Annotated in this window: 53 protein-coding genes (2 of these 53 only partly in view); 17 read left to right on the top strand and 36 right to left on the bottom strand. The window is 33.4% G+C overall.

Going from position 1 to position 57,671, the window contains the following annotated elements; all coding sequences use genetic code 11:
• Together ACN5J3_RS04315 and ACN5J3_RS04310 are read left to right on the top strand one after the other, a co-directional pair.
• Positions 1-927: the end of a M1 family metallopeptidase gene (locus ACN5J3_RS04315; RefSeq protein WP_417290270.1), read on the top strand. Its footprint begins 1,386 nt before the window's first position; 927 of the gene's 2,313 nt are visible here — the last part of the coding sequence; the start codon falls outside the window, past its left edge; the stop codon is at positions 925-927.
• A gap of 93 nt (positions 928-1,020) precedes the next feature.
• Positions 1,021-1,296 carry a Sec-independent protein translocase subunit TatA/TatB gene (locus ACN5J3_RS04310; RefSeq protein WP_344725981.1) on the top strand — a complete coding sequence of 92 codons (276 nt, stop codon included), beginning with the start codon at positions 1,021-1,023 and terminating at the stop codon, positions 1,294-1,296.
• A gap of 53 nt (positions 1,297-1,349) precedes the next feature.
• Here the strand turns inward: ACN5J3_RS04310 and ACN5J3_RS04305 are convergent, their stop codons facing one another.
• The 9 genes from ACN5J3_RS04305 to kynU all read right to left on the bottom strand — a co-directional run bounded on the left by ACN5J3_RS04305 (position 1,350) and on the right by kynU (position 9,510).
• Complete coding sequence (locus ACN5J3_RS04305; RefSeq protein WP_417290269.1) at positions 1,350-1,991, bottom strand: O-methyltransferase; 642 nt, start codon at positions 1,989-1,991, stop codon at positions 1,350-1,352.
• Positions 1,991-3,079: an amidohydrolase family protein gene (locus ACN5J3_RS04300; protein WP_418508426.1), complete on the bottom strand. Its 1,089-nt coding sequence runs from the start codon at positions 3,077-3,079 to the stop codon at positions 1,991-1,993. Before ACN5J3_RS04300 ends, ACN5J3_RS04305 begins: the two co-directional genes overlap by 1 nt.
• 42 nt (positions 3,080-3,121) lie before the next feature.
• Positions 3,122-3,643 carry a 3-hydroxyanthranilate 3,4-dioxygenase gene (locus tag ACN5J3_RS04295; protein ID WP_418510892.1) on the bottom strand — a complete coding sequence of 174 codons (522 nt, stop codon included), beginning with the start codon at positions 3,641-3,643 and terminating at the stop codon, positions 3,122-3,124.
• Positions 3,644-3,735: 92 nt separating this feature from the next.
• Complete coding sequence (locus ACN5J3_RS04290; RefSeq protein WP_417290266.1) at positions 3,736-4,518, bottom strand: SDR family oxidoreductase; 783 nt, start codon at positions 4,516-4,518, stop codon at positions 3,736-3,738.
• A gap of 40 nt (positions 4,519-4,558) precedes the next feature.
• Positions 4,559-6,001: an aldehyde dehydrogenase gene (locus ACN5J3_RS04285; RefSeq protein WP_418510891.1), complete on the bottom strand. Its 1,443-nt coding sequence runs from the start codon at positions 5,999-6,001 to the stop codon at positions 4,559-4,561.
• A 47-nt stretch (positions 6,002-6,048) separates the two neighbouring features.
• Entirely contained in the window at positions 6,049-6,459 is a 411-nt protein-coding gene (locus ACN5J3_RS04280; RefSeq protein WP_418510890.1) for a RidA family protein, read from the bottom strand.
• Positions 6,460-6,461: 2 nt separating this feature from the next.
• Complete coding sequence (locus tag ACN5J3_RS04275; RefSeq protein WP_418510889.1) at positions 6,462-7,862, bottom strand: FAD-dependent oxidoreductase; 1,401 nt, start codon at positions 7,860-7,862, stop codon at positions 6,462-6,464.
• A 27-nt stretch (positions 7,863-7,889) separates the two neighbouring features.
• On the bottom strand, positions 7,890-8,240 hold the full coding sequence (locus tag ACN5J3_RS04270) for a hypothetical protein (RefSeq protein ID WP_418510888.1): 351 nt from the start codon (positions 8,238-8,240) through the stop codon (positions 7,890-7,892).
• Positions 8,241-8,244: 4 nt separating this feature from the next.
• Complete coding sequence (gene kynU, locus ACN5J3_RS04265) at positions 8,245-9,510, bottom strand: kynureninase (RefSeq protein ID WP_418510887.1); 1,266 nt, start codon at positions 9,508-9,510, stop codon at positions 8,245-8,247.
• A 226-nt stretch (positions 9,511-9,736) separates the two neighbouring features.
• On the opposite strand from kynU, the gene ACN5J3_RS04260 reads away from it, so the two are divergent.
• The gene (locus tag ACN5J3_RS04260) at positions 9,737-10,537 is read left to right on the top strand and encodes a class I SAM-dependent methyltransferase (protein WP_418508421.1); all 801 of its coding nucleotides are present in this window, start codon (positions 9,737-9,739) and stop codon (positions 10,535-10,537) included.
• On the opposite strand, the gene msrA is transcribed toward ACN5J3_RS04260, so the two are convergent.
• From msrA to ACN5J3_RS04245, 3 genes are all read right to left on the bottom strand, one after another.
• On the bottom strand, positions 10,534-11,190 hold the full coding sequence (gene msrA / locus ACN5J3_RS04255) for a peptide-methionine (S)-S-oxide reductase MsrA (protein ID WP_418508420.1): 657 nt from the start codon (positions 11,188-11,190) through the stop codon (positions 10,534-10,536). The genes ACN5J3_RS04260 and msrA overlap by 4 nt on opposite strands.
• Positions 11,191-11,317: 127 nt before the next feature.
• The gene (locus tag ACN5J3_RS04250; RefSeq protein ID WP_417290258.1) at positions 11,318-12,097 is read right to left on the bottom strand and encodes a zinc ribbon domain-containing protein; all 780 of its coding nucleotides are present in this window, start codon (positions 12,095-12,097) and stop codon (positions 11,318-11,320) included.
• A 3-nt stretch (positions 12,098-12,100) separates the two neighbouring features.
• On the bottom strand, positions 12,101-13,195 hold the full coding sequence (locus ACN5J3_RS04245) for a Nif3-like dinuclear metal center hexameric protein (protein ID WP_418511153.1): 1,095 nt from the start codon (positions 13,193-13,195) through the stop codon (positions 12,101-12,103).
• 145 nt (positions 13,196-13,340) lie between these two features.
• Here ACN5J3_RS04245 and lpxK point away from each other — a divergent pair, with 145 nt between their 5' ends.
• The gene (lpxK, locus tag ACN5J3_RS04240; protein WP_418510886.1) at positions 13,341-14,354 is read left to right on the top strand and encodes a tetraacyldisaccharide 4'-kinase; all 1,014 of its coding nucleotides are present in this window, start codon (positions 13,341-13,343) and stop codon (positions 14,352-14,354) included.
• Here the strand turns inward: lpxK and ACN5J3_RS04235 are convergent.
• The 11 genes from ACN5J3_RS04235 to ACN5J3_RS04185 all read right to left on the bottom strand — a co-directional run bounded on the left by ACN5J3_RS04235 (position 14,351) and on the right by ACN5J3_RS04185 (position 24,931).
• Positions 14,351-16,579 carry an ATP-binding protein gene (locus tag ACN5J3_RS04235; protein WP_418510885.1) on the bottom strand — a complete coding sequence of 743 codons (2,229 nt, stop codon included), beginning with the start codon at positions 16,577-16,579 and terminating at the stop codon, positions 14,351-14,353. The two genes, lpxK and ACN5J3_RS04235, sit on opposite strands and share 4 nt — an antisense overlap.
• A 31-nt stretch (positions 16,580-16,610) precedes the next feature.
• Positions 16,611-17,624, bottom strand: coding sequence for a type I glyceraldehyde-3-phosphate dehydrogenase (gene gap, locus ACN5J3_RS04230; protein WP_418510884.1), 1,014 nt, complete (start codon positions 17,622-17,624; stop codon positions 16,611-16,613).
• Complete coding sequence (gene lipA / locus ACN5J3_RS04225; RefSeq protein ID WP_417290254.1) at positions 17,624-18,496, bottom strand: lipoyl synthase; 873 nt, start codon at positions 18,494-18,496, stop codon at positions 17,624-17,626. Before lipA ends, gap begins: the two co-directional genes overlap by 1 nt.
• Positions 18,497-18,559: 63 nt before the next feature.
• Complete coding sequence (locus ACN5J3_RS04220) at positions 18,560-19,297, bottom strand: glycosyltransferase family 2 protein (protein WP_418510883.1); 738 nt, start codon at positions 19,295-19,297, stop codon at positions 18,560-18,562.
• Entirely contained in the window at positions 19,294-19,854 is a 561-nt protein-coding gene (locus ACN5J3_RS04215; protein ID WP_418510882.1) for an RNA polymerase sigma factor, read from the bottom strand. The genes ACN5J3_RS04220 and ACN5J3_RS04215 overlap by 4 nt, the downstream gene beginning before the upstream one ends.
• Positions 19,845-20,957 carry a glycosyltransferase gene (locus ACN5J3_RS04210; RefSeq protein ID WP_418510881.1) on the bottom strand — a complete coding sequence of 371 codons (1,113 nt, stop codon included), beginning with the start codon at positions 20,955-20,957 and terminating at the stop codon, positions 19,845-19,847. Before ACN5J3_RS04210 ends, ACN5J3_RS04215 begins: the two co-directional genes overlap by 10 nt.
• A 6-nt stretch (positions 20,958-20,963) precedes the next feature.
• A complete protein-coding gene (locus ACN5J3_RS04205) occupies positions 20,964-21,167 on the bottom strand; it encodes a membrane or secreted protein (protein ID WP_344725937.1) in 204 nt (67 codons plus the stop codon).
• Between the two features lie 159 nt (positions 21,168-21,326).
• Positions 21,327-22,130, bottom strand: a complete 804-nt coding sequence (locus ACN5J3_RS04200; RefSeq protein ID WP_418510880.1) for an anti-sigma factor domain-containing protein — start codon at positions 22,128-22,130, stop codon at positions 21,327-21,329.
• Entirely contained in the window at positions 22,123-22,671 is a 549-nt protein-coding gene (locus ACN5J3_RS04195; protein ID WP_417290249.1) for an RNA polymerase sigma factor, read from the bottom strand. Before ACN5J3_RS04195 ends, ACN5J3_RS04200 begins: the two co-directional genes overlap by 8 nt.
• A gap of 56 nt (positions 22,672-22,727) precedes the next feature.
• The gene (gene murB / locus ACN5J3_RS04190; RefSeq protein ID WP_418510879.1) at positions 22,728-23,741 is read right to left on the bottom strand and encodes a UDP-N-acetylmuramate dehydrogenase; all 1,014 of its coding nucleotides are present in this window, start codon (positions 23,739-23,741) and stop codon (positions 22,728-22,730) included.
• Complete coding sequence (locus ACN5J3_RS04185) at positions 23,741-24,931, bottom strand: pyridoxal phosphate-dependent aminotransferase (RefSeq protein WP_417290247.1); 1,191 nt, start codon at positions 24,929-24,931, stop codon at positions 23,741-23,743. Before ACN5J3_RS04185 ends, murB begins: the two co-directional genes overlap by 1 nt.
• A 124-nt stretch (positions 24,932-25,055) precedes the next feature.
• Between ACN5J3_RS04185 and ACN5J3_RS04180 the strand changes: the two genes are divergently transcribed.
• Positions 25,056-26,393 (top strand): aspartyl protease family protein, encoded by a 1,338-nt coding sequence (locus ACN5J3_RS04180; RefSeq protein WP_418510878.1) that lies wholly within the window; start codon positions 25,056-25,058, stop codon positions 26,391-26,393.
• Positions 26,394-26,449: 56 nt separating this feature from the next.
• Here ACN5J3_RS04180 and ACN5J3_RS04175 read toward each other — a convergent pair whose 3' ends face one another.
• Complete coding sequence (locus ACN5J3_RS04175) at positions 26,450-26,875, bottom strand: DUF1573 domain-containing protein (RefSeq protein ID WP_418508409.1); 426 nt, start codon at positions 26,873-26,875, stop codon at positions 26,450-26,452.
• Between the two features lie 176 nt (positions 26,876-27,051).
• Between ACN5J3_RS04175 and ACN5J3_RS04170 the strand changes: the two genes are divergently transcribed.
• The gene (locus tag ACN5J3_RS04170) at positions 27,052-29,688 is read left to right on the top strand and encodes a valine--tRNA ligase (RefSeq protein ID WP_418510877.1); all 2,637 of its coding nucleotides are present in this window, start codon (positions 27,052-27,054) and stop codon (positions 29,686-29,688) included.
• The gene (locus ACN5J3_RS04165; protein ID WP_418510876.1) at positions 29,688-30,494 is read left to right on the top strand and encodes a DNA/RNA non-specific endonuclease; all 807 of its coding nucleotides are present in this window, start codon (positions 29,688-29,690) and stop codon (positions 30,492-30,494) included. Before ACN5J3_RS04170 ends, ACN5J3_RS04165 begins: the two co-directional genes overlap by 1 nt.
• Here the strand turns inward: ACN5J3_RS04165 and ACN5J3_RS04160 are convergent.
• The 4 genes from ACN5J3_RS04160 to gcvP all read right to left on the bottom strand — a co-directional run bounded on the left by ACN5J3_RS04160 (position 30,491) and on the right by gcvP (position 35,901).
• Entirely contained in the window at positions 30,491-31,339 is an 849-nt protein-coding gene (locus ACN5J3_RS04160) for a glycosyltransferase family 2 protein (RefSeq protein WP_418510875.1), read from the bottom strand. The genes ACN5J3_RS04165 and ACN5J3_RS04160 overlap by 4 nt on opposite strands.
• A gap of 3 nt (positions 31,340-31,342) precedes the next feature.
• Complete coding sequence (locus ACN5J3_RS04155) at positions 31,343-31,864, bottom strand: methyltransferase (RefSeq protein WP_418510874.1); 522 nt, start codon at positions 31,862-31,864, stop codon at positions 31,343-31,345.
• Between the two features lie 31 nt (positions 31,865-31,895).
• Complete coding sequence (locus tag ACN5J3_RS04150) at positions 31,896-32,954, bottom strand: 3-oxoacyl-ACP synthase III family protein (RefSeq protein WP_418510873.1); 1,059 nt, start codon at positions 32,952-32,954, stop codon at positions 31,896-31,898.
• A gap of 97 nt (positions 32,955-33,051) precedes the next feature.
• Positions 33,052-35,901, bottom strand: coding sequence for an aminomethyl-transferring glycine dehydrogenase (gene gcvP, locus ACN5J3_RS04145; protein WP_418510872.1), 2,850 nt, complete (start codon positions 35,899-35,901; stop codon positions 33,052-33,054).
• Between the two features lie 122 nt (positions 35,902-36,023).
• Here gcvP and ACN5J3_RS04140 point away from each other — a divergent pair, with 122 nt between their 5' ends.
• The gene (locus ACN5J3_RS04140; RefSeq protein WP_418510871.1) at positions 36,024-36,854 is read left to right on the top strand and encodes a hypothetical protein; all 831 of its coding nucleotides are present in this window, start codon (positions 36,024-36,026) and stop codon (positions 36,852-36,854) included.
• Here ACN5J3_RS04140 and ACN5J3_RS04135 read toward each other — a convergent pair.
• The 5 genes from ACN5J3_RS04135 to ACN5J3_RS04115 form a co-directional block, all read right to left on the bottom strand.
• Positions 36,831-37,100, bottom strand: a complete 270-nt coding sequence (locus ACN5J3_RS04135; RefSeq protein ID WP_418510870.1) for a hypothetical protein — start codon at positions 37,098-37,100, stop codon at positions 36,831-36,833. The genes ACN5J3_RS04140 and ACN5J3_RS04135 overlap by 24 nt on opposite strands.
• Positions 37,101-37,102: 2 nt before the next feature.
• Positions 37,103-37,654 carry a sigma-70 family RNA polymerase sigma factor gene (locus ACN5J3_RS04130; protein WP_418510869.1) on the bottom strand — a complete coding sequence of 184 codons (552 nt, stop codon included), beginning with the start codon at positions 37,652-37,654 and terminating at the stop codon, positions 37,103-37,105.
• Positions 37,655-37,694: 40 nt separating this feature from the next.
• Positions 37,695-39,731, bottom strand: coding sequence for a M3 family metallopeptidase (locus ACN5J3_RS04125; RefSeq protein ID WP_418510868.1), 2,037 nt, complete (start codon positions 39,729-39,731; stop codon positions 37,695-37,697).
• A gap of 204 nt (positions 39,732-39,935) precedes the next feature.
• Complete coding sequence (purE, locus tag ACN5J3_RS04120) at positions 39,936-40,415, bottom strand: 5-(carboxyamino)imidazole ribonucleotide mutase (RefSeq protein ID WP_418510867.1); 480 nt, start codon at positions 40,413-40,415, stop codon at positions 39,936-39,938.
• A 3-nt stretch (positions 40,416-40,418) separates the two neighbouring features.
• Positions 40,419-41,573, bottom strand: coding sequence for a 5-(carboxyamino)imidazole ribonucleotide synthase (locus tag ACN5J3_RS04115; RefSeq protein ID WP_418510866.1), 1,155 nt, complete (start codon positions 41,571-41,573; stop codon positions 40,419-40,421).
• Positions 41,574-41,733: 160 nt separating this feature from the next.
• Between ACN5J3_RS04115 and ACN5J3_RS04110 the strand changes: the two genes are divergently transcribed.
• The 6 genes from ACN5J3_RS04110 to ACN5J3_RS04085 all read left to right on the top strand — a co-directional run bounded on the left by ACN5J3_RS04110 (position 41,734) and on the right by ACN5J3_RS04085 (position 47,508).
• Positions 41,734-43,278 carry a choice-of-anchor J domain-containing protein gene (locus ACN5J3_RS04110; RefSeq protein ID WP_418510865.1) on the top strand — a complete coding sequence of 515 codons (1,545 nt, stop codon included), beginning with the start codon at positions 41,734-41,736 and terminating at the stop codon, positions 43,276-43,278.
• A gap of 128 nt (positions 43,279-43,406) precedes the next feature.
• Positions 43,407-44,516 (top strand): adenylate kinase, encoded by a 1,110-nt coding sequence (locus ACN5J3_RS04105; RefSeq protein WP_418508396.1) that lies wholly within the window; start codon positions 43,407-43,409, stop codon positions 44,514-44,516.
• A 48-nt stretch (positions 44,517-44,564) separates the two neighbouring features.
• Positions 44,565-45,575: a GTPase ObgE gene (gene obgE / locus ACN5J3_RS04100; protein WP_418510864.1), complete on the top strand. Its 1,011-nt coding sequence runs from the start codon at positions 44,565-44,567 to the stop codon at positions 45,573-45,575.
• A gap of 35 nt (positions 45,576-45,610) precedes the next feature.
• A complete protein-coding gene (locus ACN5J3_RS04095) occupies positions 45,611-46,132 on the top strand; it encodes a DUF4136 domain-containing protein (protein ID WP_418510863.1) in 522 nt (173 codons plus the stop codon).
• Between the two features lie 92 nt (positions 46,133-46,224).
• Positions 46,225-46,779, top strand: coding sequence for a DUF664 domain-containing protein (locus ACN5J3_RS04090; protein WP_417290229.1), 555 nt, complete (start codon positions 46,225-46,227; stop codon positions 46,777-46,779).
• Between the two features lie 6 nt (positions 46,780-46,785).
• Positions 46,786-47,508 carry an SDR family oxidoreductase gene (locus ACN5J3_RS04085; RefSeq protein WP_418510862.1) on the top strand — a complete coding sequence of 241 codons (723 nt, stop codon included), beginning with the start codon at positions 46,786-46,788 and terminating at the stop codon, positions 47,506-47,508.
• Between the two features lie 35 nt (positions 47,509-47,543).
• Here the strand turns inward: ACN5J3_RS04085 and ACN5J3_RS04080 are convergent, their stop codons facing one another.
• Complete coding sequence (locus ACN5J3_RS04080) at positions 47,544-53,675, bottom strand: alpha-2-macroglobulin family protein (RefSeq protein WP_418510861.1); 6,132 nt, start codon at positions 53,673-53,675, stop codon at positions 47,544-47,546.
• 126 nt (positions 53,676-53,801) lie between these two features.
• Here ACN5J3_RS04080 and ACN5J3_RS04075 point away from each other — a divergent pair, with 126 nt between their 5' ends.
• The 3 genes from ACN5J3_RS04075 to ACN5J3_RS04065 all read left to right on the top strand — a co-directional run bounded on the left by ACN5J3_RS04075 (position 53,802) and on the right by ACN5J3_RS04065 (position 56,740).
• On the top strand, positions 53,802-54,530 hold the full coding sequence (locus tag ACN5J3_RS04075; RefSeq protein WP_418510860.1) for a tetratricopeptide repeat protein: 729 nt from the start codon (positions 53,802-53,804) through the stop codon (positions 54,528-54,530).
• 54 nt (positions 54,531-54,584) lie between these two features.
• The gene (locus ACN5J3_RS04070; RefSeq protein WP_418510859.1) at positions 54,585-55,940 is read left to right on the top strand and encodes a UDP-N-acetylmuramate--L-alanine ligase; all 1,356 of its coding nucleotides are present in this window, start codon (positions 54,585-54,587) and stop codon (positions 55,938-55,940) included.
• Between the two features lie 161 nt (positions 55,941-56,101).
• Positions 56,102-56,740 (top strand): hypothetical protein, encoded by a 639-nt coding sequence (locus ACN5J3_RS04065; protein WP_418510858.1) that lies wholly within the window; start codon positions 56,102-56,104, stop codon positions 56,738-56,740.
• A 6-nt stretch (positions 56,741-56,746) separates the two neighbouring features.
• Here the strand turns inward: ACN5J3_RS04065 and ACN5J3_RS04060 are convergent, their stop codons facing one another.
• The gene (locus tag ACN5J3_RS04060; protein ID WP_418510857.1) at positions 56,747-57,334 is read right to left on the bottom strand and encodes an FMN-binding negative transcriptional regulator; all 588 of its coding nucleotides are present in this window, start codon (positions 57,332-57,334) and stop codon (positions 56,747-56,749) included.
• Positions 57,334-57,671, bottom strand: the 3' portion of a protein-coding gene (locus ACN5J3_RS04055) for a DUF1569 domain-containing protein (RefSeq protein WP_418510856.1). Its footprint extends 112 nt past the window's final position; the window shows 338 of its 450 coding nt (coding positions 113-450); its start codon lies beyond the right edge, outside the window; the stop codon is at positions 57,334-57,336. The genes ACN5J3_RS04060 and ACN5J3_RS04055 overlap by 1 nt, the downstream gene beginning before the upstream one ends.

The raw sequence follows: 57,671 nt of genomic DNA, 5'->3' as shown, positions 1-57,671 counted from the left end.
GTTCAATATGTAGCAGAACAAGATTTTGGAAAATGGTATCCAGCAGCATTATCAGAAGGAGATGAAACGTATCCATCACGTCGTGGACCTGCGGCTAAAATTGTTCCTTACATGGGTGGAGATCAAGATTACATAGCTCCAATAATGACAAAAGGCTTAAACACATATCAGTTTGGTAACAATGCTTATGGTAAGCCAGGAACAGCATTAAATATTTTAAGAGAAACTGTAATGGGACCAGAATTGTTTGATTATGCTTTTAGAGAGTATGCACAACGCTGGATGTTTAAACACCCAACACCAGAAGATTTCTTTAGAACAATGGAAGATGCATCTGCATTTGATTTAGATTGGTTTTGGAGAGGTTGGTTCTACACAACAGACTATGTTGATATAGGTGTTAAAGAGGTGAAAAAATATTACGTATCATCTGAACCTAATGAAGAAGTTAAAGAAATGGTTAAAAAGCGTGGTATGAAAATGAGTGATTTACCACCGCTAGTTTATATGGTAGAAGAAGGAAGTGATGAGTTTAAAGAAAGCATGAAAAAAGGAACGCTTCTGGAAAAATCACCAACACTTAAAGAGTATGTGATGGATAATTTTACTGCCGAAGAGCGTAAAAACTTAAAAGAGCCTAACTATTTTTATAATGTTACTTTTGAAAAGCCAGGTGGTTTAGTAATGCCTATAATTGTAGAGTATACTTATGCAGATGGAACTTCTAAAACAGAAAAGTATCCAGCTCAAATTTGGAGACTAAACGATAAAGAAGTTTCTAAAGCTGTCGCTTCTGATAAGGAAATTGTTAAAATAACAGTAGATCCTAATTTAGAAACAGCCGATGTAGATACATCTAATAACTCTTGGCCAAAAGAAGCACAACAAAGCAAATTTGATGAGTTTAAAAATGGTGTTAAAAACTAATAACCGTTAAATATCATTTAAAAAGCCAACTTTCTAGTTGGCTTTTTTTATTCTCATTAAACAACTCACTATATTTGCACAGTGATACCACAAATGATATATCTGTTTATAGGAACCACCGAAGTCATGTTTATACTATTTATAGTAGTTATGGTGTTTGGTGCTGATAAAATCCCTGAAATAGCCAGAGGATTAGGAAAAGGCATGCGTATGCTTCGTGATGCCTCAAACGACATAAAGTCTGAAATTACAAAGAGTGCTGAAAATAGTGGTATTGATACTAGCGTAACAAAAGACATTCAAGACGAATTAAATAAAGTAAAAGACGATTTAGAGGAGTTTACAGGTTCTGTTCGAAGAAAAATGTAAGTTTTTCAATAAACGCCGTTACTTTAATTTAAGTATACCTAATAAATTTAAACCTACACTTTTCGGCTTATAGTCAAGCCATCACGAATAGGTAATAGTACAGTCTCAATTCGAGTATCTTCTTTAAGTAATTTATTGTAGTCTAAAAGAGTTTGGGTAGATGTGTCATCCTTTTTTACCTTATCTAGTATTTTTCCACTCCATAAAACATTATCAGATAAAATAACGCCACCTGTATTTAGTTTGTCAATAATAACATGAAAATAATTCACATAGTTAGGCTTATCGGCATCAATAAAAACCAAATCAAACGTTTTATCTAATTCAGGAATAATATCTAAAGCACTACCTAGATGTTGATGTATTTGATGCCCATAATCAGATTTGTCAAAATAACTACGTTGAAAATCTACCAACTCCTCATTAATATCTATAGTATGTAGCTCGCCATCACGTTGCATACCTTCGGCAAGACATAGTGCAGAATATCCTGTGTAAGTGCCTATTTCTAATATGTTTTTAGGGTTTATTAATTTAGAAATGATACTTAAAACACGTCCTTGATAATGCCCGCTTAACATGCGAGGCTGTAATATTTTTTGATACGTTTCGCGGGTTAACTGTTGTAGTAACTCTGGTTCGTTTTCAGAATGTGCAACAACGTAATTGTCTAGTTCGTCAGATAAAAAATGCATTAGCCTAAAATTCTATTTATAAGTTTTTGTTTAGCTGCTTCATCATTACCACAAAGCCATTGTATCACATTATCTTCCCAAATAGCATCACGCTCATTTTCATTAATAATATTGCGTTCTATAGCCAAATCCAAAATTTTACCTGGGTATGATGATTGTTTAGCACTTTCCATTTCTCCTAGAGGATAAGGATCATCAAGTCCCATTAAAACTTGTTTTGATGTTTGATTTTTTATTAGTAATTGCAAACCTCCAGTATCATGAACCAATGTGTCAAAAAAGATGTTAGGATGCGCCACGGCTTTTCTAGGATGGCTTTTACCTTCAAATAAATCTGGACGCCCATCAAAACCTTGAATACGACGACCTAAATTAATTTGTGCTAGTTGTCCACCATGTGCAAAACACGTACGCATATTAGGGTATTTATCTTGATATCCGTTTAAGGTTAAAAAGTGATAAGCATCTGCACATTGAGCCAACATCCAGATTAAGTGAAAACGCCATGATGTGTTTTCTAATTTGATGAATTTTTCACCATCATAAGGATGAATTTCTACGGCCAAATTGTATTTGTTAGCCAATTCAAAAATAGGCTCATTTTCTTCATCAAAAATACAGCGCCACGTGCCTATGGTATCCATGTAGTGCGTAGGTAAGCAAAGTAACTGTAAACCTAATTCTTCTACACAGCGTTCAATCTCCCAACAAGCACCACGAACAAAACCAGGATGCACCACAAACCCAGACGTAAATTTATTAGGGTTTTCATGCTGTATTTTAGCATTAAAATCATTTTGAAAACGCAAGGCTTGTTTCATTTCTTCTACACGCAAACCATTACCATACAACTGCGAAAGGTTTAAAACCACAGCATGATCTATTTTAAAACGCTCCATCCAAGCTAGCTTTTCATTTAAAAAGAAGCTAGAATCGGTTATAGGGCGGTTCCAATCTTTTTGAAGCATGAATTTTCGGTCTTTGTCAACCCAAAAAATACCTTTGTCTTTCATAAACTGTGGTATTTCTTCTGGATATGGTAATAAGTGAGAATGACCGTTAATACGTAGTTTGCGTTTTTGTTCCATAGCGTTTTCTAAAAAAAGTAGAAATCTTTTAAGGTTAGTAGCTTATTTTTTTGGTGGTTGCATTATGTGTCCACAATTATTGCACGTACGTTTTTCTTCATCACTGTAATATTTGTCAAAAATTACAGGCATATCGGTTTCTATATTATCTAATGGAAATTCTTCGCGATATAATAATGAGTTACAACTTTCACAATACCATTCTAAAGCATCGTTCACGCCTTCATCACGCGGATATTCTATAACAAGTCCTACTGTATCAGCTTTTCGTTGAGGAGAGTGCGGCACTTTAGGTGGTAATAAGTAAATATCACCTTCCTTAATATGAACATCTTTAGGTTTACCGTTGTTCATAATTTTAAGAACCATATCACCTTCAACTTGATAGAAAAATTCTGGAGTTTCATTATAGTGATAATCCTTTCGGCTATTTGGGCCACCAACAACCATTACAATATAATCACCATTAGGCCATACACATTTATTGCCAACTGGCGGTTTAAGCAAATGTCTATTTTCTTCAATCCATTGCTTAAAATTTAAAGGAGATACTAAATTGCTCATATTATTGTTTTTTTGGCGTGCCCCTTTCAGGGTCGGGCTTTACGCGCTACATGGTAGCTAGCTTCAATCCCTCACGCAGATTTTTTATAAAGTTACAAAGATTTTGTACGACCGCCATCAACAGGAAGATTAATTCCGTTAATGTAGCTGGCACATTCACTCGCTAAAAATGTAATAGCATATGCTAACTCTTCAGGCTTGGCAAAACGTTTTGCAGGAACCGCTTGTTTCATTGCATTAGCAGATTCTTCTTCACTATTACCTGTTTTAGCAGATTTGTTTTTTATAATTTCTGTTAAACGTTCAGTGCCCGTTGCTCCAGGAAGTACATTGTTTACGGTAATACCAAATTGTCCTAGCTCATTTGCAAGCGTTTTACTCCAGTTTGCTACAGCACCACGAATTGTGTTGCTTACGCCAAGTCCGTCAAGTGGTTGCTTTACTGATGTAGAAATAACATTAATTATACGCCCAAAACCTTCAGCTTTCATATAAGGAACAACAGCTTGCGCTAATACGTGGTTGCACTTTAAATGTTGTGTAAAAGCATTTTCAAATTCTTCAAGTTTGGCGTTAAAAACTGGACCACCAGCAGGACCACCTGTGTTGTTTACTAAAATATGAAACCCATGGTTTTTAGTGATAAAATCAGTGATTTTTTCTTGTAAATCTTCAGGGTTTGAAAAATCAGCTACTATATAACTGTGGTTTCTATGACTTGGTAGCTCGGCTAAAACAGCTTTTAATTTGTCTTCATTTCTTGCAATCAGGGTAACATTAGCGCCCTCGTTTGCCAATGATAAAGCAGTGGCTTTTCCAATTCCAGCAGTACTACCACAAACAAGTGCGTTTTTGTTGTTTATATTTAGATTCATAATTGTTTAAGTTGTTTTTGTTTTAAGTGTTTTTTATGACTTAATATTTAATGCATACATTTTTAGGTTCAGTAAAAAATCGTAAGGCTTCAAATCCGCCTTCACGACCTACGCCACTTGCTTTTACGCCACCAAAAGGTGTTCTTAAATCACGCATTAACCATGTGTTTACCCAAACTATTCCTGCGTGTATTTGACTACTTAAACGCATAGTACGTTTTAAGTTGTTAGTCCATAAAGTTGCAGATAAGCCATACTTTACTTTGTTAGCCATTTGTAAGACTTCGTCTTCTGTTTTAAAAGGCATAATGGTTACTATAGGTCCAAAAATTTCTTCTTGGTTTACACGACATTCATCTGATGTGACTTCTATAACAGTAGGCTCTAAATAGTAGCCATTTTCGTAACCTGAAACAGTAACCTCGTTTCCTCCGCATAAAACAGTGCCGCCTTCTTTTTTTGCAATATCAATGTAGCTTCTTACTTTTTCAAGATGAGGTTTTGAGACTAAAGCTCCGATATTAGTTGTGCTTTCAGAAGGATGTCCTACTTTAAGTTGTTTTACTTTCTCTACAAAATCTACTTTAAATTTTTCATAAATAGCTTGTTCTACAAAAATTCTACTTCCACATAAGCAGATTTGTCCTTGGTTAGCAAAAGATGAACGAACAGATGTGGCTAGCATATCTTCATAATCACAATCTGCAAAAATGATGTTTGGGTTTTTTCCACCTAGCTCCAACGACAGTTTTTTAAACATAGGAGCTGCTACTTTAGCAATATGAGCTCCTGTTGCAGTGCCTCCTGTAAACGAAATAGCCTTGATGTCTGGATGTTCTATTATGGCTTGTCCTGTGGTAGTACCTAAACCATGAACGATGTTTAATACGCCTTTTGGTAAGCCGGCATCATTACAAATTTTGCCTAATAAATAAGCCGTCATAGGAGTGACTTCACTTGGTTTAGCAACTACGCAATTTCCAGCGGCTAGCGCAGGAACGATTTTCCAAGTAAATAGATATAGTGGCAGATTCCATGGCGAAATACAACCTACAACGCCAATAGGTTGGCGTAATGTATAATTTATAGCATTTTGTCCTGCACTTTCATGGCTTTCGCTAGCAAATTGAGTGATTGCATTTCCAAAAAAGCGAAAGTTACTAGATGCTCTTGGGATATCTATAGCTTTTGCAAGACTGATAGGTTTGCCATTGTCTTTGCTTTCTGCTTGTGCTAGCTCATCTAAATGAGCTTCAATGCCTTCAGAGATTTTAAGGAGTATGCGACTACGTTCTTCTAAAGTGGTTTGAGACCAGCTAGGAAAAGCAGACTTTGCGGCTATATAAGCATTTTCAACATCGTCTTTTGAAGAATTAGGGATTTGTCCATAAACGTTACCATTTGATGGGTTGTAATTATCTATCCAATCATTTGATATTGGATTGTGAAAATTTCCGTTTATGTAGTTTTTGATGTTTTCCATTTTTGTTCTTCTGAAATTGATTCCGCATTAAGTACGGAATGACAAGTCTATACGTTTTTCTTATATGCCATTACCTTAATCTCAACCAATAAGTCCGGATGAGGTAATTGGTGTACGGCAACTGTAGTACGAGTAGGCCCTGTTGCTTTCTCAAAAAAATCAGCATAAGCTTTGTTATAACCAGCAAAATCATTCATGTTTACTAAAAAGGTTGTAACGTCTACAACATCTTTAAGACTAGCGCCTACAGTTTTAAGATTTTTGTCAATATTTTTTAAAACCTCTCTGGTTTGCACTTCAATGTCTAGCACTTTGGTGTTCATTTCGTCTATTAACTCGACACCAGCAATAGTGTTATCAGCTTTTCTGGAGCTTGTTCCAGATACAAAAATAAAATCGCCCACAACTTTTACATGTGGGTAAGCGCCTCTTGGTGTTACATTAGTTCCTGCGTTCATAATTATGATTTCAAACCAGCAATCCTGTCATCTTCAAGGATGTTTTCGGTTTCAGTTTTTACTTTTTCTAAATTTAATTTTAAATCGTCGTTTATGTTTAGTTTTCCATCAGCTAACATATTTAGAATCGCTTTGTCTTGAGCGCGACCTTTTAGCATAGCTTCTCTATAACCAACATCTTCGTTAAAGGTTACTAGCGAATATTTTGAAGAATAGTCATGTGGAAACTCTTTTTCTAAAGCCATTTCTAAACTGCGTTTTTCTCTAAAATTAGCATGATTTACATGGCCTTTCATTTCGTGAAAGTTATCAATGGCTAAATCAGCTATGGCGTCTGTATCTTGTTTTCTAGAAGTCTCATAGGCTTTAAAAACAGCTTCCCAATCATCATGCTCTTGATCTAATATTTTATCAAATTCTACTACATCTTCAAAAGAAGCATTCATACCTTGTCCGTAAAAAGGTACAATAGCATGAGCTGCATCTCCCATTAAAAGCGTATTTCCTTTATAATGCCAAGGAGAACATTTTACAGTGCCAAGAGGTGCTGTTGGATTCTCAAAGAAATCGTCAACAAGGTTTGGCATAAGTTCTAATGCGTCTTTAAAATATTTTTCAAAGAACTCTAATACGCGCTCTTTTGTGGTTAGGTTGTTAAAGTTATATTCACCTTCATCAAAGCTTAAAAATAGCGTTACTGTAAAGCTGCCATCAAGATTTGGTAATGCGATAAGCATAAAAGACTCACGTCCCCAAATATGAAGTGCGTTTTTATAGGTTTTATAGCTGCCATTTTCACCTGGAAGAATGCTTAACTCTTTGTAGCCATGTGTTAGGTAATCTTGAGAGAAACTAAATAGGAACTTTTTGCCTAAATAATAGCTTTTGCGTAAGGCAGAGCCAGCGCCATCAGTACCTATTATAATATCAGCATCTTCAATAAATTCTTTGTTAGTATCGTAATCTTTAAAAGTTGCTGTTGTTTTTTCAAAATCTACAGCTTTACATTTTTTATTAAAATGAATAGTAACATTTTTATGCTGCTCGGCTTCGTTAAGAAGTAAGGCATTTAACTCACCTCTAGAAATAGAGTTTATATATTCGTGTTCGCGACCACTGTAAGGTGCCAAAGTTGTATTGCCTTCTATATCGTGAAGCATACGACCATTCATAGGGATACAAAGCGGTTCTACTTTATCTTGAATGCCTACAAGGTTCATAGCTTTGATGCCTCTATCTGAAAAAGCAAGGTTTATAGAACGACCTGCAGATATATCTACTTTACGTAAGTCTGGACGCATTTCATAAACTGTAACATTGTAACCACGTTGACCTAATCGTAAAGCGAGTAGTGAACCACATAAACCTGCGCCAATGATGATGATATTTTGTTTTTTGTTCATTTTTTTATTTCTATACCTAATGAATTGCTATATGTTTTTTTCAAGTGTTGTTTTTATCTCTTGAATTTCTTGATAAGACAATCTAATTTTTTTTAAATTAATAAATTCTTCTTTATTGTCTAGGTTTATGCACGAAATAGTGTCTTTTATAGCATTAAATTTTAGAGTTGAAAAATCATTAAAAAACACACGCTTAATAAGATTGTTTTTAATGATGTATTCTATTTTTTTATTAGTGATTGTAAGTGAGTCTTGCCCTAGATTTAAGCCAAAAGAAAGTAATCCTAAAATGTGATACTCTAAAAAACCAATATCAGATTTCTTTGTTATTTTTAGAATTATTTGTTCTCTATCTATGTTAGAGTTGACTGTTTTCATTCACTTATATCAGTTCTTTTAGTTTTTCAACAGTTTTATACACATCCTCATAGCTGTTGTATAAAGGAACAGGTGCACAGCGAATTACATCTGGTTCACGCCAATCACTAATGACACCAGCTTCCGTTAATTTTTTATGTAAATTTTTATCAGCATTTTTAACTTGAATAGAAAGCTGACAACCACGCTCTTTTGGGCTTTCAGGTGTGATGATACGAATAGTATCTTCTCCTAATTGTTTTAAAAGAAACTCAAAATACCCTGTGATTTTTTTAGATTTTTCAGTTAACACTTCCATGCCAACTTCAGCAAAAATATCTAATGAAGCACGAATGGCAGCTAATGATAAAATAGGAGGGTTGCTTAATTGCCAACCTTCAGCGCCAGGTAGTACATCAAATTCATGACGCATATTAAATCGAGTTTGTTTATTATGACTCCACCAGCCAGTAAATCGGTTTAGGGATTTATCATGAGCATGACGTTCATGAACAAAAGCACCGGCCAAACTTCCAGGTCCGGAATTTAAATATTTGTAAGTACACCAAATAGCAAAATCAGCGCCTGAATCATGAAGATTAAGTTGTACATTTCCAGCGCCATGAGCACAATCAAAACCAACCATACAGCCGTGTTTATGACCTAGTTGCGTAATGCGTTTCATGTCAAAAAATTGTCCTGTGTAATAATTGGTATTTCCTATCATTATTAAAGCAATCTCATCACCATGTTCCTCAACAATGCTTTCTAAATCTTCATAATGATATAGCTCTTCACCTTCTCTAGGTTTCCATAATATTAAACCTGCTTTATCATCAAAGCCATGATGACGTAATTGAGACTCTACAGCATATTTATCACTAGGAAAAGCATCAGCTTCAATAACTATTTTATAGCGTTTTGATGTTGGTTTATAAAAGGAAACCATCATAAAATGCAAATTAGCAGTTAAGGTGTTCATTGTAACCACTTCAATAGGTTTTGCTCCAACAACTTTTGCCATGTTTTCGGTTAAAAATTCATGGTAAGGTAGCCATGGGTTTTTTGCATCTGTATGGCCTTCTACACCAAGATTTGCCCAATCTTTTAGTTCTTGATCAATATATGATTTGGTGGTTTTAGGTTGTAGTCCTAATGAGTTTCCACATAGATAAATCATCTCATTTCCATCTTTATCTTTAGGAATAAGAAATTTATCGCGATACGTTTTTAAAGGATCGTTTTGGTCAAGTTTTTTAGCAAAATCAAGACCGGTTTTATAGTCAGACAATGTGTGTTGTTTTTCGGTTTCCTACAAAAATAAGAATTATAGGTAAGGAATAACATCTTATTATATATATAATTTTAGGTGGTCTTTTTTGAATTTTCTTAAAAGAAAAAGCGCTTTAACCATTGATTAAAGCGCTTTCTGAATATATATAGACGCAGATTGCGGGATATTTTTATACTTTATTTACGATTGTAATTCGTATTTTGGATGTCATTATTTAGATATTATGAAAGATTTAACAACTTATTTTGAAACAAATAAAGCTACGTGGAATGAAAAAGTAAAGGCGCATTCACAAAGTACTATGTACGATTTAGAAGTTTTTAAAAAAGGAAAAAGCTCATTAATGCCTTATGAGACGAAGGCTTTGGGAGATGTTTCAGGAAAGTCGCTATTGCATTTGCAGTGTCATTTTGGTCAGGATACATTAAGTTGGAGTAGAGCAGGAGCTAAATGTACAGGAGTAGATTTAAGCGATGAAGGTATTAAGTTGGCTAAATCACTTAATAGTGAATTGCAATTAGATGCTGAATTTGTGTGTTGTAATGTTTTAGATACTTCTAAACACGTAACTGACATGTTTGATGTTGTTTTTACAAGTTATGGCGTTATAGGTTGGTTGCCAGATTTAAAGCCTTGGGGACAAATGATTGCTGAACGGCTTAAACCTGGAGGTACTTTTTATATGGTTGAGTTTCATCCTATTGTTTGGATGTTTGATTATTTAGATAATAAGCCGGTTATGAAATATGGTTATATGCAAGATGAGGTTATTTATGAAGAGTATGAAGGAACTTATGCAGATACAAACTCAAAAATGATAAGTAAAGAGTATGGATGGAACCACGGTTTAAGCGAGGTTATTAATGCATTAGCACAAGCAGGATTACATATTGAATATTTAAATGAATACGATGAGAGTCCTTATGATGTGTTACCTGATTTAGTAAAAACTAAATCAGGTATGTATGCTACAAAAGACAAATTGTATCCGTTAATTTTTGAAATAAAAGCAAAAAAGTTTTAATGGTTTTCCTTTAAAAGCTCTGGGAATTTTCTTTTAAAACGATTTATTCTTGGGATAGATACGTTTTGGATGTAAGAATTTTCAGGGTGCAAACGCTCATAGTTTTGGTGGTAATCCTCGGCTTTCCAAAACTTTTGAAACGGATAAATTTCAGCTGCTATTTTAGCATTCAATTTTTTAGCTAATGCCGCTTTTTTTGTTTCTATAATTTGTTTTTGCTCATCGTTTTGATAAAAAATAATAGAACGGTATTGCGAACCTATATCATTGCCTTGTCCGTTAACTTGTGTTGGGTTTTGCGATCCAAAATACACGTCTACTAATGTTGAAAAGCTTACTATGTTTGGGTCATAGATAACTTCAACGGCTTCGGCATGTCCTGTTCGTCCGGTGTTACTAGCTTCATAAGTTGGGTTTTTTGTATGACCGCCAGAATAACCTGAAATAACTTCGCTTACACCTTTTACGCTTTCATAAATAGCTTCAACGCACCAAAAGCATCCGCTTGCAAAATAAGCACGGGCTTTACCTTTTTGAATAGGCACTTCAACAGGTTCGGCATTAATAATTGCTAATTGTTTAGGGCTTGTTTGAGCAGTGTTATTGCAACTAAATAATAAACTGATAATAAGTAATGGAATGACTTTTTGCATGGTTTAATTTTTTAATGTAGTCGGTAATAGCGGTAAAACCTTAAGGATAATATGCTAAAATTATATTAAATAAAAAAGCCCTTACAAGAATGTAAAGGCTTTTTGATGCGTTATAACAGTTTTGCAATTATAGTTTTGCAAACAATTTTTCCATTTTTTCTTTTTGTTCTTCAGCAAGTGCTTCATCAACTAGAATACGACCACTGTGCTCATCAGTAATAATTTTTTTACGTGATGCAATTTCCATTTGAACTTGTGGTGGAATTGTAAAGAATGATCCTCCAGAAGCACCTCTTTCAATTGGTACGACAGCTAAACCATTTTTAACATTGGTACGAATTCTTGTGTAAGCAGCTACTAAACGCTCTTCTATTGAGGTTTTGTAATCTTCAGATTTCTTGATAAGGGCTTGCTCCTCTTTTTCAGTTTCAGCTAAAATAGCATCTAATTCACCTTTTTTGTGTTTAAGGTGAGTTTCACGCTCTTTTAAACGGTCTTTAGTTTGAGAGATAACTTCTTTCTTTTGTTCAATTTGTGCTTTAAACTCTTTAATGTGTTTTTCAGCTAATTGAATTTCTAACTCTTGAAATTCTATTTCTTTAGTGATAGAGTTATATTCTCTGTTATTACGAACATTTTTTTGTTGTTCGCTATATTTTTTAATTAATGCTTTAGCTTCTTCAATAAGATTTTTCTTTGAGCTAATATCATTGTTTATAGTCTCTAAACTAGATTCAAGTTTTTCTAGTCTAGTGTTTAGTCCAGCAACTTCATCTTCTAAATCACGAACTTCTAAAGGAAGTTCTCCGCGAACATTTCTTATTTCATCGATACGAGAATCGATAAGTTGTAAATCGTATAAAGCTCTTAAACGCTCTTCTACAGATACTTCTTTCTTTTTTGCCATACTTTAAAAATACTTTACAGGATTGGTATTGGTCTTTGATAAAACGACTGCAAAATTAGTAATTTTTTTTGTAAGATACGCTACTAAAAGGTTTTTTGTGAACTGCTCACTTTCATAATGCCCTATATCTGCCAAAACTATTTGGTTTTCTGCACTGAAAAAGTCATGATATTTTAAATCGGCAGTAATGTAAATATCAGCATTTAAGGCTTTTGCATTAGGAATGGCAAAGCTGCCAGAACCACCTAAAACCGCTACTTTTTTTATAGGTTTGTCAAGTAGTTTTGAGTGTCTTATACAATCTGTTTGCATTTTATTTTTAAGATGTTTAAAAAAATCAATTTCAGACATCGAATTTTTTAATTCACCTATCATGCCCATACCAATATGCTGGTTTGTGTTTTCAAGTGTAGTGATTTCGTAAGCAACCTCTTCGTAAGAGTGCGTTTTAAATAGTGTTTTTAAAATGATGCTTTCTAGATGTTTTGGGAATGTAACCGAAATTTGCGTTTCTGGTTCGTGTTGCGTTTCACCTTTTTTCCCAATAGTTGGATTAGAGTTTTCATTACCATTAAATGTTCCAATGCCATTAACATTAAAGCTACAGTTGTTGTAATTACCAATACTGCCTGCGCCAACATTAAAAAGAGCTTCGCGAAGCGTTTCGGCTTCTTTTTCAGGTACAAACGTGACTAGTTTTTTTATGGTTTGTGATTGCGGAATTAAAATGGCTCTGTTTGTTAAGCCAAGTTGCTCACATATCATATTGTTAACGCCTTTGTTAGAATTGTCTAAAGCTGTATGTATGGCATAGATCGCGATATCATGTTTTATGGCTTTCATAACAACACGCTCTACATAGGTTTTTCCAGTAAGTTTTTTCAGCCCTTTAAAAACAATAGGGTGAAAGCTTACAATAAGATTACAGTTGGTTTCTATGGCTTCGTCAACAACACTTTCTAGCGTGTCAAGTGTTACTAAAACTCCAGTGATTTTTTGTTTTTTATCACCAACCAATAACCCAACATTGTCAAAACCTTCAGCGTAGCTTGTTGGTGAAAGTTCTTCTAAATAATTTATAACATCATTTACAATCATAGTCATTCATGTATTTGTTCAAAACTACACATTTTTTCATTGACATAAGATGAGATTTTGCCTATTATGTTGTTTGATAGTTGTGTTATCTTGAATGATATAATTATTATCTTGCCACTCAATTAATAATCATTTGTAATTTATTTTGAAGTTTCTACGATATATATTATTTCCTGTTGTTCCTATTTATTATGCCATTACTTGGTTAAGAAATGTTATATATGATAAAGGATTAAAACCTTCTGCATCGTATGATTTTCCTGTGATATGTGTTGGTAATTTAAGTGTTGGTGGTACAGGAAAAACGCCTATGATAGAATACTTGATTAGATTATTACAATATGATTATAAACTGGCAACTTTAAGCCGAGGATATAAACGTGAAACCGAAGGTTTTAAGCTTGCAAATCATTTAGATTCAGCTAAAACTTTAGGAGATGAGCCTTTTCAGTTTTATAGTAAGTTTAAAAATACAGTCTTGGTAGCTGTAGATTCTGATAGACAAAACGGAATACAACAATTAAAATCTCAAAGTCCTACTCCAGAAATTGTTTTGCTTGATGATGCCTTTCAGCATAGAAAAGTAAAAGCGGGATTATATATTTTACTTACTACTTATGATAAATTATACTGTGATGATATTGTGTTGCCAACAGGCGATTTAAGAGAGCCAAAACAAGGCGCAAAGCGAGCGCAAATAATAGTGGTTACAAAATGTCCGAGTACATTACAGGAAGCAGAAAAGGCGCAGATTGTAAAACGATTGAAACCAGAAGCTCACCAAGAAGTGTTTTTTAGTAGTATAGGATATGCCGATAATATTGTTTCTTCTGATGGCGTAGAAAAGCCAATAGCAACATTAAATACATTTACACTTATAACAGGTATTGCAAATCCAAAGCCGTTGATAGACTTTTTACAGTTACAAGGGTTACAATTTAATCACCTTAATTTTAAAGACCATTATGCTTTTACTGAAAATGATATTAAATCATTTGAAAAACTATCTTGTATAGTTACTACAGAAAAAGATTTTATGCGTCTTAAACAGTATGATTCTCTTAAAGATATATTATACTATTTGCCTATTGAAACTGAAATGAATGAGCAGGATAAAATGCAGTTTGATACTTTAGTGAAAAAGTTTGTAAAGCGTTAAGCCGAGGTAGTTTTGTTATTATCTATTAGGGCATTGTACAGTTTTTTCTCGAAGTCTTCTTGCTTAAACGGTTTAGAGATAATGTCATCAAAACCAGCTTCGTCAAACTCTTGCATTTTATCTTCAAGTGTAACTGCTGTTAAGGCAAATATGGTTATCTCTTTATTGAATGTTCTAATGATTTTAGTTGCTTCTAGTCCGCTAATTCCTGGCATATGAATATCCATTAAAATAACATCGTAGTTTTGGGTTTTAACCATGTCTACGGCTTCTTCACCATTATCTACAACCTCACAATAAAGTTTCATTTTATTAAGGATTTTCTTGGTAATCATTTGATTGATTTTATTATCCTCAACAACTAGAATCTTAATGTTGCTTAACTCAAGCTCATTAATATCTTTAAAGTATTCTTCTTTTTTCTGTTTTTCTACTTCTTCTGAATATTTCAATGGAATTTCAAAAATAAATTTAGACCCTTTACCTAATTCACTTTCTAGGTATATTTTTCCTTTTAAAATTTCAATCAATCCTTTTACAATAGATAAACCTAAACCAGTACCACCGTACTTTCTGTTTATTTGTATGGAGCCTTGAGAGAAACTTTCAAAAAGAAGTTTTTGTTTTTCTTGACTGATACCAATACCGTTGTCTTCAATTTCAAATCTAACTGTATAGATATCGTCCTTTTTTTCTAGTTTGTATGCTCTTACCCAAATATCACCATCTTTAGTAAACTTAATTGAATTTCCTACTAGGTTGATTAAAATTTGAGATATTTTAAGTTGATCTGCCATAAAGTTTTTAGGCAAATCATTGTCGTAGCTTAAATGAATTTGAATGTTGTTATCTAGTGCAGAATTGTTTAATGCAGCTATAACATTCGTCATTTTTTTCTTCAGATTAAAAACTTCAGGTTCAACTTCTACTTTGTTGGCTTCTATTTTATTGATTTGAAGAATATCATTAATAAAAGTGAGTAAATAATCTCCAGAAAATTTTAAAGATTTTAAATGTTGAACTTGACTAGGTTTAGGGTCCTCATCTAGCAACATACTGGTTAATCCTGTTACAGCATAAAGTGGCGTTCTTAATTCATGTGTTACTGTAGAAAGAAAATTTGCTTTTGTTTTTGAAGCTAATTCTGCTTTTTCTTTTGCTATAATTAATTCGCCATTTTTTTTGTGTAACATATTGTTGGTTTTTAACCTTATGTTATTGTTTTTATATAGCGATAGTGTTAGTAATGATAGTATGGTTATTAAGGCAATACTTAATATTGTTGTAAGCTTGCTTAAACTTATTTCTTCTTTCTTTTCTTCTAGGTCAGCGGCTTGTTCCTTTTGGTATTCGGTTTGGTTATCTATCAAAAACTGAATGCGTTTCTCTTGAGATAAATTGTTTCTTTTTAAGGTAATTAAAGAATCTGTTAACTCGGTATGCTTAAGTAAATATTCATGAGCTTTTTGATAATTTCCAGCTTTGTAATTTAAGTCGCTTAATACACGATAGCCATTGTTTAATACGTTGTTAAATTGATTGTCCTTGGCTATATTAAGACCTCTGGTAGCTGTGCTTAAGCCTTCGTCAACGTTTTCTACATTTCCTAATGCTTGGCCTTTATTTATTAAAGCACTACTTAAAATTTTATTTAAATCATACCTGTTGGCTAAAGCAATAGATTTGTCCAGTTGAATTCGTGCATGTCTATTGTCTTTTAAGGCAATGTAAGTTTTTCCTTCGTAGAGTAGAACTTCGGCAACGAATTCGTCAAGGTCTTCTTGTTCAAATAAAGATTTAGATGATTTGTAATAGTCTAAAGCTTGTTTGAAATCTTTTTTGCTAGAATAAACATTTCCTAATGTTTTATAGGTTTCAGCAAGGTTTATGTCATCTTTTGCAAAACGCTGAACTTCATTGGCTTTGATAAGTGATTTTATAGCTTCATCTAGCTCTTCAAAAATATAGTAAAGTTTTCCAATTTTTGAATAGATGATTCCAATGCTTTTTTTGTTGTCTATTTTTTCAGCAAGTTTTAAAGCTTCTTCTAATTTTTTTTGAGCATTAAAATAGTCGCTATTGTCCATGTCGCTTTGCGCTTGGTCAATGCGGTAATCAATGCTTATTTGAATAGCTTCAGGATCATCTTGAATAGAGTCTTGTGCTGAAGTATTAAAGCTTATAAGCAGTAATATGGCAAATATGTAGTTTTTTACTTGGGACATATCAAGTCGCTATTGCCAACAAATATAATTATTAATTCGATAAAAGTGATTCTTTGTTCGATAAATCGTTTATTAAATCTATGATTCTCTGCGAATAAGCAGTTTCATTATCGTACCATCCTATTATTTTTACCATATTGCCAATTACAGAAGTCATTTCAGAATCAAAAATACATGAGTGTCTGTTTCCTACAATATCTATTGATACAATAGGATCTTCGGTGTATTCTATTATATTTTTATAAGTGGTTTTTGCAGTTTCTTTAAATGCGTTGTTAACATCCTCTATACTTACCGTTTTACTTACGTTAAATGTAATGTCTGTTAGAGATCCATTAGCCACAGGAACGCGAATGCCACAGCCACCTATAACATTTGATAGATTAGGGAAAATTTTGGTTAATGCTTTGGCTGCTCCCGTTGTTGTTGGTACTATAGATTGTCCTGCCGCTCTTGCACGTCGTAAATCACGATGTGGTTGGTCATGCAAGCTTTGATCTGTAGTGTAAGAGTGTACAGTTGTAATATAGGCTTCGTTTACACCACAAAGTTTGTTAATAACATCAATCATAGGTGCGGCATTGTTGGTTGTGCAGGATGCATTAGAAACAATGGTTTCATCGCCTTTTAATAGATGGTCGTTTACGCCAAGAACGATGGTTTTTATTGAGTCGTCTAGCGGTGGTACGCTCAAAATAACACGTTTGGCACCGTTAGTTACATGAGACTCTAATTCTTGTAATGTTTTGAATTTTCCAGTAGATTCTATAACAAAGTCTACGTTTAGAGGTTTCCAGTTGCAATCTGAAGGGCTTTTAAAATGAAAAAGCGGTATGCTTTTACTGTCAACTATAATATGATTTTCATCAAAAGAAATAGGTTTGTTTAAAATACCATGTATGCTATCGTATTTTAAAAGATGACTTAAGGTTTTAGAATCGGCTAAATCATTAATGGCAACTACTTGAATGTTTTTGTGCTCTTGAAGTAATCTAAAAACACGACGGCCTATTCTGCCAAAGCCGTTTATAGCTACAGTAATCATTAATTAATGTGTTTTTGAGCTTTGTAAGATGATCTTACAAGAGCGCTACTTTCTACATGACGAAAGCCTAAATCTAAACCTATTTGTTTGTATTCTTCAAATTGGTCTGGTAAAATAAATTGTTTTACAGGTAGGTGTTTTTTACTTGGTTGTAAGTATTGACCAATTGTAACTACATCTACATCATGTTCTTTTAAATCGTGAAGGGTTTGTATAACTTCTTCACGAGTTTCTCCTAAACCTAACATGATTCCAGATTTTGTACGACGTTGTCCTTGTTGCTTTAGGTATTTTAATACTCCTAAACTTCTGTCGTATTTTGCTTGAATACGAACCTCTCTTGTTAGTCTACGAACGGTTTCTATATTGTGTGATACTACTTCAGGAGCAACATCTATAATTCTATCTATATGTCTTTCTATGCCTTGAAAATCAGGAATAAGAGTTTCCATAGTTGTTTCAGGGTTCATTCTTCTTACGGCTTTTACGGTTTCAGCCCACATAATGCTACCCATATCTTTTAAATCATCTCTGTCAACACTTGTTAGAACAGCATGCTTTATTTTCATGATTTTTATAGATCGCGCTACTTTTTCTGGTTCATCCCAATCTACTGTTTCAGGTCTTCCTGTTTTTACACCACAAAACCCACATGATCTGGTGCAAACATTTCCTAAAATCATAAATGTAGCGGTTCCTTCTCCCCAGCATTCTCCCATGTTAGGGCAGCTTCCAGAAGTACATATTGTGTTAAGTTTATATTTGTCTACTAATCCACGTAATTCGGTATACTTTTTACCTGTAGGTAGTTTTACTCTTAACCATTTTGGTTTTCTTTCTGGTAAAATGTTTGAAGCTGTTTCTGTATTCATATGCATATTTTTCCTCTGCAAAGATACAAAAGATAAGTTGTATAAAAGAGTGATTAAGTTGCTTTAAGGAATGATTTTAAAAAGGTGCTTTTTTGCTAGTTTAAACTTTTTGTCTATGTGCTTTTTACCTTCAGTATATTCAGCACCCCAGCGATTTACTATGTTTATTTTGCTCATGCGTTTCATGTACTTTAGATGTTTTCTGTAAAGATATTTTTTACTTAAGTATTTGAAGTGTAAAAGTTTGAATTCGAATAAGATGTCTTGATTGCCTGATGTATAAAATTCTGGATCGCAAGAATGCGCGCCATAATCAAAGTTTATGTTTTTAACTTTTTTAGGGCTAAAAATGATTGTTTTATCAAACCTGTAATTTCTTACACCGTATTTTACTTGGTCTAATAAAGAGATTTTGTAGTCTTTTGGGAATTTTTTTGAGAACATTTCATAGCCTATTACACTACATATTGCAGGTTTTTGTTCTTCTAGAAGTTTTAATTTTTCGGGAAGGTTTTCTGCGTACAAAAACTCATCCATATCACAAACTATTACATAGTCAGCATCACTTTCTTTCCAACAGTTGTTTTTTATGTCTGTTTGGATGTCTTCTCTGTAAAGGTTAGGTTCTCCAAAGTTTTTAATTTTTACATCAGGATATTCATTGGTAATGATTTCAATAGAATCATCGGTACTATTGTTGTTTAAGACAGTTATTTCTGTGCAAAAGTTAGAATAATAATTAAGCGTGTGTCTAATCATTAAAGATTCATTAAAACACAGTATGTAGGCACTAATTTTCATATTGAATGATTATTTGTTTTTTGAATAATTTCAGATAGTAATTTTTTAGCTCGTAATAATTTTACCTTAACATTGTTTATTGGTTCGTCAAGCTCTTTTGAAATTTCTTTATAGCTTAACTCTTGAAAATATCTTAAGTTTATAATTTTTTGGTAGTGAGGCTTTAACTTCTTTATGTCACGAAGTAGTTTGGCTAAATTTTGTTCTGTTATAATTTTATCTTCTGGAGTAGGTGACTCATCTAATATTTGATTAAAAGAAGAATCATCATTAGATATGGTTTGAGAAAGGTGTTTTTTTTCTTTTCTAACAAGGTCTATATGAATGTTTTTTGAAATGGTTATTAACCAAGTTTTAAAAGTATATGCCTCATTAAAAGTATCTATTTTATCAAAAGCTTTAGAAAATGCTTGAATGGTTACATCTTCAGCGTCGTTTTCGTTTTTTATGCGTTTTAATTGAAACCCATATACATCGTCCCAAAATGTATCTAATAAATAATTAAATGCTTTTTGATCATTTTGTTTTGCCTTTTTTATGGCGTCTTTTATTTCCAATGTGTGGGTTTTGAGAATAGGTTTATGATAAAGATAGTTAATTGAGAGCCAATTAAAAAAAGTTCTAATATAGGAAGTAAGAAAATTAAATCTTGTTCATTCAGTTTTTTTGCTGAAAATCCTATGGATAGAAATTGAGCGATAAATCGTAAAGCAATTAATGCAACTACTACGTTTATAAAGCTTTGAGATACAATTAATGTTACAGATAATATCCAGAATAACAACTGCGATATATAAAAAAGCCCTAATAAAAATTTATGTGCTTTTTTATAATGATTTGCAGCAGTAATATGTCGTCTCTTTTGTTTTATCCAGCTAGCAAAAGTGGTTTTAGGATTTGAAGTTGTAAAGCTTTCTTTTGTAACACAAATAGCAGTGTTTTTTGAGTTCCCTACTTGATTTACAAATAAGTCATCGTCTCCAGATCTTATATGCATATGCCCCATAAAACCATTGGCTTTAAAAAAAGCATCTTTAGTATAAGCTAGATTTCTACCAACACCCATATACGGCATCCCTAGTTTAGCAAAAGCCATATACTGTGTAGCGGTAAGAAGTGTCTCAAAGCGTACTAGCTTATTTAGTATAGAGTTCTTAACTTTAGAATAAGCACCATATCCTAAAACAATACTTTTGTTGTTATTAAAATGAGATACCATATCTGATATCCAATGTTTTGATACAGGTTTGCAATCAGCGTCAGTAAATAGTAAAATGTTGTGCTTGGCAGCTTTAATGCCTAGTGTGAGAGCATATTTTTTGTTTGCCCAAAATGCTTCGTTATTTTTTACGTTTACTATTTTTATTGAATCATTTGTATTAGCAAAGTCTTCCATAACCTCTAGTGTATCATCAATAGAGGCATCGTTAATTAATACAATTTGATAGCTTGCGTAATCTTGATTTAAAATGTAAGGTAAAAAAGCTCTTAAATTAGTTGCTTCATTTTTAGCGCAAATAATTACAGATACAGGGAGGTTTTCTTTTGTTTGTTTTTTTTCTTTGGAAAAAGCAAATTTCCCAAAGACAAACAAATAAAACATAACTTGAATACTAACAACACCAGCAAAGATGTAGCAAACTATTTCAAGAATGTTCATGTATGCTTACGAATGTTGAGGTTCGTTGCAGTTGCTAAATTGGTCAGGTGTTTTACCACAAAAGCCACAAGCTTCACCGCTTTTATTAAGCATTGGGTTCTGGCTAGCGCATGTACCGGCAAATTCTCCGTCTTTTTTTGCCCAGATTTTTATGGCAATTCCTGCGATTCCTAATCCTAATAGAATTAATGTGATTAAAAGAAGTTTCATGAGTTTATTTTTCTTTCTTTTCTAATTATTACAAGGCGTTATTAATGTGGTGCCTGTAATTTTTTACAAAGGTAGCCATTTTTACTTAAAAACACGTACAACAAAGCCTCACTTTATAAAATGCAAAGTGAGGCTTTGAGCGTGTAAATAAACTATTGTTTATTTATTTTTTTGAAAGCTAATTTCAGCAACAGCGTTTTCTTTTGAGCTGTTATTTATTTTGCTTCCTTTTTCTTCAATGGTAATACTTAAGCCTAATGCGTTTTCGGTGTAAGGTATTTCCATTAGTTTTCTGTCAGTTTCGCTTAAAATACCAAGATTTACCATTTTGTCTTGTACTTCAGCCCAAATTTGATAGCATTGTTCTTCTGGTAGTTGCGGTAGAGAAACCACATCTATCATAGATTTTTTTTCTTTTGGATTTATGTAAGCGACTGTTTTAAGGTTTTTAGCTCTATTGTTTCCGTTTATGATATACTTTTCAGTTTCAGGATTGTTAAGCTGTTTAAACTGACGCATGATATCGTCCAATTTTTTGTTTTGAGAATCAATATCGCTTCTTAAATCAAAAATTTCATCTACTACTTTTTGATTTTCTAAATTAAGACTTTGTTTTTGGGTGTATAAAAACAAAGTTGTTCCTGCAAATATAAAAGCGGCAATACTAGCAGCAATACTGTAGTTAGTCCATTTTTTTTGCTTTGTTTCAGGATTTAAACTTAAAACAGGAGTTTCTTCATCAAGCGCATCAAAAATGTTGTTTAAGATGTCTTTAGGAGCTTCAACAGCATCACGTTTTGCAACAATTTCTAAATTGTGCTGTAGTGTGTTGTAGGCATTCTGTACTTCTGGGTATTTAGATATATAGGTTTCTACCATTTCAGTTTCAGCAGTGGTAGTGCTACCTAATAGATACTTGTCTAGAAGGTCAGAATTTAAAAATGTATTTATTTTATCATTCATGACTTTTTAATTCTGGGTCGTAAATTTTTTTCAGTTCACGTAATCCAATTTTTAATCTTGATTTTATTGTACCTAGCGGAATTTCTAGTTCGTCGCTAGCTTCTTGTTGTGTCATGCCTTCAAAAAAGAGGGCATTAATAACTATTTGATATTTCTCGTCTAACGTCTTTAAGTGCGTTTTAATGTCTAATACATCTTGGTTTAAACCTTGTGATGTTAACTTATATACGTTTGAAGTTTCAATTTGGACTTCTTTACTTGTTTTATTTGACTGATAACGAACTTTATCGATGGCTGTGTTGTAAGCAATTCTGTACAACCAAGTAAACAATTTTGCTTTTTCAGGGTTGTAAGATTTAGATTTTTTCCAAACTTTAATAAAGGTTTCTTGCAAGGCATCTTGCGCCAAGCTTTCATCTGTTAAAACCTTTGAGATTACACCAAATAAGGCGTCAGCATAGTTTTCATACAGTAATGAAATGGCTTTTTTATCACTTTTCTGTAATAAGCCAACAATTTGTTTTTCAATTGGTGTACTCAAATTTGTTGATTAGTTTGGTTGTTAGTAAATATCAAATTTAGAGATTTCTTTTTTATTTAAAGAATATTTACTTCAGCTTCAATAGAAATATCAAAAAGTTGCTGGATGGTTTTTTGTATAAGTTTTGATAGATTTAAAATATCTGTTCCACTGGCACCACCGTAGTTAACGAGTACTAATGCTTGTTTATTATGTACTCCGTAATTTTCAAATCGTTTTCCTTTAAAGCCAGCTTTTTCTATAAGCCAGCCTGCAGGAACTTTAATGTCTGTGTTTGAGATAACATATCCAGGAATTTCAGGGAAATTCTCTTTTAAGAGATTATATTTTGTTATTGAAATTACTGGGTTTTTAAAAAAACTACCACTGTTACCTATTTGTTTCGGGTCAGGTAATTTGCTTTGTCTTATTGCTATAACAGCTTTAGAAACGTCTTGTATTGTTGGTTGTGTTATATTTTGAGTTTCTAATTCTGACATTATAGCTCCATAACCTGTGTGTAATTCATGATTTTTTTTAGACAACTTAAAGGTTACATTGTAAATTATATATTTTCCTTTTGCTTCTTGTTTAAAAATAGATTGTCTGTAACCAAAATTGCAGCCTTCATTTGTAAACGTTTCTATGTTTTTTGTTTCAAGATTAAGAGCTTCACATGAAACAAAAGTGTCTTTTATTTCTACACCATAAGCACCTATGTTTTGTATAGGAGCTGTGCCTACATTTCCCGGAATTAGTGATAGGTTTTCAATACCACCAAAATCATGTTTTAAACACCATAATACAAATTCGTGCCATATTTCACCAGCATTCGCTTTAACAATAACGTGGTCTTCGGTTTCTGAAATAATAGAAATTCCTTTAATGTTAATATGAATGACAAGTGCATCAATATCTTTTGTTAATAACATATTGCTGCCACCACCCAAAATGAGTTTGTTAGGGTAGAGATTTGATGATAAAACATCTATGAGCGAGTCAATACTTGAAATAGATGTAAAGTGTTTTGCTTTTACATCTATTCCAAATGTATTGTATGGTTTTAAGGATATGTTATTTTGAATTTGCACTAGTCTTTGTAAACTTTAAGAGCTTCTTTTAATATGTTTACAGCTTTTACAAGGCTTTCTTTGTTAAGAACATACGCAATTCTTATTTGGTTAAGTCCAACACCTGGTGTTGAATAAAAACCTGCAGCTGGAGCAACCATAATGGTTTCTCCGTTTACATCAAAATTTTCTAAAAGCCACTGTGCAAAATCATCAGAGTTTTTTACAGGTAATTCTACAATGCAATAAAAAGCTCCTTTAGGTTTGGCAACTTTTACACCTTCTATTTTCTCTAATTCTGAAATTAATGTATTTCTGCGGTCAACATACTCATCTATAACATCAGTAAAATAGCTTTGCGGAGTTTGTAATGCAGCTTCACTAGCAATTTGGGCTAATGTAGGAGGGCTTAATCTTGCTTGGGCAAACTTTAATGCCGTAGCAATTATTTGTTTGTTTTTTGAGACTAAACAACCTATTCTAGCACCACACATACTATAGCGTTTTGATACTGAATCTATCATAATGGCATGCTCCTGAATGCTTTCTTCTTGCATGATAGAGTAGTGACTTACACCATCATAAGCAAACTCTCTGTAAACTTCATCTGCAATTAAAAATAAATCATGTTTTTTTACAATTGCAGCAAGTTTTTGAATTTCTTCTTTAGAATATAGATATCCTGTTGGGTTACCAGGATTACATATAAGAATAGCTTTTGTTTTTGGTGTGATTAATTTTTCAAATTCTTCAATAGGAGGTAATGCAAAATTATCTTCAATTTTTGAAATTACAGGTACAATGTTTACTCCAGATGCTGTTGAAAACCCGTTGTAGTTAGCATAAAATGGCTCTGGGATAATTATTTCATCATCAGTATCCATAATACTTCCAAAAGCAAATAATAATGCTTCACTACCGCCAGTTGTTACAATAATATCTTCTTTTGTAACTTTAATATCATGGTTGTTGTAATAAGCAGCTATTTTTTCTCTATAACCATCAGAACCTTCAGATCTAGTATACGCTAAAATGTCTAGAGAGTGAACTTTTACAGCATCTAAAGCTACTTCAGGAGTTTTTATATCTGGCTGACCTATGTTTAAATGATATACAACTTTTCCTTCTTGATATGCCTTTTCAGCATAAGGAACTAGTTTTCTTATTGGAGATTGAGGCATTAATTGCCCCTTTTGAGATATTGTTGGCATGTCTATTCTTAAATTAAAGCAGCAAAGTTCCGAAATTTATATTAAAGTTTTTTTAAAATAGACTGTTAAATATTGAACTTAAATTAAAGATTTGTAAATTGATTAGGTTACTAAATATGAATTTATGAAAAAATGTATCTGTATTTTATTTGTATACTTTTTTGCGAATTCATTTCTATTAGCGCAAAACCAATTTGTTGTTCAAGGAAAAAAAGGTGTTGATAAGATACATTTTCAATTAATAAATAATCTTATTGTCATTCCGGTATCAATAAATGGTGTTGAGCTATCCTTTATATTAGACACAGGCGTAAGTAAACCAATAGTTTTTAATTTTTTAAACAGTCTAGATTCACTTCAGATAAAAAACTCCGAAACTATTTTTTTAAGAGGCCTTGGCGAAGACAAGCCTGTCAAAGCATTAAAGTCAACCAATAATATTTTTAAAATAGGAAATGCTATAAATGTAAATCAAGATTTATATGCAATTTATAACGCTAAACTAAACTTTGCTCCAAGATTAGGAATCCCAATTCATGGAATTATAGGGTATGATTTTTTTAAAGATTTAATCGTTGAAGTACACTATGGAAGACAATTTATTAAGGTGATAAATCCAACTGATTTTAATAACAATAAATGTAAAAAGTGTGATGTGCTGCCTTTAGAGTTTTTTAATAATAAACCTTATTTAAATATTAATGTAAAGCTTAATGGAAGAGATGTGCCCGTTAAGCTTTTAATAGATTCAGGAGGCAGTGATTCTTTGTGGTTGTTTGAAGATGAAATGCTGAATATACAAGTGACCAATAATTATTTTCATGACTTTTTAGGGCATGGGTTAAGTGGTACTATTTATGGAAAACGATCAAAAGTGGAAAGTGTTTCAGTTGGCCGTTTTGTTTTTAATAATGCCAATGTGGCTTTTCCTGATGCCAAGTCTATAAATCATGTAAAACATTTTAAGGGTAGAAACGGAAGTCTTGCAGGTAATATTTTAAAAAGATTTAATTTAATATTTGATTATCATAACAAACGAGTTTTATTTAAGAAAAGTCGTTACTATAAGGATGACTTTAGCTATAACAAAAGCGGAATAGAGTTAATGCATGATGGTTTAAGGTTGGTAACACAGGAACATCGTTCTATAAGACAAGCTCGTGTTATAACAACAAATGTAGATGATTCAACACCTGTAATTAACAATCAGGTTGATTATAAACTTGTTTTAAAACCAGCCTATTCTATATCAGAGTTACGAGAAAAATCGCCAGCTTATAACGCAGGGCTCAAAGTAGGAGACATAATTCTGGCTATCAATAATAAAAAGGTTGAAGAATTTACTCTGCAAGAGATCATGCAAAAGTTTTATGGTAAAGCAGGAGAACTCATAAAAATAAAAATAGATAGAAATGGTACAGAGTTAAAGTATCAGTTTTATTTAGAGAGTTTGTTAAATTAAAAAAGGTCTTGAATAACATTATATTCAAGACCTTTTGTTTTTTTAGTATTGTGCTACTATTTCTCCATAACACTTTTACTGCTTTTGCTTAAAACACTTTGCTTTGAAGGGTCAATAACTTCACCTTTAATTTTTAAAACAACAGTTGGTGTTTCAGCATTAGACATTACAGTGATATTTTTTCTAATAGGCATAACTCTATTTGTATCATATTTTACTTCGATTTCTCCATTTTCACCAGGCATAATTGGTTTTTCTGGTTTTTTAGGAACTGTACATCCACAACTAGATTTTACGTTTGATATAATAAGAGGAGCATCACCTGTGTTTGTAAATTCAAAAACACGAACGCCATCAGCGCCCTTTTCTATGGTGCCATAATCAATAATGGTGCTTTTAAACTCTATTTTAGCGACTTTATCTTGAGCATTTACTGTAAAACTCAATAATCCGATAAATAATATGGTAATGAAATTTTTCATGATATATAATATTTAATTACTTGGTAAACTTACTTACTTTTTGTGCGTTCTACAAAAAAAATAGACATAATACGTGTTAAAATAGCATATCACCTATTTAAAGGCAAACAAAACATTTTATAGAACAACAAAATATAAGTATTTTTGCCTTTCTTAATTCAAAAACTATTCCAAAGATGAGTATTCCATCAAAATATGATGCACAACAGGTAGAAAACAAATGGTACGACTACTGGATGAAACATAATTATTTTCATTCTACACCAGACGAGAGAGAACCGTATACTATTGTAATTCCGCCGCCAAATGTCACAGGAGTACTTCACATGGGACATATGTTGAATAATACCATTCAAGATGTGTTAATTCGTCGTGCGCGTTTACAAGGTAAAAATGCCTGTTGGGTTCCAGGAACCGATCACGCATCTATTGCTACCGAAGCCAAAGTTGTTGCCAAATTAAAAGCACAAGGCATCGATAAAAACGATTTAACACGTGACGAGTTTTTAAAACACGCTTGGGATTGGACGCACGAATACGGTGGCGTTATCCTTGAGCAGTTAAAAAAACTAGGTTGTTCTTGCGATTGGGATCGTACTAAATTTACTATGGACGACGATATGAGCGAAGCCGTAATAAAAGTGTTTGTTGATTTATACAACAAAGGACTTATCTATCGCGGTTACCGTATGGTAAATTGGGATCCAGAAGCAAAAACAACACTATCAGATGAGGAAGTTGAATACGTAGATAAACAAGGTAAATTATACCACATAAAATATCAAATTCAAGGTAGCGATGAGACGTTAACCATTGCCACAACGCGCCCTGAAACTATTTTAGGTGATTCTGCAATTTGTATCAATCCAGAAGATGAGCGTCATTTCAATTTAAAAGGAAAAAAAGCGATTGTGCCAATTTGTAATCGCGTAATTCCTATAATTGAAGACGATTATGTTGATGTTGAATTTGGTACTGGTTGTTTAAAAGTAACACCAGCACATGATGAAAACGATAAGGTTTTAGGCGATAAGCATAACCTTGAAGTCATTGATATTTTTAACGAAGACGCTTCTTTAAACAGTTACGGTTTACATTACGAAGGAAAGGATCGTTTTGAAGTTAGAAAAGAAATTGTAAAAGAATTAGAAGGTTTAGGTCTAATTGAAAAAATTGAAGACCATAATAACCGTGTTGGAATTTCAGAGCGTACCAAAGCCATTATCGAACCACGATTAAGCGACCAATGGTTCTTAAAAATGGAAGAGTTAGTAAAACCAGCTATCGAAGCAGTTTTAGGTGAAAACGCCGATATAAAATTATTCCCAAAAAAGTTCGAAAACACCTATCGTCACTGGATGGAAAACATCCGCGATTGGAATATTTCGCGTCAATTACTTTGGGGACAACAAATTCCTGCATTTTATTATGGCGACGGAAAAGAAGATTTTGTAGTTGCTGAAAACATCAATGATGCAGTAGAACTTGCTCAAGATAAAACAGGAAATTCTTCACTTAAAGCTGAAGATTTACGTCAAGAAACAGATGCTCTAGATACATGGTTCTCTTCATGGTTATGGCCAATGTCGGTTTTTGATGGTATTCGCAATCCAGAAAATGAAGAAATTAAATACTATTACCCAACAAATGACTTAGTAACAGGTCCAGATATTTTATTCTTTTGGGTAGCACGTATGATAATTGCAGGTTACGAGTATAAAGAAGAAAAACCTTTTCAGAATGTATACTTAACAGGATTGGTACGTGATAAGCAACGTCGTAAAATGAGTAAATCTTTAGGAAACTCACCAGACGCATTAAAACTTATCGAAGAATATAGCGCCGATGGTGTTCGTGTTGGGTTACTATTAAGTAGCGCAGCAGGAAACGATTTATTATTTGACGAATCGTTATGCCAACAAGGAAAAGGTTTTGGTAACAAAATCTGGAATGCCTACCGTTTAGTTGATGGTTGGGAAGTTTCGGAAAGCATAGAGCAACCAGAAGCGAGTAAAATAGCAATAGAATGGTACGAATCTAAATTCCAAAAAGCATTAATCGAGATTGAAGATCACTTTAGCAAATACCGTTTAAGTGATGCATTAATGGCAATTTACAAGTTAATTTACGACGATTTTTGTGGTTGGTTACTAGAAATGGTAAAACCAGCATACCAACAACCAATTGATGCTAAAACATACAATGCAATTATTTCTGTTTTTGAAGATAACTTAAAAATTGTACATCCATTTATGCCATTTTTAACAGAAGATTTATGGCATTACATAAAAGACCGCACGCCAGAAGACGCTTTAATTGTAGCGAGTTGGCCAACAGCAAAACCAATAAACGAAACGTTGATTTCAGAATTTGATTTTGCTTCAGAAGTGATTTCAGGAATTCGTACTATTAGAAAAGAAAAGAATATTGCGTTTAAAGATGCGATAGGATTTTCGGTAATTAATAATGAAAAATCATCTACCACGTTTGATGCGATTATCCAAAAAATGGGTAATCTTGAAGCGATTGAGTATGTAGATGAAGCTGTTGAAGGTGCTTTAACCTTTAGAGTAAAATCTAACGAGTATTTTGTGCCAATGGTTGGCGCGATAGACGTTGAAGCTGAAATTAAAAAGTTAACTGAAGAGTTAAATTATACTGAAGGTTTCTTAAAATCGGTACAGAAAAAACTATCAAACGAGCGTTTTGTAAACAATGCGCCAGAGCAAGTTGTAGCTTCTGAAAAGAAAAAAGAAGCAGATGCTTTAGCTAAAATTGAAACGTTGAAGGCTAGTTTGACTACACTAAAATAATGAGTAAACGAACGCTTTATACTATTATAGCTGCTCTTATTGTTGTTGGTATTTATGTTTATGAAGCATATTTGAAACAAGAAGAGCAGTTAGAAATAGTAAACAAAGGAGCGCAAGCGAAAACTTTAACAAATGAATTCTTTTTACCTACAAGCACCACAAATCAATTGGTGCATCATGAAGGGTATTCATTAAGTTATAGTGAAGCTCACGAGCAAGCAGAATGGGTAGCTTATGAGTTGAAAAAAACTCAATTGTCATACAATGATTTTGATAGGCCTTATTTTGAAATAGACCAAGCGGTTAAAACAGGTGCTGCGAGTTGGAAAAATTATAAAAATTCAGGCTATGATCGTGGGCATCTTTGTCCAGCAGCAGATAGGCGTTATAGCCAAAAAGCTTATGATGAGACATTTTTAACAAGCAATATTTCGCCACAAAAGCATGATTTTAATTCTGGTATTTGGAATACATTAGAACAAAAAGTACGCTATTGGGCAAAAAAATATGATGGTGTTTTTGTAGTGACAGGTGGTGTTTTGAAAGGAACCATGAAAACCATAGGAAATGAGCATGTTTCTGTTCCAAACCAATTTTATAAAATAGTATTTGATTATAACAACGGAGCACCTAAAGTAATTGCTTTTTTATTACCACATACAAACTCTAAAGAACCTCTTCATAACTTTGTTGTTTCTGTTGATTTTTTAGAAGATTTAACAGGAATAGATTTCTTTTCAGAGTTAGATGATGTTATTGAAAGTGAGATAGAAGCTTCTGATAGTTATAAGAATTGGCGTTTTTAATGAAATTTGTTTAGCACGCCTTTCCAGCGTAAACGTCTAATAAATTTTCCTTCCTCTTCAGAAACCAAATAATCTGTTTTATTTCTTTTAGCTTTAAAAAAGCCTGCTATGTAATCTTTAAATAAAGAAAAGCTCTTTTTTTTGTAAGCTAATTTTAAGGCAGAAATTAGAGTAATAGTAAAGCCATAGCGCATTTTATACATAGCTTCGCCTTGCAAATGTTTTGCTGCTTTGTTATAGCTTATGCCTGTAGGTTTTAAGTGCTTTACATGAAGAGACTCGTCGGTTTGTATATCCCAGTTATGGTATTTAGCTAAAAGTTCATCTATGGTATCCCAACCCATAGAAGTTTTTAGTTTGCCAATATCTTGAAAACAGGCTTTTCTATATGCTTTTAATGCACCACGTATATGATCTTTTCTCGTTAAGTTTTCTAAAACCCATTGGTCGTTTTTTTCTATGTAGCAAAAACCAGCAACCATACCTAGCTTTGGATTGTTGTTATAATGAAAAGCAAGTCGTTCTAAATAGTTTTCTGGAAAAATCAAATCAGCATCAAACTTACAAATCACATCATAATCACAATCTAAATCTTCGTAGCCTTTGTAAAATGCATTGATTATTTTGCTGCCAGGGAGATGTTTGTTAGAAGACTTTACATTTATCAAAGAAACCCAAGGGTAGTTTTTTCTGAAATTGCTTACAATGTTTTGAGTTTCATCTGTTGAGTTGTCATTAACTACAACTACTTTTTTTGGTAGTAATGTTTGATTTGCTAATGACTCTAAAGTTAATAAGATAGAATCTGCTTCATTATGAGCTGGTATGACAATATAGAAATTCAATGCTTATATTCTTTCGGCGTAAACAATGTAATATCTTGGTGTAAACCATCTTAAAATAGGGCGAATTCCAAGTTTTTTTACTGGGTTGGTCCATTTATCTCTGGCAACTATTCTCCATCCGGCTTTTTCTAATAACCAATCAAACTGCCAATCTTCAAATTCATGAAAATGCCTATCCCATTTATCAGTTTTACTTCTGTAAGCAGGACTAAACCATAAGCGTAAAGGTACGCTAGCTACAAGTTTGTCTGCTTTGATGCTTTTTAAGACTGTGAGAGGTGATAGTAAGTGTTCGAAAATTTCAAAAGCAGTTACAACATCTGCATCAGAGTTTGTAATAGTAGATGTGTCAAAATCTAAATCTTCTCCTTTTGTATTAGTAACACTATAACCAATGTTTTTCATAACATCGCTAAACGGATTTTGAACACCTAAATCTAAAATAGAATGATCTTTTGAGATATGCTGTTGTAAAAACTTTGCAGTGTGCTTAAAGCGTTTATTTGGAAACGTTTTTTCGTACATAAGTGATGCCTCAAAAAAGAGAGCTTAAATATTAATATTTGTAAACCATAGCGTTTATGTGCATGCCAGCACCAACACTTGCAAATATAATAACATCACCTTTAGAAAGACTTTGATTTTCTATTTTATTATGTAAAACCAAATCATAAAGCGTAGGAACAGTAGCAACAGAGCTGTTTCCGAATTTTTGAATGCTCATAGGCATAATGTTATCAGGAATTGAAGTTTTGTATAGTCTATAAAAACGTTTTAAAATAGCTTCATCCATTTTTTCATTAGCTTGATGAATGAAAATCTTTTTTACATCGTTAATAGAATAGCCGCTTTTGTCAAGGCAGCTTTTCATAGCTTGAGGTACATGGCTTAAAGCAAATTCATAAATTTTGCGACCATGCATTTTTATATATCGTGTATCTCGACAAAGGTTTTGGTTGTTTGAGTTTCCAAAATATAAATAATAGGCTTCATCTAAAGTATGACTTACGGTTTCGTGGGCTAGTATGCCACCTTCATTATCTGTAGCTTCAATAACTGTTGCTCCAGCGCCATCAGAAAAAATCATAGAATCTCTATCGTGTTTGTCTACAACGCGCGATAAGGTTTCTGTTCCTATTACAAGGCATTTTTTTGCTATACCAGCTTTAATAAAAGCATTTGCTTGTATCACACCTTCAATCCAACCAGGACAACCAAAAAGTATGTCGTAAGCGACACATTTAGGGTTTTTTATACGCAGGTTATGCTTTATTCTAGCTGCTAAACAAGGAAGAATATCGCTTTGAATGGTGTTGTGTTTCACATCTCCAAAGTTATGTGCAACAATAATGTAGTCTAATTCTTCTGGATCTATATTAGCGTTAGCAATTGCTCTTTCAGCAGCAAAAGCACCTAAATCTGATGTAACAAGATGAGGTTCGGCATAACGACGTTCAACAATGCCTGTTATGTCTTGAAACTTCTCAACAATGACTTTATTTGAGGAATCTATACTAGAACCATCAGTGTTTAAAAAAATATGTTGATTGAAGTTTTCGTTTTTTTCTATAGTGTCAGGAATATAACTTCCTGTGCCTGTTATGTGTATGTTCATTAAAAAAGGGTTTGCTATTAACGTAATATAAAATTAATTACTGTTAATCAAAAGCAAACCCTCTTTTTGTTTAAAATACGATGTTCAACCTGTTAAATTAGGCGTCAATATACTCCTCAATAGGAGCGCACGTACATATTAAGTTTCTGTCTCCGTAAGCATCATCAACACGTCTTACTGAAGGCCAAAATTTATTGTCTTTTACATAATCTAAAGGATAAGCAGCTTGTTCTCTTGTGTAAGGGAAATCCCATTCGTTAGCTGTTACCATTTCTAATGTATGTGGAGCATTTTTAAGTACATTGTTATTGTCCTCTTTTGATGCTTGGTCAATTTCTTTTTTAATTGAAATCATAGCATCACAAAAACGATCCATTTCAGCTTTGCTTTCGCTTTCTGTTGGCTCTATCATTAATGTGCCAGCAACTGGGAAAGATACCGTTGGTGCATGAAATCCGTAGTCCATTAGTCGCTTAGCAATATCAGTAACTTCAATACCATTAGCTTTAAAAGGACGACAATCAACAATCATTTCGTGAGCAGCTCTACCCATTTCGCCAGAGTATAATGTATCAAAATGTCCTTGTAGTCTAGTTTTTATGTAATTCGCGTTTAAGATGGCTGCTTTTGTAGCATCAGTAACACCTTTGGCGCCTAACATTTTTATATATCCGTAAGAAATTAAACAAACTAAAGACGATCCGAAAGGAGCGCCAGATATAGCAGTAATAGCTTTTTTACCACCTGTTTTTATAACTGGGTTGCCAGGTAAAAAAGGAACTAGCTGTTCAGCAACACAAATTGGTCCAACGCCAGGTCCGCCACCACCATGAGGAATGGCAAATGTTTTATGAAGGTTTAAGTGACATACATCAGCGCCAATATTTCCAGGGTTTGTAAGTCCAACTTGAGCATTCATGTTTGCACCATCCATGTATACTTGACCACCATTGTCATGAATTATCTTTGTTATCTCTTTAATGGCAGATTCGTAAACACCATGCGTAGATGGATAAGTAACCATTAAACAAGATAGGTTGTCTTTGTGTAATTCAGCTTTTTCACGTAAGTCATCAACATCAATGTTACCTTTTTCAGTTGATTTTGTTACAATTACTTTCATACCAGCCATAACTGCACTTGCAGGGTTGGTACCATGAGCAGATGAAGGAATTAAACAAATGTTTCTGTGGTGATCACCACGAGATTCATGATATGCTTTAATAACCATAAGTCCTGCAAATTCACCTTGAGCACCAGAGTTTGGTTGTAGTGATGTAGCAGCAAAACCTGTGATTTCAGTCAATTGATCTTCTAATTCTTTTAAAATGGTTAAATATCCTTTGGCTTGTTTTTCTGGTACAAAAGGATGTACGTTTGCCCATTTAAAAATACTTAAAGGAAGCATTTCTGCAGCCGCATTAAGTTTCATAGTACAAGAGCCAAGAGATATCATTGAGTGGTTTAATGATAAGTCTTTACGCTCTAATTTTTTTATGTAACGCATTAACTCGGTTTCAGAATGATATGTGTTAAACACATCAGACGTTAAGAACTCGGTTTTACGTTGTAGGTTTTCAGATATGGTATTTGCTTGTGGTATTTCAGAAACTGTAAAGGCTTCTTTTTTGGCTACTTTAGCAAATATTTCAATAAGGTAATTGATGTCTCTTAATGTTGTAGTTTCATTTATAGAGATGCTTACGGTATCTTCATCAGGATAGTAAAAGTTTACCTTTTTTTCTTTGGCAACCTTTTTTACTTTTTTTGCATCCGTTTTAATTTGAAGCGTATCAAAATATTCTGAATTTACTTGATTGAAGCCTAACTTTTTTAAGGAGTCAGCTAATAGTGACGCTGCATTATGAACGCTGTCTGCAATAAACTGCAATCCTTTAGGTCCATGATACACGCTATACATTCCGGCCATTACGGCAAGTAAAACTTGTGCAGTACAAATGTTTGATGTAGCTCTATCTCGTTTGATGTGTTGCTCACGAGTTTGAAGTGCCATACGTAACGCTCTGTTACCATCGGTATCTTTTGTTACTCCAATAATACGTCCTGGGATGTCACGCTTGTAAGCTTCTTTTGTAGCAAAATAAGCAGCATGAGGGCCGCCGTAACCCATTGGTATTCCAAATCGTTGCGTAGTTCCTACTACAACATCGGCACCAAACTTACCTGGAGCTTCTAGTTTTACCAAGCTTAAAATATCGGCAGCTACTGCAACTTTAATGTTGGCGTTATTTGCTTTTTCTATAAACGATTTAATGTCTGTTACTTGTCCTAATTTTCCTGGGTATTGTAAAATAGCCCCAAAGAAATCAGATGAAAAATCAAAGTCGCTTTCTTTTCCAACAACTAATTCTATACCAATAGGAATTGCTCTCGTTGTTAAAATTGATAAGGTTTGAGGTAGAATATCTTCTGAAACAAAAAACTTATTTACATTTTCCTTTTTTTGAGCTCTGTCTCTGACAGCAAACAGTAAACTCATGGCTTCTGCGGCTGCTGTACTTTCGTCTAGTAATGAGGCATTGGCTAATTCCATTCCAGTTAAATCAGTAATCATGGTTTGGAAATTTAATAATGCTTCAAGACGTCCTTGTGCAATTTCTGCTTGATATGGTGTGTAAGCAGTATACCAACCCGGGTTTTCTAGAATGTTTCTTTGAATTACTGCCGGAAGAATTGTAGGATGATACCCTAAACCAATATATGTTTTATAAACTTTATTTTTTTTAGATACATTATGTATATGAACAAGATATTCTTGCTCACTCATAGGTTCTTCAAGGTTAAGTGGCTTTTTTAGCTTAATATCATCTGGAATAGTTTCGTAGATAAGTTGGTCTAACGAGTCAACACCAATAGTCTTTAACATTTGGTTTTGGTCCGCCTCTCTAGGACCTATGTGACGTTGTGCAAAAACAGTTGTATTCATTACAAAATTATAGTTGTGTTTTAAGGCGCAAAATTACGTAAATATTCACGTTATTTAGTTAATGAATACTAAAGTTTTTAACCAATTAAAAAGGTTATTAACACTTTACTTATTTTTGTTGTATGCGATTTATAAAGCAGATATTTGATTTTTATATAAACAGCAGTATTCATGTAGCTTTAGCTGTTTATTGTTTGGCTTGGTTAACCTTGCTGAAGTTTAATTTGCCTTATGATGAAGATGTGTTATATTTTATTTTTTTTGCTTCAATTACAGGCTACAATTTTGTGAAGTATTTTGGGTTGGCAAAATTTCATCATAGAAGTTTGGCAAGTTGGCTTAAAATAATTCAGGTTTTTTCATTTATATGTTTTGTAGCAATGTGCTATTATGCGCTACGTCTTAATGCTACTACGTTATTATATATTGGTGGTTTAGGTGTTGTTACTTTTTTGTATGCAATACCTTTGCTACCTAGTAAACTACTATTAGATAAGCATAAGAATTTACGTAGTATAAGTGGCGTTAAAGTTTATATTATAGCACTTGTTTGGGCTTGTGTTACTGTGTTTTTGCCTCTTATTAATGCAGATTATTTTATAGAAGCAGATGTAATTGTGGTAAGTTTACAACGTTTTGTGTTTGTTTTAGTGCTTATGTTTCCTTTTGAAATACGAGATTTGCAATATGATAGTATAAAGCTGTCAACAATACCACAACAAATAGGGGTCAAGCTCACTAAAGTTATAGGTGTGTTTTTGGTTGGTGTTTTCTTTTTGTTAGAATTCTTTAAGGATATATTGCCACAACATCATATCTGGGCATCATGTATTGTGTCAATATTATTGTTGCTAGCATTGTTATTTGCCAAAAAACAGCAAGGGGATTATTATAGTGCCTTTTTTGTAGAAAGTATTTCTATAGTATGGTTAGTTTTGATTTTGCTTACTTAACTCTTGTTTGAATTGTTCTTTTAGATTTTGGCGTTCTAAAGTGTTTAAACATTCTATATTAGAATTGTCTAGGGTAGTTGTGAGCTGTTTGTTTTTTTTAACATAAGCTCTAGTAACTCTACACCAAATGTATCTTAAATTAAGTTTAAGTTTTTCAACAATAGATGCCTCTTTGTATTGAGACTTATCACAGATATGTTTAGCCTCATCACAAGAAATAAATAAAAATGATTTTTTTTCTTTCATACTTAAAACCAGTTTTTCTCCATACAATCAGCCATTGCACTTCTAGCTCTATGAACAATAACCCAAAGGTTAGACGCAGTGATATTTAGTTCATTACAAATAGTTTCGGTTTCTAAACCTTCAATAGTTTTCATTCTAAAAACTGTAGCTTGTTTTTCAGGAAGTTTGTCTAAACAATTAAAAATAGCATCACCAAGTTCGTCATTTTCTAAAGCGTCTTCGGCTGTTTTATCAAAAGGATCTGCAACACGTTCTTCAAGCCAATCGCCTTCGTTTTCATCAGAGTTATAAGAAATACGTACTTCGGCTTGTCCTTTTTTGGAGTTTATTTTACGATAGTAGTCTATGATTTTTCGCTTTAAAATAGCTATTAGCCAAGTGCGCTCACTAGCATCGCCTTTAAAGTTTTTCATAGATTTTAAAGCTGCAAAAAAAGTATCTTGTACTAAATCTTTAGCTATTTCTCTGTCATTTACGCGAGAGATGGTGTAATTAAATAGATAGTCAGAATATCTATCAATCCAAGTGTTGGGATTTAGTTCTTGTTTAGGCATGTTCTTTTTCAAGAATTTTTATCAAATGTAGACAAAAAAATTACTTCTCAATCAAACCAGCACGTTTTAGTAGTGCTTCTGGTTGAGGTTCTTTTCCTCTGAATCGTTTGTAAAGTGTCATAGGGTCTTCAGTTCCTCCTTGTGAAAGCACATTGTCCTTAAACTTCTGTGCAACATTTTTACTAAAAATACCCTCTTCCTTAAAAAACTCAAATGCATCAGCATCTAATACTTCAGCCCATTTGTAACTGTAATATCCAGATGAATATCCACCTTGGAAAATGTGAGAAAACGAGGTGCTCATACAATTTTCAGCAACATCAGGATAAAGTTTTGTATTCTCAAATGCTTTTTGTTCATGTGCTTTTACAGAAGTTATTGTTTCTGGAGCTTCATTAGCATGCCAACTCATATCCAGTAACCCAAAACTTAACTGACGCAAAGTTTGCATACCTTCATGAAATGTAGCTGAAGCTTTTATTTTTTCAATTAAATCCATTGGGATCACTTCTCCAGTTTCATAATGTGTTGCAAACAGCTCTAAAGCTTCTTTCTCGTAACACCAGTTTTCTAACACCTGGCTTGGTAATTCTACAAAGTCCCAAAACACACTTGTGCCAGACATACTTGGGTAGGTAGTGTTGGCTAATATACCATGTAAGGCGTGACCAAACTCGTGAAAAAGTGTGGTGACTTCATTGAAGGTTAGAAGTGAAGGTTTGGTTTTTGTAGGTTTGGTAAAGTTGCAAACTATAGAAATGTGTGGTCTGCTATTTTTGCCATTTTTCACATACTGTGGCTTGTAAACAGTCATCCACGCACCATTACGTTTTCCTGCTCTTGGGAAAAAGTCAGCGTAAAAAATCGAAATATAATTACCGTCGCTATCAGTCACTTTGTAAGTAAGCACATCGTCATGATATTTATCAATCGTGTTGATTTCTTCAAACTGTAAACCGTATAGTTTTTCAGCAATGGTAAACACTCCATTAATAACGTTTTCAAGTTTGAAATATGGTTTTAGCTTTTCGTCATCTAAATCGAATAGCTTTTGTTTTAATTTTTCAGAATAATAACCACCATCCCATTTTTGTAATTGCTCAATACCATCTAGTTCTTTGGCAAAATCGCTTAATGTTTTAAATTCACGTTCGGCAGCTGGTTTAGCCTTTTCTAATAAATCGTTTAAAAATGTGCTTACAGTTTCGGGGTTTTTTGCCATACGCTCTTCTAAAACAAAATGCGCATGCGTTTTGTATCCTAATAAGTTAGCACGTTGATGACGTAGTTTGGCAATTTTTAAAACAATGTCTTGATTGTCTAATGTATCATTGTTAAACCCTTTTGCTCCAAAAGCTAAAGCTAATTTCTTACGCAACCCACGATTTTTAGCATAGGTCATAAACGGAATGTAGCTTGGATATTGCAAGGTAATCATCCAGCCGTCTTTACCTTTTTGTTCAGCAGTTTGTTTAGCTTCTTCTTTAGCGCTTTCTGGTAAACCGTCTAAATCGGCTTCATTAGTAATGTGAAGCTCATATTTGTTGGTTTCAGCCAGTACGTTTTCGCCAAATTTTAGTTTTAGTTTACTTAATTCTTTATCAATGCCGCGAAGCTGTTGTTTTTTGTCTTCAGGTAAATTAGCTCCATTTCTGGAAAACCCTTTATATTTTTTATTAAGAAGTGTTAGCTGTTCGGTTGTTAAATCTAAATTGTCTTTAGCATCGTAAACGGCTTTAACACGTTTAAATAACGTTTCGTTTAAAGTAATATCATTACTGAATTCAGATAATAAAGGTGAAACTTCTTGAGCAATCTTTTGGATTTCGTCGTTGGTTTCAGCAGAATTTAAATTGAAGAAAATACTTGAGATTCTATCTAACTGCTCACCTGAAAAATCTAAAGCTTCAATAGTATTTTGAAATGTTGGTGCTTCCGGATTATTGGTTATGGCATCAATTTCTGCTTTTGCATCTTCAATGCCTTTTTTAATTGCAGGAAGAAAATCCTCGTTCTTTATTTTTGAAAACGGAGCAGTATGAAATTGAGTGTCAAAGGGTTTGTTTAAAATATTCATAGTTTTATTAGAATAAGATTGAAAATCAATGTGTTAATTTTCTTACTAAATGGTTTGTTTTGTGATAATTAACGTTATTTTAAGATAAAAATCTATTAAGTAATATTACTTTTGCGCTGATTTTTCATAAGAGTTAATAAGATAACTCTATAAAAATAGTTGATTAATAGCAAAAAAACCTTGACGTCCTGTCAAGGTTTTTTATTATAAGTCTTTTGCAGATTCTATTACCTTGGCTTTCAGGCCTTCTTTGTAAACCATTATTTTATCTAAAACGCACTTATCAGAACTTCCAATAATTTGAGCAGCTAAAATACCTGCGTTTTTAGCACCATTTAAAGCTACAGTTGCAACAGGAACGCCTCCAGGCATTTGAAGAATAGATAAAACAGAATCCCAACCATCAATAGAGTTGCTGCTTTTTACAGGAACACCAATAACAGGTAGCGGAGATAAAGAAGCTACCATACCAGGTAAGTGTGCTGCGCCACCAGCTCCAGCAATAATTACTGAAATGCCTCTTGTATGTGCGTTTTTACTGTAATCGAACAGTTTTTCAGGTGTGCGATGTGCAGAAACAATATCAACTTCTATTTCTATATCAAATCCTTTTAGTATGTCAATAGCGTCTTGCATAACAGGCAAATCGCTTTTACTTCCCATAATGATTCCTACTTTACTCATAGTTTATTTACTTATAACTTTAATGGTTTTCTTTACTTGTTCAGCTACACGTCTTGCTTCATTTATATCTTCATTAACAATGGTTACATGTCCCATTTTTCTAAATGGACGTGTTTGTTTTTTTCCGTATATATGAGGTGTAACACCTTCTAGTTTCATGATTTCAGCAATGTTTTCATATACAACATCTCCTGTATGACCTTCGGCTCCTACCAAATTAACCATAATTCCACCAACTTTACTATCAGTTTGTCCTAATGGTAAATTAAGAATAGCACGTAAGTGTTGTTCAAACTGTGAGGTGTAACTCGCTTCAATAGTTTGATGCCCCGAATTGTGAGGTCTTGGTGCTACTTCGTTAACCAAAATCTCATCGTTTTTAGTCTGAAACATTTCAACCGCCAAAAGTCCAACATGGTTAAATGCTTTTGAAACATTTAAAGCCACTTCACGAGCTTTTTGCGCAACAGTGTCATCAATTCGTGCAGGACAAATAACATATTCCACTTGGTTGGCTTCTGGATGAAATTCCATTTCAACTACTGGATACGTTTTGATATCACCATCAACATTTCTAGCCACAATAACTGCGAGTTCATTTTTAAACGGAATCATGTCTTCTGCAATACACTCAACATTTGGTAAGCCCTCTAAGTCCTCTATAGTCCTTACAACTTTTACACCATTACCATCATAACCAAACTGAGCGCTTTTCCATACAAAAGGGAGTTGTAAGCCTCCATTATTAATAGCTTCTTTAATTTCAGAAGTGTAAGCGAATCGAGTAAAATCGGCTGTAGGGATGTTATGGTCTTTGTAAAAGAGTTTTTGTGTTGCTTTATTTTGGATGGTTCTCAAAGTTTTTGAAGAAGGATATACTTTTACGCCTTCTTTTTCTAAAGCTTCAAGCGCATCAGTATTGACGTTTTCAATTTCAAAGGTTAAGACATCAACTTGTTTTCCAAAATTGTAAACGGCATCAAAATCCATTAAGTCTCCAAGTTGAAACTCATCGCATGCAATTTTACAAGGAGCTTCATTATTTGCATCAATAATTTTGGTGTGAATGTCAAATTTCCTAGTGTTGTAAAGTAGCATTTTACCTAGTTGTCCGCCACCTAAAATGCCTAATTTAAATTCTGAAGAGAAAAAATTCATAGTTTGATAAACTCTGGGATATATAAGCTTGATATTAGCTAATAATTTTAATAAATCACAAAGATAGCAGTAAGATGTTAAAAATAAAGTTAAAATGTATAGATTTTATGCGTAAATACCTTATGTTTATACAACTATTAATTTATTAACTATTTATATGATGAAAAAACTACTTTTAATTACATTTTTTGTTTTACCATTATTATCATTCTCTCAATTTGTCGAGAGCTTTGAAGGTAGTACAGAAATTCCAGCGGGATGGACCGTTATAGATCAAGGAGATGCAGGTACTACATGGGAGATTGTAGACTTGTCTGCATCTGAACTTACTGCGCAAACAGGTGTAAATATAGTCTCTATTTTATATAGTGCTACTGCTCATGATGATTATTTGATAACGCCTTCGGTATCTGTACAAGCAGGTGTTTCAGACTTTTTAAGTTTTTGGGCAAGAAGCCGCGATCCTAATTACCCAGAAACGATAAGTTTAAGAGTTTCTACTACTGGAACGGCGGCGAGTGATTTTACTGAAACACTAGAAGCCAATGTAGCCCCTGCTAGTGGTCCTGATTTTGTTAAGTATCAGTATGAATTAACAGATTATGTAGGGCAAACTATTTATATAGCATTTTATTCTTCTACTACAGATATGTTTGCTTTTGATTTAGATGAGATTGAGGTTAGAGCTATACCAACTTGTTATGAACCAACAGCTGCAGCTGTTGATAATCTAACTACGACAACAGCCGCAATTTCTTGGACAGGAGAATTAGGTAATTATGAGGTAGAGTATGGAGCTCCAGGATTTACTGCAGGTTCAGGTACGCCAGCACCAGCTGTTATGAATGCAACATCTACAACATTGTCGGGCTTAAGTTCAGGAACAATGTATGAGTATTATGTTAGACAAGATTGTGGTAGCTCTGATTACAGTAATTGGTTTGGCCCAATAGCGTTTACAACATTATGTGAGGCAGAAACAACATTCCCGGTGCAAGAAGGCTTTGAAAGTGGTTCTATGCCTGTTTGCTGGGAGAATGAAGATGTTTCTGGAGGTGAATCATGGACATTTGTGTCGCAAAATGGAAATGGATCTATTACACCAAGAACAGGTACTACTATGGCTGAATTTAGAACAGGTGCTTACGGGGATGCTGCTAAATTAGTATCTTTACCTTTAGACCTTTCAGGTGCTACAAGCCCAGAGTTAGACTTTTATTATGCAAACATAAACTGGTTTGATGATATAGATGAGTTAAGAGTGTATTACAAAACAGATGCTAATGCTGCTTGGACACAAATAGGAGAAGATTACACAGAAGAGCAAACTGATTGGACTAATGTGGTTTTAGCTTTACCAAACCCATCTGCTACCTACTACATTGCTTTTGAGGCAACTTCAAACTGGGCAAGAGGAATGAATATTGATGATGTAACAGTGAGATTAGAATCACTTTCAGTTGATAGCTTTGATAAAACACAATTATCAATCTATCCAAACCCAGTGAAAAACACACTTAATGTTTCTTATTCTTCACAAATATCTTCAATTGTAGTTTATGATTTATTAGGAAAAGTTGTTTTACAAAGTACACCACAATCTACATCAACAAAATTAGATATGAGTGCTTTAGCAACAGGTAGCTATATAGCGAAAATAAATAGCGGAACTAATACGCATACAATTAAAGTTTTAAAGGAATAAATAGAATTTTAATAACTTATAAAAAGGCGGCTAATTATAGCTGCCTTTTTTAATTTTAAGTATATTGTTTAGAATTCGCAAAACGTTAATCAAATGATTATCTTTGCATTTCTAAAATTAAAAAACACGTGGTAAAACTACACGATTTACATTTTAAGCCATTTATTTCTGAAGACAAAGTTCAGGAGACTGTACAGCGTATGGTTAATGAAATAGCCCATGATTTAGGTGATGAAGTGCCTGTATTTATAGGCATCTTAAATGGGTCGTTTATGTTTGTAAGTGATTTTGTGAAAAAATACCCTAAACCTTGTGAGGTTACCTTTATAAAACTAGCGTCTTATGAAGGTTTGAAATCTACAGACGATATTCAGCGTCTAGTAGGTTTAACGCAAGACTTAACAGGTAGAACGGTTGTGATTTTAGAAGACATTATAGACTCTGGTAAAACACTAGCTGAAGTTCATAGAATTTTCAAAAACGAAAAGGTAAAAGAACTTAAAATAGCGACCTTATTTTACAAACCAGAAGCATACAAGAAAGATTTTAAACTACATTACGTTGGTATAGAAATTCCTAATAAATTTATAGTGGGTTACGGACTTGACTATGACGGATTAGGTAGAGACTTACCAGCAATATATCAATTAAAAACTACACAACACATGACTAATTTTGTCCTATTTGGACCTCCAGGAGCAGGAAAAGGCACACAAGCCGAATTTTTAAAAGAAAAATACAGTTTAGTACACATTTCAACAGGTGATGTATTTAGATTTAATATTAAAAATGAGACCGCTCTTGGTATGTTAGCAAAATCATACATGGATAAAGGAGAATTAGTTCCTGACCAAGTAACGATTGATATGCTAAATGCTGAAGTAGAAAAAAATGCAGATGCTAAAGGGTTTATTTTTGATGGCTTTCCGCGTACCAATGCCCAAGCTGAAGCGTTAGATAAATTAATGGATGAAAAAGATTCTCAAATCAATGCTATGATAGCACTTGAAGTTGATGATGAAGTTTTAGTGCAACGTTTATTAGAGCGTGGTAAAACAAGTGGAAGAGCTGATGATGCTGATGAAAGCATCATTAGAAACCGTATTAAAGAGTATTATAAAAAAACAGCCATACTTAAAGACTATTATTCAGCACAAGACAAATACTATGGTGTAGATGGTGTTGGTAGTATTGAAGATATCACAGCGCGTTTGAGTAATGTTATAGAATCATTATAATACTTACAATATATAATTAAATAATATCCGCTACTGCGGAAAGGGAATATGACTGAAGGGAATTTTGTTGATTACGTAAAGTTACATGTAGCCTCTGGAAACGGAGGTAAAGGATCTGCACATTTACACCGTGAAAAGTATATAGAAAAAGGAGGCCCAGATGGTGGTGATGGTGGTCGTGGTGGACATGTAATCATAAGAGGTAATGCTAACCTTTGGACATTATATACCTATAAGTTTAAAAGACACTTTAAAGCTGGTCATGGCGAGCATGGTAGTAAGCAACGTAGTACAGGTGCAGATGGAGCAGATATATACATGGATGTTCCTTTAGGTACTGTTGTAAGAGATAAAGAAACCAATGAAATCCTTTTTGAGATTACCGAAAATGGTGAAGAAAAAACCATTGCCAAAGGTGGAATGGGTGGTCGTGGAAACTGGCATTTTAAAAGTTCAACAAATCAAACACCGCGATATGCGCAACCAGGTATTCCCGGAGAAGAGCGTGACATTATTCTAGAATTAAAAATATTAGCAGACGTAGGTTTAGTAGGTTTTCCTAATGCAGGAAAATCTACATTACTGTCTGTTGTAACAGCAGCAAAGCCTAAAATTGCAGATTATGAATTTACAACCCTAAAACCTAATTTAGGTATTGTAGAGTATAGAGATCATCAATCATTTGTAATTGCAGATATACCTGGAATTATAGAAGGTGCTGCAGAAGGGCGCGGACTAGGACATTACTTTTTACGTCACATAGAGCGCAACTCGGTATTGCTGTTTTTAATCCCGGCTGATGCTGATGATATTAAAAAGCAATATGATATTTTACTAGATGAGTTAAAACGCTACAACCCTGAAATTTTAGATAAAGAGCGTTTTGTTGCTATCTCAAAAAGTGATATGCTAGATGATGAATTAAAGGCAGAACTTAAAGAAGAGTTAGATAATGAACTCCCAGTAGACTACATGTTTATGTCTTCAGTAGCGCAACAAGGACTTCAAGAGCTCAAAGATACTTTGTGGAAGATGTTAAATGCCGATCCAACAAAGTAAGGTATATCCTAATTTCGTAACTTTAAAATAAAAAAGTGATACGATTTTCCTCTTTATTTGTCTTATTAATAATTGTTTCCTGTGCTCCAATATATGTTAATCATGATTATGAAAAGGGCACAGATTTTTCAAAATACAAGACCTATAATTATTATGATAATATCAATACAGGTTTAAGTGATTTTGATGCCAAACGCTTATTTTCTGCTTTAGATGAAGCTCTGCAAACTAAAGGATTTCAAATGTCAACTTCTCCTGATTTTTATATAGATATTAAAAGTTCAGAACGCCAATCAGTAAAAAGAAATAGTGTTGGCGTAGGTGTAGGCGGCAGTGGGTCTCATGTTGGAGGTGGCATTTCAGTAGGAATTCCTATAGGGCAACCTAATATAGACCGAAAAATACAATTTGATTTTGTTGATGAAAACGGTGTTGGTTTGTTTTGGCAAGCTATTAGCGAGAGTACATTTAAACCTAATGACGACCCTGAAAGTAAAGAAATGACCTTTAAAGCTATTGTTGATAAGGTGCTTAAAAAGTTCCCACCAAACCAATAAAGTTTTCTTAATATGCGTTAAGCTACTGTTAATCACTTCTTATCTAGATATCGGTTTTTTATATTCGTGCTAACTAATACAAACCAATCAAAATGAAACGAACATTATCTATTTTAGCAGTATTATTACTCATTTGTTTTCAATCTCAAGCACAATACGAAATTAAATCGTCAAAGAAATACTCTCATGATATTGGGAATATGGTTTCTATGTTAGATGACCTTAAAGGGCGTGTTGAAAGGATTGTTAAAGATCTAAACCAAGAGCAAACAGATTTTTTAATTGATAAAGATGCAAATAGTATTGGAGCAATCATTTACCATTTAGCCGCTACTGAAGCCTACTATCAAGTTTACACCTTTGAAAAAAGACAATTTAATAAAGAAGAGGAAAGTAAATGGAGTGTTGCTCTAGGACTAGGAGATAAGGGTCGTGAAGAATTACAAGGAAAACCAATTCAGTATTATTTAGATATTTACAATGAGGTTAGAGAAAAAACAAAAGAACTACTAAAAACAAAAGACGATAAATGGTTCTCAAAAAAGAATGGAGCTATGACCAATCACTGGGCATGGTTTCATGTTATGGAGCACCAAGCAAATCATATGGGGCAATTAGCCTTTTTAACAAAACGATTACCAAAATAAAAAATTATGAATTTAAAAAACAAAGTAGCATTAATAACAGGTGGCAGTAAAGGTATTGGCTTTGGTGTGGCTCAAAGCTTATTACAACAAGGTATTCATGTAGCTATAACAAGTAGATCAAGTGCTTCGGCAAGTGAAGCTGCAGGGTTATTAAACGCTAGTAATACAACAGACGCAAAAGCTATAGGTATAGAAGCCGATGTGCGAAATTTTGAAAGTCAAACAAACGCTGTAAAACAGATTATAGATACTTTAGGTAGTCTTGATATTGTTGTTGCAAATGCTGGATTAGGACATTTTGCAAGTATTGAAGATATTACGTTACAGCAATGGCAAGATACTATTGATACTAACCTTACAGGTGCTTTTTATTCAATAAAAGCAAGTGTAGATGCACTTAAAGCATCTAAAGGATATTACATTACCATTTCAAGTCTAGCAGGAACCAATTTCTTTGCAAATGGTTCTGCTTATAATGCCAGTAAGTTTGGTGTTACAGGTTTTACACAAGCGGTTATGTTAGATTTGCGTAAGTATGGTATTAAAGTAAGTACCATTATGCCTGGATCAGTATCTACACATTTTAATGGTAATGAACCTGATGCTTCTGATGCTTGGAAAATTCAAAGTGAAGATATTGGAGAATTGGTTGTTGATTTATTAAAAATGAATCCAAGAACCTTACCTAGTAAAATAGAGGTTAGGCCAACAACGCCACCAAGTAAATAATAAAAAAGGCTTCAAATTTTTGAAGCCTTTTTTATTTAATTATTAACTGAAATTCTCACGCCTTCACTATGGCTACTAAACTCTGGTGCATACATACTTTGAATGGTTGTAATGCCATTACTCATATCTCCAGAATTGTTTACACGTAAGTCGTATTCAAACACATAAATTCCTTTTGGTAAATAATCAAAGAAGAAATTGGTGCTTGCATCTTTAGTTGCTTCATAGTAACCTAATCCATCTTGCCATTTGTATTGCGACATTACATTAACAGGTTCTAGTCCTGCTGCTCGCATATCTTTCATGTGAACAAATTCCATAGCACGATCACTACGTAATTCTATACGTACACGAACCAAATCACCAACCTCTAAATGAGTTTCAGAAGTAATTTCTGTAAGCTCTTCACCAGTATCAGTATTATTCTTTTTAAATAATTTCTTCTGAAGTTTTAAAGGTGTTTCAGCGGAAGTAATCTTATCTAAATCTTCAAAATATTGCCAATATAAACTTCCCCAAGCAATGCCATTACCTTTTTTGGTGAGTTTTACTTCTGCCATTTCAGGTTTAATTTCGGTAGAGTTCCAAGATGTTTTATAATAACCAGTTCCTGCTTCAACTTTTACAGTTTCTAATTTTGAAGGTTCAACAGGCTCATTACCTAAAACAACATCAACCATTTCGGTAACGCTTAACCAATCGCTGCCTTGTAATAGCAATGCGTAAACTGCTTCGGTAGTTGCTTTTGTGGTTTTCCACTGATTGGTTTGCTTGTTTTTAAGTAACCATATTTTTAGGTTGTCTACAGTTTTAGTGTCATTTTCAATTTCTGAAAACGCTTCAATCAGCAACGCTTGTGTTTCAATAGGTGCTTGATACCAATACCAAGAGCTTGTGTTTTCTTTCCAATACATACCTAATTCTTCTGAAGTAATACTGTTTTCTTTCAATGACTTTAAGATTTTAGAAGCTGTTTTGTTATCTTCCATTCTGTGTGTAATTAAAGCCATTAATCCTTTAGCATACAACGAACGTGACAACCAATATTTTTGTATTTGTGTGTAGTAATATTTGGTAATGTCTTCAACTTCTTTTGATGTTTTAATTTCAGGGAAAAAGCTTCGCATGTACAAATAATGCAATTGTGTATAGCTCAAATGGTCTTTGTCTAAATCTACTTTGCTGTTGTATTTTTTAAGGTCTTTATACTCTTTTACAAATTCAGCATCTAGATATTCTATAGCATGTTCTATCATAGATTGCTCTTCAAAACCAGAGGTTACATTTAAGTGTTTTAAATGTCCAAAACCAGTAATAATATGCTGCGTAATGTAACGGTTTTCGCGTCCGCCTTTAAACCAAGACCAAGCACCATTGCTCATTTGGTTTTGTTGTAGTTTACGTAATGCAGATTGTAATTCGTTGTTCATTTTATTCATGTCAAACAACAAAGCGATACGTTTCTTTTGTTCGGTTTCACTTTGTGCATCGCGTAACCATGGCGTTTCTTGAATAAGAATAGATTTTAATTCTTCATTTTTTTCAAGATTGCTGATTAATGCATCTGTGTTTTTCCACTGATTGAAAACCTCTTGTATTCTAGGATTGCTGTTTGCAATATGACTTGCCAACGCATTTGCGTAGTAACGACTAAAGGTTTGCTCATTACAATCATACGGATATTCCATAAGGTAAGGCAATGCTTGAACAGCATACCACGCAGGATTAGAGGTCATCTCTAAAGTAAGCTTATGATGTTTTAAGGATGTAGATGCGTTGTTTTTAAGCTTGTCTAAAGTAAACGTTCTGGTTTCGTTACTTTTTATCCACATCGGTAATGTTTCGGTGACTAACATTCTGTTGGATAGTACAGGTAATGCACTTTGTTCACCATCACTAAAATCATCAGATTTTGCTACAATTTTATATTGAACAGCACTTACATTATCAGGAATTTTTAGCGTCCATGACACTTGAGTATTACCTTTTGCGTCCACTGAAAAGGTTTTAACTATGTTGGAACTGATAAGATCTTGATTAATATCCTTTCCTGAAATAGCATCTGTTAACTCTAATTTAGCTTGTCCTGAAAGCGCTTTTTCAGTAAGATTAGCAATTTTAGTGCTAATGGTAATAACATCACCTTGACGTAAAAAGCGAGGTGCATTTGGTAACACCATTAATTCTTTTTGAGTTACGGTTTCAAAACTGCTTACAGTACTATGTAGCGTTTTTGTATGTGCTAAAAGCTGCAATTTCCATTTGGTTAAGGCTTCAGGTGTTGTGAAATTAAAACTCACGTTTCCGTTTTCATCGGTTTGTAACTGCGGAAAGAAAAATGCGGTTTCTTGAAGGTTTTTGCGGATTTTAATATTGTCAAATCTTGAACTATTAAATGCTAATGCTTTTTCAGTATTCTGATGATACGATAGAGAATCACCATTTCTGTAGCCTCTAATTCTAACTTTGTTAGCCTGAAAATAGTATTCTGGGTTTTCTATATCATCAGCAGTTGTAAATTGTCCTTGATGTTCAAAGCTAACACTTTCTTTTTCCTTTTTTACACCAAGTGCAGTGACTACGACTTCATCAAGCTCTGCTTCAGATTCCTCTGCGATTAGTCTTTTAGTATGAATATTTCCACGATAATAATTAAAATTATTCAAGTTACTTAAACTTAACCCAAACCAATTTAATTGATCATAAGATTGATGAGGATATTGAATAAATGTTTGGTTTAGGTTTTGTATTCTAAATCTGCGTGTACCAAAGCTGTAAGCAGCATTTCTTCTATTGTAGCTAGAGTAAGTAGTTTTGTGTATTGGGTTGAAACTCCAATTATGTGGTTTAAATTGGTCTAAAGATGCATCATACATACTTGCTAATAGTTCGGCAGACACTTGTTCACCTTTTGGACCTTTTATTTTAAAACTCCAAGTTTCATCTTTTCCTGTTTGTAATTTGTCTCTAAATGTGGTGGTTTCAATCTCTAAATCTGTTTTAGGGTATGGTACTAAAATGATCTCTGATCCTGATTGATGGCTATTAGCAAAAGCAAAACTATAGTGCACAGCAAAACCTCCTATGTCGTCTTTTGTGACTGGAATTTTAATAGTTTTTTTGTTGTTATTAAGGTCAACTATATACGTGTTTATAGTTTCATGATTTTTTTCAACATCAAGTGTTACAGTTATATTTTCTGCTGATGAACCTATGGTTATTTCAGCCATATCATTTACATCATAACTTGTTTTATTGGTTGTGATGCTGAATAATTGATTATCGGCAAGAGTATTGTCTTTATCACTGTAAAGCGTTGTTTTTGCTTCAGCTTTTACATCTTGTTTAAAGGAATCTTTACTTTCTAAAACAATAATGTATTGTCCAGATTGCCATTTTTTTATGTTGTCTAAAGCAACTGTTTTAGATGTTTTAGTATCAAAGTGTTTTTCAAAAACTAAAAGCCCTTTTTTCCAGTTGTCAGGATTGTCCTCATCTTGATAAGCATCATGTGGGAATTGATTTTTAAACGCTGTTTCTGAAAGCAAAAGGTAGTCTGGTGCTTCCCATGGTCTGTCACGTAATACATATTTTGGAGCTTGTAGTTTATAAATTTTTATAGTACCACTAGCAGGAACAAATTCGCCGTTAAGGTTTTGTGTGTTAATTTCTAACGTATGATTTTTATTTGTTTTGTCTAATAGATTTGCTACTGAAACAGTAGCTGTCATAGAATGATAGCCAACGTTTACTATTGTTGTAGCACTTCGTGTTTCGCCATTTAAATCGGTAACATCAGCGGTGATTTCATAATTGAAAATAGGCTGTGAGTTTTTATCTACACTTAAGTCAGGAATAGCTTTAAAAGTGATTTCAAATGCGCCTTTATCATCTGTTGTTGTTTCGCCGTGACTAATTTCTTGTGATTCGCTAAAAAAAGCAGGGCGAGACCAATAGTACCAACTAGGATATTGTACTTTTCTGTGTACACGATATACTACTTTAGCATCTGTTATATTGCTGCCTGCGTAGGCTAAAGCAGTTCCTTTTACCTTAATAGAATCGTTTATTTTAAAAGTTTCTGTAATAGGAGCAAAGTTGGTTTCAAATTTAGGGCGTTTGTATTCTTCAACCGAAATAGAACTTGAAGCATGAATTGTTTTATTGTCAGCTTTTAAATCGAGCGTATAATATCCTGTAAGTCCGTTATTAGGCAATATAAATTCTCCAGAAATAGAGCCAAATTCATTGGTTTTAAATTTCAGTTCTTTTACAATTTCATAGTTGCCATCATATAGAGTAACACTTAAATTTTCATTAGCTAAAACTTCAGATGTATCATGATCAGTTTTCATGGCAATGCCCTTAAAGTAGACTGTTTGTCCAGGACGATAAATACTTCTGTCAGTAAAAATAAAGCCATTGTACGTTGTGTTTTCTTCTTGTGTAATGTGTGATTGATTTATGTAATAATCACCAAAATAGGCTTTATCATTTTTTGTGGTGGCTTCAATTTTTACTTGTGTCCAATTAAAACCATCTTTTATAATTTCAATTAACCCTTTAGAATTTGAAGTTAAATTTTTACTCTGTAAACGTCCATTGTAGTTCTTTTTGTAAGTGATTTTTACATCAATATCCTCAATAGGTTTTCCTGTATTTCTATTAACAAATTGATAGGCTTGCTTATTGTTTTCTGTCTTATCAATAGCCGCGATATTGGTAACTTGTATGGTTTGAGTAGCAAAGGTATTGTTGCCTAAAACAGATGCAACAATTAGGTAACGACCATTTTCTAATGCAGGCATGATTACTTCTGTGCTATGATTTTGGTAGTCGCCTTCGTTTTTTAATGTTGTTTCCCAAGTTTTTGATGCAGTAAGTTTTTTTATAAAGGCCAATTGTTCATCTTCACGATAGGTTTTATTAAATAAGGCAAATTGCTTTTCATTAAGTTTATAAACATCAAATTTTAAGTTGTTTATATTTCTGTAAGAAACAAGTAATCTAGAAGCTTCTTGAATTGGTAAAAAGCTTTCTGTTTGAATTTGAATATTTTGTTTTAAGATACTTTTTTTAAGAGCGTCACATTTATCTGCGGCAATGCTTTTAGGAAAAGTAGTTATAACCGATTGGCAAATATTATAAGCATCTTTAACTTTCCATTGAGCTGATTCATTTGTTTTAGGATCATATTTGCTGCCTTGTTGATGCCACAATTTTGCTAATTCAAAACTGTATAATCCGGAAACTGCTTTTGAGTTGTAAAAATCTTTAGATGATTTTAGTGTTGCTTCTAGCTTGGTTTCTTTGCTAGAAAAAGTAGCATGTTCTGCTACAAAATTTAATCGTTCTATATCTACATCAACCAAAGCTTCTGGTGACTTATCTTTTAAATGAAATTGAATTAAATCTTGAAATATTTTTAAAGCTTGTAATTGTAGAGATGTTGTGTCTTTAGATATTATTTCAAGGCGAGAAAATGTTTTTACATCGCTTAAATATTTAGGGTTGTCAATTTCAAATTTGTAAGCAGGTTTGGTAATGCTGTTTTCGTTGGTTTTGTAAAAATCTAAAGCATTATGCGCTAACAAATCAAATAATGTAGGTCTAAATGTTTTAGAGTTTTTTTGAAGAATTAATAATTCATCATAAGTTTCTAATGATGTTTGTTGTAGAATAAGTCCGTTTTGTAGCGCATTATTATGGTGTTTTTTAATTTCAGAAAATAGGGTTTCTAAATCCCAAGTTCTAAAGTCGGTTTCATTTACTTTATCAACGGTTTTTGTACGGTTGTAAAATTTCCATCGATTTTGCTGAAAATATTGCCAGTATAAGTCGGCAAGCATGCTTTCTAATACATTTTTTGTAGGTGTTTCGCTCTGCGATATTTCAACTTTAAAGTCGTTTATAATGGTAAGCTGTGCATCTTCTTCTAGAATTAATGCGTATTTACTTTTATGTAATAGCGCTTTTATAATTTGTGGTTTATTGTTCGTTTTTTTAGCTTTTTCAGAGATTTGTTCAACAATTTTTAATGCAGATTTAGGTAACCCTTCTGCATCAAAAGCTTCGACTTGTTTCCAAAGTGATTCAAAATTGTTGTTTTGAGCTTGAGAGACGTTTGCAAAAAGAATTATGGTAAAGAATATGGTAAGGTGTTTCATATGTTTGTTTTTCTACAAGGTTACTTTCAAAAGGTATACCAAAAAAGAACTAATTAGTAAAAGGCACGTTTGCTTTAGTGAAGTTAGTTGTTTTTTAAGTTATTAAGAAAAGTTACTTTTGTTTTTATGAGACTGTTTTTTATACTATTTATACTGCCAGTTTTATTATCGGCCCAATCTACGGTAGCTGATGTTGTTTTATTGATTGAAAATAAAAAATTTGAAGAAGCTGAAACGTTAACAAAGCGTTATTTAACAGAGTTCCCCAATAATCAAGAAGGTTTAGAATTATTGGGCGATGTATTTGCTTATCAAGAAAAATGGGATGATGCAGTTTTGCAATACAAAAAACTAACCTCTTTAAACCCTCAAAAAGCAAATTATCATTACAAGTACGGAGGTGCTTTAAGTATGAAAGCAATAAATGCGAATGTTTTTGTAGCTACTACATATGTTTCAGATATAAAAAATGCTTTTTTAGAAGCATCGCAATTAGACGAGAGTCACATAGATACACGTTGGGCATTGGTAAAACTTTATATAGAGTTGCCTTTTGTTTTAGGAGGAAGTAAAAAACAAGCCATGCATTATGCCCAGCAGTTAGAAGTAATATCTAAAGTAGATGGTTATTTGGCAAAAGGCTTTGTTTATAATGAAACAGATGATAAAATAAATGCCGAAAAATTTTATAAAAAAGCATTAGCGGTTGGAGGATCAAAAACGTGTTATAAAGAATTATCTAATTTTTATTTAAAACACAACGAACAAGAAAAAGCATTGCATATTTTGAAGCAAGCCTACGATAAATTTAAAGATGTAAAGTTTAAAGAAAAAATAGAAGAGATTACAAGATAATACCATAAAAATACGTAGGAAAACCAGTATATTTGAACCCTACAAAATCATATTATGAACGTACATTTTATAGCTATAGGTGGTGCAGCAATGCACAATTTGGCCATTGCATTACATAACAAAGGTTATCAAGTAACAGGAAGCGACGATACTATTTTTGACCCTTCAAAAACTCGTTTGGAAAACAAAGGTTTGTTACCAGAAGCTTTTGGTTGGTTTCCTGAAAAAATCACAGCAGATTTAGATGCAGTCGTTTTAGGTATGCATGCCAAAGCTGATAATCCGGAGTTGCTTAAAGCTCAAGAATTAGGCTTGAAAATTTATAGTTATCCAGAGTTTTTGTACGAACAGTCAAAAGAAAAAACACGTGTTGTTATTGGTGGAAGTCATGGTAAAACCACTATTACGTCTATGATTTTACACGTGATGCATTATCACGATCGTGATGTCGACTATATGGTTGGTGCTCAACTTGAAGGGTTTGATGTTATGGTAAAACTCACAGATGACAACGATTTTATCGTGTTAGAAGGTGATGAATATTTAAGTTCACCAATAGACAGACGACCAAAGTTTCACTTATACAAACCTAACATTGCCTTGTTAAGTGGTATTGCTTGGGATCATATTAATGTATTTCCAACCTATGAAAACTATGTAGAGCAGTTCAGCATTTTTGTTGATAGTATTGTTCGCGGTGGAAGTGTGACATATAATGCTGAAGATCCTGAAGTTGCTAGAGTAGTAGAAGCTAGTGAAAATACCATACGTAAGCTACCATATTACACACCAGAATATACGGTTGAAGATGGAGAAACCCTATTAGAAACTCCAGAAGGTCCATTGCCAATAGAAGTATTTGGAAAGCACAACCTTAATAATCTCGCTGGTGCCAAATGGATTTGCCAACACATGGGGATTGACGAAGACGATTTTTACGAAGCTATTGCAACCTTTAAAGGAGCGAGCAAACGATTGGAGAAAATAGCTGAAAGCGCAACCAGTGTTGCTTACAAAGATTTTGCGCACTCGCCAAGTAAGGTAGAAGCCACTACAAAAGCGGTTAAAGAGCAGTACAAAAACAGAACGCTAGTTGCGTGTTTAGAACTGCATACCTATTCTAGTTTAAACGCTGAATTTTTAAAAGAATACAAAGGCGCTTTAGATGCTGCTGATGTTGCAGTAGTGTTTTATAGTCCGCATGCAGTGGAAATTAAAAAGCTAGATGCAGTAACACACGAGCAAATTGCCAAAGCGTTTGAGCGTGATGACTTGATTATTTATACCAATCCTGACGATTTTAAAAACTACTTGTTCTCTCAAGATTTTAAAGACAAAGCCTTGTTGCTTATGAGTTCTGGAAATTATGGCGGATTGGATTTTGATGAGGTAAAAGGATTGATTGGGTAGTTTGTCATTCCGCACTGCGATGCGGAATCTACTTCATTTCTTTTGATTTTAAATCAAATAGCATAATAAACCCAAACCATTTTCGTTTTAGTAGTATATCAACCAACACCACCTTTCTTATAGAATAGAACTACGCTATTAATCAATTAATTTTTTCAAAAATGAAACGTAGTATTTTCTTTCTAGCTTTTTTAGCATTAGTTTTTTCTTGCAATTCTGATGATAGTTCTCAATTTCAACCTGAAAGCGTAAACAATTTTTATGCCTTAAAAGTGGGTAATGAATGGGTTTATAAAAACTATAAATACAATTCCAATACTGAATTATATGAAGACACAGGAGTTGTTGATTCTATTAGTATCATAGGAACTGAAGTTATTAATGGAGAAACATATTTTAAGTTTAAAACAAAGACAACAGGAAACGAAGAAGGTATTACATTTTGTAATCCAAATGGAGAATATTTTGAATACTTAAGAGAGTTTGAAGGTAACCTAATTTCAGATGAAGGTAAAGTGAAATTTACAAACAGTGATTATACTGAACGTATTTTGAATAGCGACCCTGATTTAAGTCTTAGAGAGATTCTTGTAGAAGGAGAAACTGAATTGAATGTTGAGGCGGGAATATTTACTTGTATTAATTCAGAACGCTATTTAATTTCAAATGGAGAAGTAACTCCAGCAAGAGATAAATTCTATTATGCTGATGGTTTTGGTCTAATCTACGACACTTCATCTTGGGCATCACAGGAAATCCCAACAATTATAAGGCGATTAGATTCCTATGTGGTTCAATAATGCAACTTAAAAAAGGCTGTCCAAAAATGCTTTAATGTTATTTTGACTTCGTTTAATCAGTTCGTCTTTAGCCAATTCAAAATCTTTTTTATTTCGGTTTTGGGAGAGTTTAAACTTGCCTTCCCAAGCAGTAATTGTAATTTTAAAACCCTTTACATAAGGCAGGTATGCATCCATTTTAGGGTTGTCAGGTTCTAGTACATACGCATTATCAGGTTCAAGAAACTCGGTCATTGCAATCATGCTTTGCTTTATGGCTTCAGGATTATCAATTTCGGCAACCGTTCCTTTAAGATGTACTTTTACATAATTCCATGTTGGAAGTTGTTCGGTACTGTAAATACTTGGCGATATGTAACATTCTGGTCCAGAAAAAATTACCGTTACAGCTTGGTTATTCTTAAGTAGTTCGGCTTGCGGATTAAACATATCCAAATGACCAATAAGGGATTCGTCTTTGTAAATCAATGGTAAATGCGTTACTAAAGGCTCATTCTTTTTTACCGAAATAAGCGTCGCCAAAGGATACTGTTGCATCACAGAAATCATGTGTGCTTTATTGTCATCCTGATGTATTTTTGGAGGATAGGTCATTACACACCAAATTGTTTTAAATGATGGTCAAGATGCTTATACTGCATTTGTCCCCATTGTTCTGAATTAAACTTACCAAACATAGGATGTTCAGGCCACTGGGTTTGTGTTTTTTTAGCGTGAAACTTATCAATTTCAGTGAGTAACTTTGATTTTTCAGGAGCAAATTCAGTATCAGTCGTAACCACAAATTCTTTAGCTGTTGGTAATCCTTGTTTCCAGGGTTTATCATTGTATAATGAGGATTTAAACATTGAAAACAACGCACGTTTAAAGGCATTTGGTCTTTCAAGTTTTAACTCGCCTACAGCAACTTGTAGTGGAAACTGGCAGTGTA

It is taken from the genome of Corallibacter sp. (genome assembly GCF_048381695.1).
GTDB classification, from domain to species: domain Bacteria; phylum Bacteroidota; class Bacteroidia; order Flavobacteriales; family Flavobacteriaceae; genus Corallibacter; species Corallibacter vietnamensis.
Note: the sequence above shows the minus strand (reverse complement) of the source record. Positions and strands in the feature narration are given on the sequence as shown.

What these genes read in the sequence shown, in the direction of transcription:
- ACN5J3_RS04090 (WP_417290229.1), top strand. Translation starts at nt 46,225, where the DNA reads ATGAAACGAACATTATCTATTTTAGCAGTATTATTACTCATTTGTTTT.
- ACN5J3_RS04300 (WP_418508426.1), bottom strand. Translation starts at nt 3,079, where the DNA reads ATGGAACAAAAACGCAAACTACGTATTAACGGTCATTCTCACTTATTA.
- purE (WP_418510867.1), bottom strand. Translation starts at nt 40,415, where the DNA reads ATGAGTAAAGTAGGAATCATTATGGGAAGTAAAAGCGATTTGCCTGTT.
- ACN5J3_RS04150 (WP_418510873.1), bottom strand. Translation starts at nt 32,954, where the DNA reads ATGAACATACACATAACAGGCACAGGAAGTTATATTCCTGACACTATA.
- ACN5J3_RS04270 (WP_418510888.1), bottom strand. Translation starts at nt 8,240, where the DNA reads ATGAAAACAGTCAACTCTAACATAGATAGAGAACAAATAATTCTAAAA.
- ACN5J3_RS04065 (WP_418510858.1), top strand. Translation starts at nt 56,102, where the DNA reads ATGAAACGTAGTATTTTCTTTCTAGCTTTTTTAGCATTAGTTTTTTCT.
- obgE (WP_418510864.1), top strand. Translation starts at nt 44,565, where the DNA reads ATGACTGAAGGGAATTTTGTTGATTACGTAAAGTTACATGTAGCCTCT.
- ACN5J3_RS04110 (WP_418510865.1), top strand. Translation starts at nt 41,734, where the DNA reads ATGAAAAAACTACTTTTAATTACATTTTTTGTTTTACCATTATTATCA.
- ACN5J3_RS04125 (WP_418510868.1), bottom strand. Translation starts at nt 39,731, where the DNA reads ATGAATATTTTAAACAAACCCTTTGACACTCAATTTCATACTGCTCCG.
- ACN5J3_RS04180 (WP_418510878.1), top strand. Translation starts at nt 25,056, where the DNA reads ATGAAAAAATGTATCTGTATTTTATTTGTATACTTTTTTGCGAATTCA.
- ACN5J3_RS04115 (WP_418510866.1), bottom strand. Translation starts at nt 41,573, where the DNA reads ATGAATTTTTTCTCTTCAGAATTTAAATTAGGCATTTTAGGTGGCGGA.
- ACN5J3_RS04200 (WP_418510880.1), bottom strand. Translation starts at nt 22,130, where the DNA reads ATGAATGATAAAATAAATACATTTTTAAATTCTGACCTTCTAGACAAG.
- ACN5J3_RS04235 (WP_418510885.1), bottom strand. Translation starts at nt 16,579, where the DNA reads ATGTCCCAAGTAAAAAACTACATATTTGCCATATTACTGCTTATAAGC.
- ACN5J3_RS04185 (WP_417290247.1), bottom strand. Translation starts at nt 24,931, where the DNA reads ATGCCAACAATATCTCAAAAGGGGCAATTAATGCCTCAATCTCCAATA.
- ACN5J3_RS04245 (WP_418511153.1), bottom strand. Translation starts at nt 13,195, where the DNA reads ATGATTGTAAATGATGTTATAAATTATTTAGAAGAACTTTCACCAACA.
- ACN5J3_RS04060 (WP_418510857.1), bottom strand. Translation starts at nt 57,334, where the DNA reads ATGACCTATCCTCCAAAAATACATCAGGATGACAATAAAGCACACATG.
- gap (WP_418510884.1), bottom strand. Translation starts at nt 17,624, where the DNA reads ATGATTACTGTAGCTATAAACGGCTTTGGCAGAATAGGCCGTCGTGTT.
- ACN5J3_RS04290 (WP_417290266.1), bottom strand. Translation starts at nt 4,518, where the DNA reads ATGAATCTAAATATAAACAACAAAAACGCACTTGTTTGTGGTAGTACT.
- ACN5J3_RS04165 (WP_418510876.1), top strand. Translation starts at nt 29,688, where the DNA reads ATGAGTAAACGAACGCTTTATACTATTATAGCTGCTCTTATTGTTGTT.
- ACN5J3_RS04210 (WP_418510881.1), bottom strand. Translation starts at nt 20,957, where the DNA reads ATGAACATTCTTGAAATAGTTTGCTACATCTTTGCTGGTGTTGTTAGT.
- ACN5J3_RS04275 (WP_418510889.1), bottom strand. Translation starts at nt 7,862, where the DNA reads ATGAACAAAAAACAAAATATCATCATCATTGGCGCAGGTTTATGTGGT.
- ACN5J3_RS04295 (WP_418510892.1), bottom strand. Translation starts at nt 3,643, where the DNA reads ATGAGCAATTTAGTATCTCCTTTAAATTTTAAGCAATGGATTGAAGAA.
- ACN5J3_RS04205 (WP_344725937.1), bottom strand. Translation starts at nt 21,167, where the DNA reads ATGAAACTTCTTTTAATCACATTAATTCTATTAGGATTAGGAATCGCA.
- gcvP (WP_418510872.1), bottom strand. Translation starts at nt 35,901, where the DNA reads ATGAATACAACTGTTTTTGCACAACGTCACATAGGTCCTAGAGAGGCG.
- ACN5J3_RS04250 (WP_417290258.1), bottom strand. Translation starts at nt 12,097, where the DNA reads ATGGCAAAAAAGAAAGAAGTATCTGTAGAAGAGCGTTTAAGAGCTTTA.
- ACN5J3_RS04155 (WP_418510874.1), bottom strand. Translation starts at nt 31,864, where the DNA reads ATGTACGAAAAAACGTTTCCAAATAAACGCTTTAAGCACACTGCAAAG.
- ACN5J3_RS04130 (WP_418510869.1), bottom strand. Translation starts at nt 37,654, where the DNA reads ATGCCTAAACAAGAACTAAATCCCAACACTTGGATTGATAGATATTCT.
- ACN5J3_RS04075 (WP_418510860.1), top strand. Translation starts at nt 53,802, where the DNA reads ATGAGACTGTTTTTTATACTATTTATACTGCCAGTTTTATTATCGGCC.
- ACN5J3_RS04085 (WP_418510862.1), top strand. Translation starts at nt 46,786, where the DNA reads ATGAATTTAAAAAACAAAGTAGCATTAATAACAGGTGGCAGTAAAGGT.
- ACN5J3_RS04135 (WP_418510870.1), bottom strand. Translation starts at nt 37,100, where the DNA reads ATGAAAGAAAAAAAATCATTTTTATTTATTTCTTGTGATGAGGCTAAA.
- lipA (WP_417290254.1), bottom strand. Translation starts at nt 18,496, where the DNA reads ATGAATACAGAAACAGCTTCAAACATTTTACCAGAAAGAAAACCAAAA.
- ACN5J3_RS04080 (WP_418510861.1), bottom strand. Translation starts at nt 53,675, where the DNA reads ATGAAACACCTTACCATATTCTTTACCATAATTCTTTTTGCAAACGTC.
- ACN5J3_RS04285 (WP_418510891.1), bottom strand. Translation starts at nt 6,001, where the DNA reads ATGGAAAACATCAAAAACTACATAAACGGAAATTTTCACAATCCAATA.
- ACN5J3_RS04170 (WP_418510877.1), top strand. Translation starts at nt 27,052, where the DNA reads ATGAGTATTCCATCAAAATATGATGCACAACAGGTAGAAAACAAATGG.
- ACN5J3_RS04220 (WP_418510883.1), bottom strand. Translation starts at nt 19,297, where the DNA reads ATGAAAATTAGTGCCTACATACTGTGTTTTAATGAATCTTTAATGATT.
- ACN5J3_RS04260 (WP_418508421.1), top strand. Translation starts at nt 9,737, where the DNA reads ATGAAAGATTTAACAACTTATTTTGAAACAAATAAAGCTACGTGGAAT.
- ACN5J3_RS04280 (WP_418510890.1), bottom strand. Translation starts at nt 6,459, where the DNA reads ATGAACGCAGGAACTAATGTAACACCAAGAGGCGCTTACCCACATGTA.
- ACN5J3_RS04140 (WP_418510871.1), top strand. Translation starts at nt 36,024, where the DNA reads ATGCGATTTATAAAGCAGATATTTGATTTTTATATAAACAGCAGTATT.
- ACN5J3_RS04070 (WP_418510859.1), top strand. Translation starts at nt 54,585, where the DNA reads ATGAACGTACATTTTATAGCTATAGGTGGTGCAGCAATGCACAATTTG.
- msrA (WP_418508420.1), bottom strand. Translation starts at nt 11,190, where the DNA reads ATGCAAAAAGTCATTCCATTACTTATTATCAGTTTATTATTTAGTTGC.
- ACN5J3_RS04175 (WP_418508409.1), bottom strand. Translation starts at nt 26,875, where the DNA reads ATGAAAAATTTCATTACCATATTATTTATCGGATTATTGAGTTTTACA.
- ACN5J3_RS04305 (WP_417290269.1), bottom strand. Translation starts at nt 1,991, where the DNA reads ATGCATTTTTTATCTGACGAACTAGACAATTACGTTGTTGCACATTCT.
- ACN5J3_RS04310 (WP_344725981.1), top strand. Translation starts at nt 1,021, where the DNA reads ATGATATATCTGTTTATAGGAACCACCGAAGTCATGTTTATACTATTT.